44 protein-coding genes (2 of these 44 only partly in view) are annotated in these 57,671 nt (G+C 46.0%); 33 read left to right on the forward strand and 11 right to left on the reverse strand.

The features are described 5' to 3' along the window. From KOE27_RS02050 to KOE27_RS02125, 16 genes are all read left to right on the forward strand, one after another. A protein-coding gene (locus tag KOE27_RS02050; RefSeq protein WP_406566847.1) for a formylglycine-generating enzyme family protein crosses the window boundary here: on the forward strand, positions 1 to 820 show its 3' portion. 236 nt of this gene lie to the left of the window's left edge; only the last 820 of its 1,056 coding nucleotides appear in the window; its start codon lies off the left edge, out of view; its stop codon occupies positions 818 to 820. Between the two features lie 28 nt (positions 821 to 848). Continuing rightward, complete coding sequence (locus KOE27_RS02055; protein WP_215237196.1) at positions 849 to 1,400, forward strand: RBBP9/YdeN family alpha/beta hydrolase; 552 nt, start codon at positions 849 to 851, stop codon at positions 1,398 to 1,400. Between the two features lie 120 nt (positions 1,401 to 1,520). Next, positions 1,521 to 2,129, forward strand: coding sequence for a YceI family protein (locus KOE27_RS02060; RefSeq protein ID WP_215237197.1), 609 nt, complete (start codon positions 1,521 to 1,523; stop codon positions 2,127 to 2,129). Between the two features lie 464 nt (positions 2,130 to 2,593). Next, positions 2,594 to 3,343 carry a 3-keto-disaccharide hydrolase gene (locus tag KOE27_RS02065; RefSeq protein WP_229252695.1) on the forward strand — a complete coding sequence of 250 codons (750 nt, stop codon included), beginning with the start codon at positions 2,594 to 2,596 and terminating at the stop codon, positions 3,341 to 3,343. Between the two features lie 59 nt (positions 3,344 to 3,402). Further along, on the forward strand, positions 3,403 to 4,263 hold the full coding sequence (locus KOE27_RS02070) for a sugar phosphate isomerase/epimerase family protein (RefSeq protein ID WP_215237199.1): 861 nt from the start codon (positions 3,403 to 3,405) through the stop codon (positions 4,261 to 4,263). Between the two features lie 78 nt (positions 4,264 to 4,341). Further along, complete coding sequence (locus KOE27_RS02075; RefSeq protein WP_215237200.1) at positions 4,342 to 5,169, forward strand: sugar phosphate isomerase/epimerase family protein; 828 nt, start codon at positions 4,342 to 4,344, stop codon at positions 5,167 to 5,169. 78 nt (positions 5,170 to 5,247) lie between these two features. Next, a complete protein-coding gene (locus KOE27_RS02080; protein WP_215237201.1) occupies positions 5,248 to 6,066 on the forward strand; it encodes an alpha/beta fold hydrolase in 819 nt (272 codons plus the stop codon). Between the two features lie 113 nt (positions 6,067 to 6,179). After that, positions 6,180 to 7,196: an aldose 1-epimerase family protein gene (locus KOE27_RS02085; protein ID WP_215237202.1), complete on the forward strand. Its 1,017-nt coding sequence runs from the start codon at positions 6,180 to 6,182 to the stop codon at positions 7,194 to 7,196. 47 nt (positions 7,197 to 7,243) lie between these two features. Beyond that, positions 7,244 to 8,458, forward strand: coding sequence for a class I mannose-6-phosphate isomerase (locus tag KOE27_RS02090; RefSeq protein ID WP_215237203.1), 1,215 nt, complete (start codon positions 7,244 to 7,246; stop codon positions 8,456 to 8,458). Positions 8,459 to 8,611: 153 nt separating this feature from the next. Beyond that, positions 8,612 to 9,649 (forward strand): sugar phosphate isomerase/epimerase family protein, encoded by a 1,038-nt coding sequence (locus KOE27_RS02095; protein ID WP_215237204.1) that lies wholly within the window; start codon positions 8,612 to 8,614, stop codon positions 9,647 to 9,649. A gap of 90 nt (positions 9,650 to 9,739) precedes the next feature. Continuing rightward, a complete protein-coding gene (locus tag KOE27_RS02100) occupies positions 9,740 to 10,903 on the forward strand; it encodes a Gfo/Idh/MocA family protein (RefSeq protein ID WP_215237205.1) in 1,164 nt (387 codons plus the stop codon). A gap of 145 nt (positions 10,904 to 11,048) precedes the next feature. Continuing rightward, positions 11,049 to 11,501: an IS200/IS605 family transposase gene (gene tnpA / locus KOE27_RS02105; protein ID WP_215237206.1), complete on the forward strand. Its 453-nt coding sequence runs from the start codon at positions 11,049 to 11,051 to the stop codon at positions 11,499 to 11,501. 63 nt (positions 11,502 to 11,564) lie between these two features. Further along, complete coding sequence (locus tag KOE27_RS02110) at positions 11,565 to 13,058, forward strand: sugar ABC transporter ATP-binding protein (protein ID WP_215237207.1); 1,494 nt, start codon at positions 11,565 to 11,567, stop codon at positions 13,056 to 13,058. 74 nt (positions 13,059 to 13,132) lie between these two features. Next, positions 13,133 to 14,068: an ABC transporter permease gene (locus KOE27_RS02115; protein ID WP_215238335.1), complete on the forward strand. Its 936-nt coding sequence runs from the start codon at positions 13,133 to 13,135 to the stop codon at positions 14,066 to 14,068. A 208-nt stretch (positions 14,069 to 14,276) separates the two neighbouring features. After that, entirely contained in the window at positions 14,277 to 14,504 is a 228-nt protein-coding gene (locus tag KOE27_RS02120) for a hypothetical protein (RefSeq protein ID WP_215237208.1), read from the forward strand. A gap of 71 nt (positions 14,505 to 14,575) precedes the next feature. After that, a complete protein-coding gene (locus KOE27_RS02125) occupies positions 14,576 to 15,238 on the forward strand; it encodes a thiamine diphosphokinase (RefSeq protein ID WP_215237209.1) in 663 nt (220 codons plus the stop codon). Here KOE27_RS02125 and KOE27_RS02130 read toward each other — a convergent pair. From KOE27_RS02130 to KOE27_RS02140, 3 genes are all read right to left on the reverse strand, one after another. After that, positions 15,235 to 16,860, reverse strand: coding sequence for a M1 family metallopeptidase (locus tag KOE27_RS02130; RefSeq protein WP_215237210.1), 1,626 nt, complete (start codon positions 16,858 to 16,860; stop codon positions 15,235 to 15,237). The genes KOE27_RS02125 and KOE27_RS02130 overlap by 4 nt on opposite strands. Before the next feature lie 74 nt (positions 16,861 to 16,934). Beyond that, positions 16,935 to 17,915 (reverse strand): Kelch repeat-containing protein, encoded by a 981-nt coding sequence (locus KOE27_RS02135; protein ID WP_215237211.1) that lies wholly within the window; start codon positions 17,913 to 17,915, stop codon positions 16,935 to 16,937. Between the two features lie 136 nt (positions 17,916 to 18,051). Continuing rightward, a complete protein-coding gene (locus tag KOE27_RS02140; RefSeq protein ID WP_215237212.1) occupies positions 18,052 to 19,053 on the reverse strand; it encodes a LacI family DNA-binding transcriptional regulator in 1,002 nt (333 codons plus the stop codon). Positions 19,054 to 19,410: 357 nt separating this feature from the next. Here KOE27_RS02140 and KOE27_RS02145 point away from each other — a divergent pair, with 357 nt between their 5' ends. After that, positions 19,411 to 21,060, forward strand: a complete 1,650-nt coding sequence (locus tag KOE27_RS02145) for a DUF5597 domain-containing protein (protein WP_215237213.1) — start codon at positions 19,411 to 19,413, stop codon at positions 21,058 to 21,060. Here KOE27_RS02145 and KOE27_RS02150 read toward each other — a convergent pair. Next, positions 21,027 to 21,302 carry a hypothetical protein gene (locus KOE27_RS02150; RefSeq protein WP_215237214.1) on the reverse strand — a complete coding sequence of 92 codons (276 nt, stop codon included), beginning with the start codon at positions 21,300 to 21,302 and terminating at the stop codon, positions 21,027 to 21,029. The genes KOE27_RS02145 and KOE27_RS02150 overlap by 34 nt on opposite strands. A gap of 200 nt (positions 21,303 to 21,502) precedes the next feature. Here KOE27_RS02150 and KOE27_RS02155 point away from each other — a divergent pair, with 200 nt between their 5' ends. Both KOE27_RS02155 and KOE27_RS02160 read left to right on the forward strand, forming a co-directional pair. Further along, entirely contained in the window at positions 21,503 to 24,784 is a 3,282-nt protein-coding gene (locus tag KOE27_RS02155; RefSeq protein ID WP_215237215.1) for a SusC/RagA family TonB-linked outer membrane protein, read from the forward strand. A 19-nt stretch (positions 24,785 to 24,803) separates the two neighbouring features. Continuing rightward, positions 24,804 to 26,558 carry a RagB/SusD family nutrient uptake outer membrane protein gene (locus KOE27_RS02160; protein WP_215237216.1) on the forward strand — a complete coding sequence of 585 codons (1,755 nt, stop codon included), beginning with the start codon at positions 24,804 to 24,806 and terminating at the stop codon, positions 26,556 to 26,558. A gap of 76 nt (positions 26,559 to 26,634) precedes the next feature. On the opposite strand, the gene KOE27_RS02165 is transcribed toward KOE27_RS02160, so the two are convergent. From KOE27_RS02165 to KOE27_RS02190, 6 genes are all read right to left on the reverse strand, one after another. Further along, positions 26,635 to 27,996 carry a glucoamylase family protein gene (locus KOE27_RS02165; RefSeq protein ID WP_215237217.1) on the reverse strand — a complete coding sequence of 454 codons (1,362 nt, stop codon included), beginning with the start codon at positions 27,994 to 27,996 and terminating at the stop codon, positions 26,635 to 26,637. Positions 27,997 to 28,078: 82 nt separating this feature from the next. Beyond that, positions 28,079 to 29,716 carry a glucoamylase family protein gene (locus KOE27_RS02170; protein WP_215237218.1) on the reverse strand — a complete coding sequence of 546 codons (1,638 nt, stop codon included), beginning with the start codon at positions 29,714 to 29,716 and terminating at the stop codon, positions 28,079 to 28,081. A 26-nt stretch (positions 29,717 to 29,742) separates the two neighbouring features. Next, entirely contained in the window at positions 29,743 to 30,585 is an 843-nt protein-coding gene (locus KOE27_RS02175; protein WP_215237219.1) for a LamG domain-containing protein, read from the reverse strand. Positions 30,586 to 30,613: 28 nt separating this feature from the next. Next, positions 30,614 to 32,134 carry a RagB/SusD family nutrient uptake outer membrane protein gene (locus KOE27_RS02180; protein ID WP_215237220.1) on the reverse strand — a complete coding sequence of 507 codons (1,521 nt, stop codon included), beginning with the start codon at positions 32,132 to 32,134 and terminating at the stop codon, positions 30,614 to 30,616. Continuing rightward, positions 32,121 to 35,150 (reverse strand): SusC/RagA family TonB-linked outer membrane protein, encoded by a 3,030-nt coding sequence (locus KOE27_RS02185; RefSeq protein WP_215237221.1) that lies wholly within the window; start codon positions 35,148 to 35,150, stop codon positions 32,121 to 32,123. The genes KOE27_RS02180 and KOE27_RS02185 overlap by 14 nt, the downstream gene beginning before the upstream one ends. A gap of 164 nt (positions 35,151 to 35,314) precedes the next feature. Next, on the reverse strand, positions 35,315 to 38,209 hold the full coding sequence (locus KOE27_RS02190; protein ID WP_215237222.1) for a triple tyrosine motif-containing protein: 2,895 nt from the start codon (positions 38,207 to 38,209) through the stop codon (positions 35,315 to 35,317). 85 nt (positions 38,210 to 38,294) lie between these two features. On the opposite strand from KOE27_RS02190, the gene KOE27_RS02195 reads away from it, so the two are divergent. After that, the gene (locus tag KOE27_RS02195; protein WP_215237223.1) at positions 38,295 to 39,671 is read left to right on the forward strand and encodes a hypothetical protein; all 1,377 of its coding nucleotides are present in this window, start codon (positions 38,295 to 38,297) and stop codon (positions 39,669 to 39,671) included. 76 nt (positions 39,672 to 39,747) lie between these two features. Here the strand turns inward: KOE27_RS02195 and mdh are convergent, their stop codons facing one another. Further along, positions 39,748 to 40,677 carry a malate dehydrogenase gene (gene mdh / locus KOE27_RS02200; RefSeq protein ID WP_215237224.1) on the reverse strand — a complete coding sequence of 310 codons (930 nt, stop codon included), beginning with the start codon at positions 40,675 to 40,677 and terminating at the stop codon, positions 39,748 to 39,750. Between the two features lie 142 nt (positions 40,678 to 40,819). Here mdh and KOE27_RS02205 point away from each other — a divergent pair, with 142 nt between their 5' ends. The 13 genes from KOE27_RS02205 to KOE27_RS02265 all read left to right on the forward strand — a co-directional run. Continuing rightward, positions 40,820 to 41,296 (forward strand): YkvA family protein, encoded by a 477-nt coding sequence (locus KOE27_RS02205; protein WP_229252597.1) that lies wholly within the window; start codon positions 40,820 to 40,822, stop codon positions 41,294 to 41,296. Between the two features lie 67 nt (positions 41,297 to 41,363). Then, positions 41,364 to 41,564 carry a Sec-independent protein translocase subunit TatA/TatB gene (locus KOE27_RS02210; RefSeq protein WP_031528639.1) on the forward strand — a complete coding sequence of 67 codons (201 nt, stop codon included), beginning with the start codon at positions 41,364 to 41,366 and terminating at the stop codon, positions 41,562 to 41,564. 95 nt (positions 41,565 to 41,659) lie between these two features. Next, positions 41,660 to 43,105, forward strand: a complete 1,446-nt coding sequence (gene gatA, locus KOE27_RS02215) for an Asp-tRNA(Asn)/Glu-tRNA(Gln) amidotransferase subunit GatA (protein WP_215237225.1) — start codon at positions 41,660 to 41,662, stop codon at positions 43,103 to 43,105. A 274-nt stretch (positions 43,106 to 43,379) separates the two neighbouring features. Next, a complete protein-coding gene (locus KOE27_RS02220; RefSeq protein ID WP_229252598.1) occupies positions 43,380 to 44,912 on the forward strand; it encodes a lytic transglycosylase domain-containing protein in 1,533 nt (510 codons plus the stop codon). Between the two features lie 36 nt (positions 44,913 to 44,948). Next, the gene (gene ruvA / locus KOE27_RS02225) at positions 44,949 to 45,542 is read left to right on the forward strand and encodes a Holliday junction branch migration protein RuvA (protein WP_215237226.1); all 594 of its coding nucleotides are present in this window, start codon (positions 44,949 to 44,951) and stop codon (positions 45,540 to 45,542) included. Between the two features lie 138 nt (positions 45,543 to 45,680). Further along, positions 45,681 to 52,787 (forward strand): T9SS outer membrane translocon Sov/SprA, encoded by a 7,107-nt coding sequence (gene sov / locus KOE27_RS02230; RefSeq protein WP_229252599.1) that lies wholly within the window; start codon positions 45,681 to 45,683, stop codon positions 52,785 to 52,787. Positions 52,788 to 52,868: 81 nt separating this feature from the next. After that, on the forward strand, positions 52,869 to 53,249 hold the full coding sequence (gene gcvH / locus KOE27_RS02235) for a glycine cleavage system protein GcvH (RefSeq protein WP_215237228.1): 381 nt from the start codon (positions 52,869 to 52,871) through the stop codon (positions 53,247 to 53,249). 124 nt (positions 53,250 to 53,373) lie between these two features. Beyond that, entirely contained in the window at positions 53,374 to 54,654 is a 1,281-nt protein-coding gene (locus KOE27_RS02240; RefSeq protein WP_215237229.1) for a dihydroorotase, read from the forward strand. A 48-nt stretch (positions 54,655 to 54,702) separates the two neighbouring features. Continuing rightward, positions 54,703 to 55,263 carry a DUF4199 domain-containing protein gene (locus KOE27_RS02245; RefSeq protein ID WP_215237230.1) on the forward strand — a complete coding sequence of 187 codons (561 nt, stop codon included), beginning with the start codon at positions 54,703 to 54,705 and terminating at the stop codon, positions 55,261 to 55,263. Positions 55,264 to 55,330: 67 nt separating this feature from the next. Further along, a complete protein-coding gene (locus KOE27_RS02250; protein WP_215237231.1) occupies positions 55,331 to 55,846 on the forward strand; it encodes a DUF4199 domain-containing protein in 516 nt (171 codons plus the stop codon). A gap of 38 nt (positions 55,847 to 55,884) precedes the next feature. Continuing rightward, on the forward strand, positions 55,885 to 56,613 hold the full coding sequence (gene gldF / locus KOE27_RS02255) for a gliding motility-associated ABC transporter permease subunit GldF (RefSeq protein WP_215237232.1): 729 nt from the start codon (positions 55,885 to 55,887) through the stop codon (positions 56,611 to 56,613). A 124-nt stretch (positions 56,614 to 56,737) separates the two neighbouring features. Further along, entirely contained in the window at positions 56,738 to 57,448 is a 711-nt protein-coding gene (locus KOE27_RS02260; RefSeq protein WP_229252600.1) for an RNA polymerase sigma factor, read from the forward strand. Next, on the forward strand, positions 57,445 to 57,671 hold the 5' portion of the coding sequence (locus KOE27_RS02265) for an anti-sigma factor (protein WP_215237233.1). It continues 640 nt past the right edge of the window; 227 of the gene's 867 nt are visible here — the first part of the coding sequence; it begins with the start codon at positions 57,445 to 57,447; its stop codon lies off the right edge, out of view. Before KOE27_RS02260 ends, KOE27_RS02265 begins: the two co-directional genes overlap by 4 nt.

A 57,671-nucleotide genomic window follows, 5' to 3' on the forward strand; every position in this document is an offset into this window, starting at 1 on the left:
CCACCAGGTCTCTGTGGATGGTTTCTGGATGGATAAAACGGAGGTAACCAACGCAGAATTCGCCAGATTTGTGAAGGCTACCCACTACAAAACCGTAGCGGAACGCCCCTTGAATCCGGCCGATTATCCGGGAGTCCCCGCAGACAAGCTGGTTCCCGGGTCAGCGGTTTTTACGCCAACCAGCGGTCCGGTTTCCCTGGAAAATCCGCTACAGTGGTGGAGTTATGTGGCTGGTGCGAACTGGGCTCATCCTGAGGGGCCGGGCAGCTCAGCCAAAGGGCGCGAAAACCTGCCGGTAGTACATGTCTCTTATGAAGATGCAGCTGCCTATGCCAGGTGGGCTGGCAAACGGCTGCCTTCGGAAGCCGAATGGGAATTTGCTGCACAGGGAGGAAAGGGCAACCATACCTATTACTGGGGCGATCAGCTGAAGCCGGGTAATAAATGGGTTGCCAATATATATCAGGGTAACTTTCCTGACAACAATACAAAAGAAGATGGTTATCTTGCCGCTGCACCAGTAAAAACCTTTCCCGCCAATCCCTATGGCTTGTACGATATGGATGGCAACGTATGGGAATGGTGTGAAGACTTGTATCGTCCCGATTACTATAAAAACAGTGCGCGCAGTAATCCCAAGGGGCCCGAGGATAGTTATGATCCTGATGAGCCAGGTGCTGTAAAAAGGGTGCAGCGGGGAGGATCCTTCCTCTGCAGCGACCAGTACTGTATTCGTTACAAGGCAGGAAGCAGAGGAAAGGGAGAGGTAACCAGCGGAAGTAATAACCTGGGTTTCCGCTGTGTTGCATCTGCCAAATGAAGCTACTTGAAACCGGAGTTTTTGAAGTATGAGTTATCCATTTTTAACGATTCCCGGACTTGCCAGCTCCGGTCCGCAACATTGGCAGAGTATTTGGGAGCAGCAGTATCCGCAGTATTTTGGTCGTATAGAACAGGATAATTGGGACTGGCCGGTTAAAACAGAGTGGGTTGGCAGGTTACAGGAGGAAATTTCCCGCCTTAACGGCCCGGCCTATCTGGTAGCCCATAGTATGGGTTGTATGACGGTGGCACACTGGGCGCAGGAATATTCTTCCGGGTACATCAAAGGAGCTTTGCTGGTAGCACCTGCTGATGTGGAGTTGTCCAAAAGGCTCAATTTTGTAGTCGGCTTTAAACCGGTTCCGATCACCAAGCTACCATTCAGAAGCTTGGTGGTGGCGAGTACCAATGATATGTACGCATCGATTGAGCGCTCCAGGAAATTTGCAGATGACTGGGGAAGTGAGTTTGTAAATCTGGGAAGGAAAGGGCATATCAACGCAGTATCGGGCCTTGGGGATTGGCAGGAAGGAAAAACGATTCTCCAGGATTTCAGTGGAATTAATTTTGCATTTTGAGATATTCGGGCTCAGGGATTCTGGAAGTACCGGTTCTGAGCCATATTGAACAATTTTACATTTAGAAATCTGTTTAACATATTACAATCCAATACTACACTTTTAACTGGTTTTACAATTATGAAGAAATTATTTGTATTCGCGCTGGCTGGTTTATTGTTTCATTCAGCTGTTATAGCGGGCGGAGATGTTCCGAAAGCGGCTGATAAAACCGTACAGGTTGATACCAAGAGCAGTTCGGTTGTCTGGAATGCTAAAAAGGTAACCGGAACGCACGCAGGAACGGTACCCATTTCGAGTGGTTCTCTGATCGTCAATAAAACGAAACTGAAAGGGGGGACTTTTGTAATGGACTTGAAATCCCTGACGGTAACGGACCTTAAGGATGCAGATTCCAATGGAAAGTTAACCAATCATTTGAAGAGCGATGACTTCTTCTCTGTTGAAAAACATCCGCAGGCAAAGTTGGTGGTGACCTCCGTTACTCCCACCGGTGGAGATACTTATGATGTAACAGGAGACCTGACCATCAAGGGAATTACGAACCAGGTGAAATTCCCTGCAACGGTGAAGGCCGCCGGGAAGAAATTAACCGCTGATGCGAAAATTACCATCGACCGCACCAAGTACGATATCAAGTTCAGATCTACCAATTTCTTCGAAAATCTTGGCGATAAGGCTATCAGCAATGATTTTGTGCTGGATGTAAATCTGGTTGCCAACCTGTAAAGAACATCATGACGTAATGAAGTCCGGGTCGTGCATAGGGCCCGGACTTTTTTCATATCTGATGGGTATGACCGGTAAATGTAATGAGGCCCTGGTTTTTTTAAATACCGGCCCGCTATTTGGCAATTCCTCCTTTTTTGAGTCGGATGATTAATGTCTTAGTTTTACTAATTTATTGTAGGTCAAATCATTAAAGCCATTATATTGCCCCCTGATACTTTAAAAACACTTGCTACAGGGTATTTTTCTTTGCGGATAACATTAAAATTACACGCCTTTTTTCTTTTATAAATCTGAACAGGCAGGTTAGTACAGGATAGTCTGGTGAAGTATTTTAGGAATTTTTGGATATTATTTTCAGCTTTTTTAAGAGTATGGTATTCAGAAATATCCTTTGTTAGAGCTAAATAAGTTTCACCTGGATCCTAAACCAATAAATGTTTTTAAAGATGAATTTCAGATTTATGAAAGCCGGGGTTTTGCTGGCATTTGGGTTAATTGTTTCAAGCCAGATATCCTGTGTTGCCCAGAAAAAGGGGAAAGATGGTTTTGTGAAGATTTTTGATGGAAAATCGCTGAAAGGCTGGGAGGGGGATACCAAATACTGGCGTGCAGAAGAAGGTAGCCTGGTAGGTGAAATTACACCGGAAACTGTACTTAAAACCAATTCCTTCATTGTCTGGCAGGGCGGAGAACCGGGAGATTTTGAATTAAAAGGAGAGTTTAAGATTACCGAAAAGGGAAATTCTGGTATAAACTATCGCAGTGATAAACTGACCGATATACCGAATGCTTTGCGCGGTTACCAGGCGGATATTGACGGTGCTAATAACTATACCGGACAGAATTACGAGGAAAGGAAAAGGACTACACTGGCCTATCGCGGGGAAATAGTTACAGTAAATGATCCGACTGACAAATCCAAAGAAGCGTTCGGGGCCAATCTGAAAAATAACGCCTGGCTGGGCAGAACAGTGACTGGTTCGCTGGGAACCTCCGCCGAGTTGAAAGCAAAAATCAAAAGCGGAGACTGGAATGAGTTTCATCTCGTTATTAAAGGGAACCGCCTGCAGCATTACATCAACGGAGTTCTGATGAGCGATGTCACCGACAATGATTCTGTGAACAGTAAGGCAAAGGGCTTTTTAGGATTTCAGGTCCATGTGGGCCCGCCGATGAAAGTACAGTACCGAAATATTCGGATTAAACAATAATTTTCTGATTTTTAAATAAGAGCTACTGATTACAAGTCAGTAGCTAATTTCTTTTAAAAATGAATAAAATAGGATTCAATGTACTTGCCTGGACAGCTGCTGTATCTGACGATGTTTTTCCGATTATAGACAGGCTCAAGGGTATCGGATATGATGGGGTGGAGTTTTATCTTGGCTCCCCGGATGCAGCCGCCTACCGGCGTATGGGAAACTATACCCAAGAGCTTGGCCTGGAAACAACTGCAGTAATTACCGTCGGAAAGGAGGATAATCCGGTAAGCGAATCGGCAGAAATCCGGGCAAAAGCCGTTGACAAAATCAAATGGGCGGTGGATCGTGCGCATGACCTGAACGCAAAAATTATCTGTGGTCCTTTTCATTCTGCTCACACCATTTTTGTTAACCGCCCGGCTACCGACAGCGAATATGCGTTGGCGGGAGAAGTACTGCATGTAGCCGGAGAATATGCAGCTCAGGCAGGTGTGGTTTTCGCTCTGGAGGCCTTGAACCGCTTTGAATGTTATCTGTGCAATACCACTGTTCAGCTTAAAAAACTGGTGGAAGCTGCAGGTCACCCGAATGTTCGGGCTATGTTTGATACACATCATGCCAATATTGAAGAAAAGAACTACCTGTCTGCAATAGAAACCATTTCACCGTATCTGGCTCATGTGCATATCAGTGAAAATGACAGAGGCACGCCGGGTGACGGACAGGTGTTGTGGGATGACGCATTTTCGGCCCTTGCCAAAGTAAACTATCGGGGATGGCTTACCATAGAGGCATTTTCGCGGAATGACCCTGACTTTGCGAATGCGATCGGTGTTTGGCGCGAATTCTCAGATCCATGGGATATAGCTGAAAAGGGATACCGGTTTATCAGGGAAATGAGTGAGAAACATGGATTGGTTAAGAGTTAAGAGTTAAAAATTAAGAGTTAACAGTTAAAAGTGATGGTAATGGGTTGACCTTTACCAATGAAACCTAATCACAAGCAAATGTCAGAAAAGCTCCCATTTCGTTTTGGCTCTGAGGTGTATACCTGGTTTATGAGTAATAATGGTGAAACGCATAAAGGCCGCTTGGGCCATATGATCGAAATCATCGCAAAGGCCGGCTTTACAGGTATCCAGCCTATTTTTACCTGGATGGGCGATCTGGTTAATCCTGATCTCCTTGAAGCGAAATTGAAGGAACAGGGTATCGGGCTTGCGGCACTCGCACTGGCTCTTGACTGGAACGAAACGGAGGAAACGGAAAGAGAGCGTGAAGTGGCGGACCATGCAATAAGCGTTCTTCAGAGATTTCCGGGAGCGGTTCTTAACACGGTTCAGATTCCTTCCGGGCGTCATGATCTTGCGGAACGACAAAAGCGACTTGTGAGGATTGTCAATGCAGTTTCCAAAAGAGCGGCTGACAAAGGAGTGGCCTGCAGTTACCATCCCAACTCTCCTCATTCTTCCATCATCCGTACCGAGGAAGATTACCGCATTGTGCTCGAATCGTTGGATAGCACGGTTACGGGTTGGACACCTGACGTGGGGCATATCATCAACGGGGGGATGGATCCTCTTTCCAAAATGAAGGAATATCAGTCGCTGATCAATCATGTACATTATAAAGACTGGGACGGAAATCCTGAATTCACGCTGATGGGCAAAGGGAAAGTAGATCTTTTGGGGGTAACGCAATGGCTGAAGGATATCAACTATTCCGGTTGGATCATCTGTGAAGATGAAGGAGAAGAAGCACTGGAAGATCCTGATTTCGTTACGCTTCACGACGGCAGATGGATCCAACAAGATCTGATTCCGGCATTAAAATAATGACCCGGGCATCCTGTATCAGAATGGTGTCCGTTAATTCCAAAGCCAAGAGAATCTCCAAAGTTATCAGTTGTAAAGATGCCTGTTATAAAAACCAACGGAATACAATTTCATTATGAAGAGCGGGTTTCGGGGAATGCACCGGACGACATACCCTTGCTCCTGATCATGGGAATAACTGCTCCGGGTACTGTCTGGAATGTCCATGTGGCCGACTGGCAGCATCATTTCCGCTGTATTGTTGGGGACAACCGCGGTGTTGGCTTTACTGATAAACCGGCAGGCCCTTATTCCACCGAGCAAATGGCAGATGACTATGCCGGTTTGCTGGATGCCATCCATGTAGAAAAGGTGCGGGTAGTGGGATGTTCAATGGGCAGCACCATTGCCCAGCAGTTGGCCATCCGCCACCCCGAGAAGGTACAGTCGCTTGTGTTGATGTGCCCCTGGGCAAGATGTGACAATTACGCAAAAGGATTGTTTCAGCATATTATGAACGCCAAAGCACGGTTCAGGCCGGAGGAATTTAGTTTATACATACAGCTGCTGATTTTTTCGAAGTCGTCCTGGGATAATAGTGAAAAACATAACGAGCTGGAAAACGGCAGGAGACAAGATGCATTTGGTGCATTTCCACAGCCACTTCATGGGCTCGAAGGCCAGGCTGCCGCTTGTATCACCCACAATGCACTGGACGACCTTGGGAAGATTGATAAACCCACGCTGGTCATCGGAGGGCGCGAGGATATTTTTACTCCCGCCTGGATGGCCGAAGAGGTGGCAAATGGTATACCCGGAGCCGAAATATTCCTTTATCCGAAACTCGGTCATGCGTTTCATTTTGAAGATACGGATGATTTTAATCCAAGGGTAAGGAATTGGTTATTAGCTCACTAGGCTTTTTTTACAAGCCAAACGGAATAAAAACGGAATAAAAACGGATGCCGAACGCCCTTTTTTGAGTAGGACAATATTTTTATTTAATACAAAATAACGAAGAGTTCCGCCGGATGGATCAGAACTGGAAAGATAAAATATCAAATCATCATCAACTGGGTGGAATCGAAACTTCGGTTATCGACAATGGGGCCGCACGGGGAACACGGATTGCCTGGATTAACACCGGTGCAGGGCTTAGGTTTAAAGTTGTGATTGATCGGGCAATGGATATTGCTGACGCTTTCTATAATCAACACAGCCTGGCCTGGCTTAGTCACGTTGGGATCACTTCGCCGCAGCCATTTTCAGATAAGGGGATCGACTGGCTCAGGACTTTTGGAGGAGGATTGCTTACCACCTGCGGATTGAGTCATGTGGGTGGCCCCGAGGCCGACGGTTACGGAGAACGGGGGCTGCATGGGCTGATCAGCAACATACCGGCGGAAATTGAATCCATCGTTCAGCCGGACCCTAAAGCCGGAAAAATGAAAATGAGTATAACCGGTATAATCCGTGAAACCAGGCCCTTTGGACCAAGTCTGGAACTCCGGCGTACCATTTCTGCAACCTTGGGCGAGGCGGCCATACAGATTCATGATGAGGTGACCAACAGAGCCAATACCCCGGCACCTCATATGCTGTTGTATCATTTCAATTTTGGATATCCTTTGGTAGACGAGGGGACTGATATCCTTTGGGAAGGTAAATGGTATCCCCGAAACGGAGAAGAGAATGCCAGGATATTCAGGGAAGGTAATTCATTTAAAAAGTGTCCTGCGCCGTTGGAATCACATTCAGGGTCAGGTGAAGAAGTAGTATTAATTGATACCGAGGCAGACGCCGCAGGAGACAGTATATGCGGATTAAAAAATACCAGACTGGGCCTTGAAATGGAGATGAGGTATAAAAAGGAGCAGTTACCCTGGCTTGCTAACTGGCAACACTGGGGCAAAGACGAGTATGTAACAGGTATTGAGCCAAGTACGCATCCGCTTTCGGGGCAGGCAAAGGCAAGAGAGGACGGGACACTCCTGTTCATTCAGCCTGGTGAAAGCAAAGAATATCATGTAACGTTACGAATGAAGTAAACAATTAGAAACAAGTATTACGAAATCTAATATTAATCAAAAACCAGATGGGAATATCAAGTATTGCACAAAAGGCATTAGAACAGGGAAAAGGTATATTAAGATTGGCTCCTACCTGGGTGCCGCGTTCATTTTGTGTGCCAGGCAGAAGAATTAAACTTCATCCGGATGATTACTATGTGCTGGGTGGGGCGCGGGGCGGAATTGACGAGCGCTGGCTGTCATCCACTACACCTGCCAAGAACGGCCCATTGACAGGAGAAAACGAGGGACTTAGTGCGATTGTTTATAATGACGGGAGCGGGGATCAGCAGATACTTTTGAAAGATGCGGTTGAAGAACTGAAAGGTGAATTAATCGGTGACCGTCTCTGGGACGAGTACAAAAGCTGGCCGATGTATTCCAAGTTTTTTGACAACATGGGGCCACTTCCTCACCACATTCACCATAATGACGAGCACGCAGCTTTAATAGGACAGAATGGCAAGCCTGAGGCTTACTATTTTCCGCCTCAATTGAACAACCATGGCGGTGATTTTCCTTATACCTTCTTTGGAATCACTCCCGGAACAACGAAAGAGCAGATTAAGGAATGCCTGATGAATTTCAATAAAGGGGATAATAAAATTACAAATTATTCTTCGGCATTCCGTCTGGAGCCTGGCACTGGCTGGGATGTTCCGCCAGGAATGTTGCATGCTCCGGGTAGCCTGTGCACCTATGAGCCGCAAAAAGCCTCTGATGTATTTGCGATGTATCAGTCGCTTGTAAACGAGGCCATTGTTCCTGAAGAATTGCTTTGGAACGGAACTCCCGAGGATCGCAAAGGTGACTACGACCAGTTGATGGAAGTAATTGACTGGGAGTTGAATACAAATCCTAACATGCTTGAAACCCGTTTTATGCGTCCGAAACCTGTTAAGGATATAGCAGAAATGGAAGCTGAGGGATACATCGAGAACTGGGTTTGCTACCTCAACGAAGCATTCAGTGCAAAAGAACTTACTGTACTGCCCGGGCAAACTGTGACGATCAGAGACGCAGCGGCTTATGGAATCATCGTGATGCAGGGACATGGCAAGTTTGGGGTATGGGATATTGAAACACCTGCCCTGATCCGTTACGGACAGTTGACTAACGATGAGTTCTTTGTAAGTGAAAAGGCGGCGAAAGAGGGTGTGGTGATCAGCAATCCTTCTGCCAACGATCCTATCGTAATATTGAAACATTTTGGTCCGCTTAATCCGGACCTGGTACTATAGGCAATCGGCTTTCAATGGCCAGCTTTCTGCTTTTAGGATTGCTGGCCATCGGTAGACTTGTAGGACAAACAATTATATCTTAAGTATCCAGTTGTTTTTTAATAATCAAACAAAGCTGATAGCCAGCAGCTAACAGCCAAAAGCTACTAAACCATGCCAGAAAATAATTATCCAAAACTCCACAATGCCACATGGCCTGGTATTGTTGGTAAAGGGTCCGATTCGGAGCCCATTATTCCTTTCGACACGTTGCTTGAAAAAACGGCTGCCGCTGAGGTGGACGGGGTAAAGTTTGACGGTGTTGATATCGGTCTATTCGATGAGCACCTTGGTGAGTATTTAAACAGTGAAGATGGTGCAAGCCGCCTTGCTGATAAAGTGAGCGGCTACAATCTGGAAATCGGAAGTCTTGTTGCAAATGTATGGGCAGGTTCGGCGCTTGGCAGCAAAGAGTCGCGCGATGTGTTTGTAGAGCAGGTTCGTAAAGCATGTGTTTTCGGGCAGAAACTTCGCGAAGCCGGTGTCCGCCATGGTGGAGTAGTTCGTATTGATTCCGCGGTTTCACCGGAAGTATGGTCTGCCGATCCCACTGCGAATACCAAACAAATAGCAGAGACATTCCGGATCGCCTGTGACGTAGCCGCCGACTTTGGAGAAAAACTGGCTGCCGAGGGCGAAATTTGCTGGGGCGGAATGCATAGCTGGAAAGCGATGCTGGATACGCTGGAGGCAGTGGATCGCCCGAATATGGGTTTCCAGGCAGATATGTCCCATACTTTTTTATACCTACTTGGCTATAATAGACCGGAAGACCGGATTTTACCAGCCGATTTTCAATGGAGCGACAGAGCTGCTTTGGAGGAGGGACTTAAAACTATGACTGCAAAATTACGTCCATGGACCTTCGATTTCCACGTTGCCCAAAATGATGGCACTGTTCACGGAACAGGTTCGCATGATAAAACAGGTCGTCACTGTCTGGCCACCGATCCGAACGGAAAACTGGATATCACTCATGATGCGGGCTACTGGTTGCGCGATGAAAACGGAGTGCTGACCAAGGCTTTTCGCCACATCTGCTGGGACGGATGTATGTTCCCGAATTCGGTAATGGGCAATCAGCAAACCTGGAACGACATTCTTGCTGCGCTTGTAAAAGTACGTAAGGCGCATGGCTGGTATCAGGCATAACAAAACGAAGTTTTAAAAAAGGTTATTGATCAAAAGGCTAAATGCAGAAAGTGGTTTGCCACCTGCTGAAAGCCAATAGCTTTAAAAAATATGTCAACTAAAAAAGAGATAAGGATTGCGCTTATCGGTACCGGGCTTATGGGCCGTACGCATTCTAATGGATACAATCGGATTGCTAACTTTTTTCCGGAACTCGAATATACACCCGTATTGAAGGTGGCTTGCTCGCGTAATGCGGAAAAGGCAAAAGCCTTTGCAGAGCAGTGGGGGTACGAGTCATTTGAAACCGACTGGAAAAAAGTAATCGCAAGAGATGACGTTGATGCCATCGATATTTGTACAGCCAATGATACCCATGCTGAAATTGCAATTGCTGCTGCGGCAGCCGGGAAAATGATCCTGTGCGAAAAACCGCTTGCCAGAACTCTGGCAGAGGCCCAGACTATGGTGGATGCCGTTGAAAAGGCGGGAGTGAAAAATACGGTCTGGTATAACTATCGCCGGGTTCCTGCTGTAACATTGGCAAAGCAAATCGTGGATTCAGGGAAGCTCGGAAAAATTTTCCATTACCGCGCCAACTTCCTTCAGGACTGGACGATTAATCCGGATGTTCCGCAGGGAGGAACCGCAACCTGGCGTCTGGATGTAGATGCGGCCGGATCGGGCGTAACGGGCGATTTGCTTGCACACTGTATCGACACCGCCATGTGGATCAATGGAGGTATTAAAGACGTTTCTGCAGTAACAGAAACATTCATCAAAGAGCGTGTTCATGCTGAAAGCGGTAAGGTGCAGAAGGTAGGAATAGATGACGCGGCTATCTTCCACTGCCATTTTGAAAACGGTTCACTGGGTCTTTTTGAGTCAACACGTTATGCGCGTGGGCACAAGGCGCTTTATACTTTTGAAATAAACGGAGAACATGCTTCCATACGCTGGGATCTGCATGATCTGAACCGTCTGGAGTATTTTGATCATTCCGACGATTCCATCGTTCGTGGCTGGCGTTCGATCCTGGTGACTGACGGTGACCAGCCTTATATGAAAAGGTGGTGGATTCCTGGCACCAGTATAGGTTATGAGCATTCTTTCATTCACCAGGCGGCTGATTTCTTTGAAAGTCTGCAGACTGGAAAGGATTGCAGCCCTACCTTTAAAGATGCGCTGGAAACCCAGAAAGTCTGTGAAGCAGTACTTGATTCGGCCAATTCGAAAAGCTGGAAAGATACCGGCGTTGAATGGGCGGGGTCCTGATTATAATCTAAAACCCAGGGCGATGCCCTGGGCGGAGGTACTTAGCCCTTACAGGGCGACAATGTAACCGCCCTGTAAGGGCATAATACTTTTCCCCAGGGCAGCGCCCTGGGGAATTCATCTGCACACACCAACCCATTCAGATATGTCACAATCCTTGTCAAAGGTCTGCACACACATTGTATTCAGTACCAAATACCGTCAGCCCCTGATCGACGAAAAGATCGAAAATGAATTATGGAGTTACATGGCTGCCGTATGTAAAGAATGGGGATGCCTGCCCATTAAAATCGGAGGATATTTGGATCATATCCATATTCTCTGCGTGTTATCCAGAAAAATTACGATCATGAAACTTCTGGAAGAGGTTAAGCGAAGTTCATCAAAATGGATCAAAAGCAAAGGGATAAAGTACCAGGAATTTTACTGGCAGAACGGATACGGCATATTCTCTGTAAATCCTTACCAGCTGGAAGTAGTAGTGCAATATATAGCCAATCAGAAAGAACATCATCAGAAGAAGACCTTTCAGGCAGAGTACCGGGGCTTTTTAAAAAGATATAATGTAGAATACGACGAACGGTTCGTCTGGGACTAACTATTTACACCAAAGCAATACCTTCCACGTCACAGGCCCGGTCCCGTGTATCTCATAATCTGCATGCCCGACTATATACTTCAGATAACTCACCTCTCAAAATCTTTCTCAGGTACCAAGGCACTGGATGACGTCAGACTTGATCTGAAAAGAGGAGAAGTACATGCGCTGATGGGCGAAAACGGAGCAGGTAAATCCACTTTCATGAAAATACTGATCGGAATGCTCAAACCCGATTCCGGAAGTATTATTCTTGATGGAGAAGAACTTAAAAACAACAATGTAAATGATATTCTGAAAAAGGGAATATCCATGATCCACCAGGAACTGCTGGCCGTTCCCGAGCTTACCGTCGCCCAGAATATTTTTTTAGGAAGGGAAAAACAAATGCCAGGAAGCATCTTTGGATGGCTTCATGACGGAGTCATGAATGCCCGCGCCGGCGAACTGCTGCGGAATCTGGAGCTTGATATTTCGCCTTCGGCCAAAATGAAGTATCTGAGTGTAGCCGAAACGCAGATGGTGGAAATCGCAAAAGCCGTATCAAACAAGGCCAAGGTGATCATTATGGACGAGCCCACCTCGGCCATATCAGACAAAGAAGTGGCCAGTCTCTTTAGAATAATAGCGGATCTTAAGAGGAAAGGGGTATCTGTAATTTACATCTCACACAAAATGGATGAAATTTTCCGGATCGCAGATACGGTAACCATTTTAAGGGACGGGAAATATGTCACCAGCAAGCCAGCCTCGGAACTCAGTCATCACACCCTGATCGCTATGATGGTGGGACGGGAGATTACCCAGCTTTTCCCGGAGACTCCCACCGATACGGGTAAAGAAGTACTATCTGTAAGAGAACTTTCAAAAAGAAATCATTTTCAAAATATCAGTTTCCAGGTTCAGGCGGGTGAAATACTGGGAATAGCAGGTTTGATGGGCGCAGGAAGGACCGAAATTGCACGCGTAATTTATGGGCTCGACCGTCCCGACAGCGGAAGTATATACCTGCAAGGTGAGCCCGTCACAATAAAGTCCCCCGCACATGCCATTTTAAAAGGGATCGGCTACGTAAGCGAAGATAGGAAGGTGCTTGGGTTTGTACCGGCGATGTCTGTCAAAGATAATATTACGTTATCCAGTCTTAAGAAGCATAAAAAGGGCCTGTTCATCAATACAAAAAGTGAGGCTGCACTGTCGGAAAGTATGGTTTCAGATCTTAGAATAAAGACTGAAGGTATTAACAAGAAGGTAAAAGATCTGAGCGGAGGTAACCAGCAAAAGGTTGTAATAGCTAAAGTGTTACAATGTGATCCACAGTTGATTATTCTTGATGAACCAACACGCGGCGTGGATATAGGTGCTAAATTTGAGATATATAAACTGATCAATAGTCTTAAAAGGGAAGGGAAAGCCATTATTATGATATCTTCCGAACTACCGGAAATTTTAGGGATGAGTGACAGAATCCTGGTTCTTTCCAAAGGGAAGCAAACAGCCCTGCTCGCAAGGGAAGAGGCATCCGAAGAGTTAATTATGCAACACGCGGTTCAGTAGCTGCATACCAGTTATCCGTTTCCGTAGAATTGAATTCACCATTACAAAATATTCCGGATACAGTGGAAACAAACATGGTTAAAAGGTTCAGTAAATCAGGGCAATACGGGATTTTTCTTGCGTTCGTGATTCTCTGTGTGGTACTTGCTTTCAGTACGCCAAGATTTTTTACGGTACCTAATCTGATGATCATCGGTACGCAGGTTTCCATCAATGCCTTGCTTGCTTTTGGGGTAACTTTTGTGATTATCACCGGGGGTATAGACCTTTCTCTGGGCTCCATGGTGGCCGTAACCGGGGTGGTAGCTGCAATGTTTGCCCATCCGGACGATTACCCTGTGATCGTTCCCATTCTTGTTGGATTAGCGGCAGGGACAGCTACCGGGGCCTTTAACGGGATTGTTATCACCAAAAGTAAAGTGCCCCCGTTTATTGTCACACTCGGCACCATGACCATCGGCCGGGGACTAGCCCTGATCTTGAGTAAAGGGAGGCCTATCTCAAACCTGTCCGATTCATTTAATTTTATAGGCGGCGGGAATGTCGCTGGGATTCCCTTCCCGATCATCATTTTAATCCTTGCCTTTCTGATTTGTTCCGTCATACTTAACAAAACTATTTTGGGACGGTATATGTATGCCGTGGGCGGTAATGAACAGGCAGCGAGAGCTTCCGGGATTAACATCAGTGCGGTAAAAATCTGGGTTTATACCCTTAGCGGACTGTTATCCGCAATGGCGGGCATATTGCTCACTTCCCGGATTACCACCGGACAGCCCAATGCGGGTGCGGGATTCGAACTGGATGCCATTGCAGCCGCCATTATCGGAGGAACAAGTACTTCGGGAGGTACAGGAACCATGGCCGGAACCCTGATTGGCGCCCTTCTCATTGGAGTAATCAGTAACAGTCTGGATCTGCTGAATGTAACTTCCTATTATCAGCAGGTAATAATGGGAGTGATCATCATTGCTGCGGTAGTCCTGGATGGTTTTGGAAAGAAAAACTAAATACTTTTAGTGAAAAACAAGGATAGTTCTATACCTCTAATCACTGGGTTTTAAGATGTTGTTTACAGGTGTTGTAGTATTACTTCGTTATTTCGTATAAATAAAACGCTCTCATGGTTTTCCAGTATAAAAGGCTTGTTTTCGTTTAATTTCTTTCAGATATTCGATACCGGATTCGCACCTCAGAGTATCTAAAATCGACAAATGAATGGGAAATGAACCGAAGCCTGAGAACGAAGCAAGGGTGCAGATACAGGCTTCATTGGATGGTTTAAATGTTTTGGCACATGATGTAAAAAATTACTACGCACGGCTTATCAGGCAAAATAATGAAGTACCTTATATGATTGAACAGCTGAGCAGAGATATTCATAATCTGGAACAGCACGTTGGCCGTTTTGAACAAAATGTAAGTTTGTTAAGTAAGAACGGTTGATAAAATTCTTCATTTCCATGAGTTCTTTTGTCTGCGGCGGGTACTTAAAATATTAGTACGAATTCTATCTCATGTCTTCACACCATATCGTAAAGGAAAAACAGGAGCCAGCTCTCATTATTGCCAACGGAGAATCCTGCAGTGAAGAACTATTGGGCCAGTTGCTGGAATGGAGCCCGTTCATAGTGGTGCTGGACCACGCTATCTATCGTGTTCTGGAACTGGGGATCAAAATTGATGTCTGGATGGGCGATTTTGATCATAACCATGATTTTGATCAGATCCGCCAGAGCCAGTATCCGTTGGAAATCATATCTACACCTGACCAGGACAAGACGGATCTCGAAAAAGCAATCGATTTTTTAATCATGCGAGGATTCCCTGCTGCCAATATCATTTGGGCTACGGGAAGGAGGGCAGACCATTCCATCAGTAATATTACCAATCTGGTCCGATATAAGCATACGATCCGGCTGGTGATGCTGGACGACTACTCCAAAATTTTCCCTTTACGTGGTGTTTTTGAAAAATGGTATGTGGCAGGTACCCCCATTTCACTTATTCCTGTCGGGGTGGTGAATGGCATTCATACCAGTGGCCTGAAATATAATCTTAATAACGAAACCCTGTCGCTGGGTTACCGGACCGGCAACAGCAATGAAACGGAAGCGGATGGTATGGTCAGGATATCAGCCAGTGAGGGAGACCTGATTATCATGGAGTGCTGGGATTAGAGTTGCTTAGATTCAACATAAAAATTCCTGTCCACCACAAGTTTTTTAATCCCTTTAGTTTTAAGAGTTTTTAATTTCGCAGTGGGGTAAAGCCATTGTTCCTCGTTGCCTATTTTTACTTTCAGAGGCATATCAAATCCTTTTACAACGTTGGTCCAGCGATATTGAATGCCGCCATTGTCAATGGAATATTGAAAAACCGGTATCCTGGTGTCTCTCAGATACTGGTCAAAAACTTTGGACAGGGTTTTCCCGCCCTGTTCTGTAATGTAATTTTCAATCTGCGAGCCATCCACGGTCTGGTGATAAAAGGCCTGGTTAAGCCCGCGCAGGATCTGTCGCCATTTTTCGTCATCGTTAATGATCTGACGAATGGTATGCAACATATTTCCTCCCTTATAATACATATCCCTGGATCCCTCCTGGTTGACCCCGTAGGTACCCACAATGGGTATATCATTGGATATGAGCTCCCTGGTACCGATCACGTAGTCGGAGCCGGCCTCTTTGCCAAAGTAATATTCGGTATAGAGTGTTTCGGAATAATTTGTGAAGCTTTCATGAACCCACATGTCGGCAATGTCTTTGTAAGTGATATTATTGGCAAACCACTCGTGGCCGCTCTCATGGATGATGATGAAATCCCATCGCAACCCCCAGCCGGTATTCGATAAATCCCGGCCCAGGTAACCATTTTTGAATTTGTTTCCATAAGTAACGGAACTCTGGTGCTCCATACCCAGGTAAGGTACCTGTATCAGTTTGTAGCCGTCTTCATAAAAGGGGTAAGGACCAAACCAGTACTCAAAAGCTTTCAACATCAGAGGTACCTGTTTAAACTGTTCCTTTGCTTTCTCAAAATCGTCTTTGAAAGCGTAGTAACTTATAGGCAGGTTACCTTTTTCACCTTTATAAATTTCCTTCCAGCTGGTGTAATTTGCTACGTTCATATTGACGCCGTAGTTATTGATCGGGTTTCTGACTACCCAGTTAAAGGTATGGCTGCCATCGGCCTGCTCAGTCACACTTTCAAGTTGCCCATTGGAAATGCCCTGCAACGATTTTGGCACGGTGAGGCTGATCCGCATACTGTCCGGTTCGTCGTACATGTGATCTTTGCAAGGCCACCACACGCTGGCTCCCAGTTGCTGACACGACGTAGCAATTATAGAATTCCCCTCAGCGTCCCGCACCCATTGCAAACCTCCGTCCCAGGGCGGGCGTTTAGCTAATTTAGGTTTTCCAGAGTAGTTTATCTCAATGAATTCATTATTACCCTTATTCTGTTTCTTTTCCAGATGGATGAAAAAGGCATTTCCGTCCCGTCTGTAGGTGAGCTCCCGGCCATCCTGAACAACTTTTATAATTCTGAGAGGTTCCTGTAAGTCTATCTGCATTACCTGAGAGGATTCCAGCACCCGATAACCGATGGTGTTACTTCCCATCACGGTACTGTCGGAAGTGTTGGGTTTTACCTGCAAATGGTAATAGGCGAGGTCCCACCATGCTCTTTCTGCAGTAACAGACCCACGGAGCGTATCAGCATGGGTAAAACGCTGTTTTTGAGCAAGAGATAAGACGGATACAAAAACCAGGCAACCGGACAAAAGGAATCTCAGCATGTGTGTTGGGATGGTGATACAGCTTAAAAGGCAGGGAATATGGCGATGAAGTATGCGGGTTAGAAATTGCTCCTTTATTTTTCCATAATTTCCATATCGTTCAGTTCTGGCCCGCCGCCTCTATTGGCCGAGCCTGTCGCAATATATACCTTTTTGTTTAGTACTACGGCCTGTGTTCCATGTCTCCCCTGGTGCATTGAAGGTAGTTTTTCCCATTTCTGGGTTTGGGTATTGAAAGCTTCCACCTCGCTGTGTGCGGCTTCCTGAGTACCGCTCTCTCCGCCAATTACGAGGATCTTGTTTCCATAGGCCACCGTGGTATGGCCGGCCCGCAGTGTCGGGAGGTTATTGGATTCGTCCAGTGTCGTCCACTTGTCTGTCTTAAAGTCATAAACGTCTACTTCTTTGATCGTCGTATTGATTACCTGATTGATCCGTGCAGTGGACAGCCTTCCCCCGGCAACGTAAAGTTTGTTTTCATGAACGGCAACTTGTACATGATCACGCGGGCGAGGGGCATCGGTCAGTTTTCTCCAGGTATTCGTGGCAGGGGTATATTCATCGAACCACGCAACCTGGCCGTCCCAATGTCCATCCTGAATCCCACACACGAGATAGATCTTGTCGTTCATTGTAAATGCACCGGCAGCTCCGCGCCTGCGATTTTCAGGGATTTCAGGTCCTTTGCGCCATTCGTTTTTTATAGGATTAAAGATATAAATATTAGGAATGGGTATCTCGTGGGGAAATCCGCCTGTAAAGGCTCCTAAGACATAAATTTCATCTTTAAAGGAAACCGCTTGAAAATGACTCATTTCAAGTGGTGCCTTGCTAAGCGTTGTCCAGGTATCTTTTTTTGGATCATACTCATCTACGGGTCTGCTACCCCGGCCTCCGATCAGATACAATTTTCCATGGGCCTGTGCCATGCCATTTTCATGGCGTTTCTCAGGAAGATTGGAAGGTTCAACGGCCTGCCAGATTTGTGCCGAAACGGATCCGGCATAAAACGCGACCATCAAAAGTGCGGAATAAAATCTGTACAATGCGTTCATATGAATGATATCTAATGTTAATCAACAATATCTCTTTTTATTCAAATCGCAAGCACGTTAGGAAAAGAATACTAAGATACGATTTAAGAGATGAAATACTGCCAAATGGGAGGGGTAATCTGTGAGGTAACGAGACCTAGATGGAGCCCCGGATGATGAGCTTGCTTTCCAGAACTATTTTTTGAAAGGCAAAACGGGTGCTATTCAGCTCCTTGAAAATAAGTTCAAGTGCTTTCACACCCATTTCATAGGCCGGTTGAGATACCGAACTCAGCGGCGGGTCCAGCAACTCATTGACCGGTTCGTCATAAAAGCCAATGATCGAGAGGTCCTCTGGGATTTTCATTCCCTTCTGTTTGGAAAGTACCAGCGCCCATTGGGCAATCTGATCGCTATATGCTACGATGGCGTCCAGTTGGATGTTGGATTCAAAAAGATCGTGGATAGCCTTAATCATATCTTCTTTTTCCTGGCTGATGATCCGCACCAGTTCGTCGTCCACATCTATCCCGAAATCTGCGTGTGCTTTGCGATATCCGTTGAGCCGGTTATGGCTAATCTGAAGATGATTGGGACCGCCAAGATACGCAATGCGTTTTCTACCCCGGGAAAGCAGGATGGATACAGCCTCGTATGCCGCTTTCTGATTGTCAATAATAACTTTTGAACAGATTATTTCCTCACAGTCGCGGTTGAACAATACCAGCGGAACATTTTTGCGCTGGACTTTTAACAGGTGTTCAACTGAGGTACTGTTTGCCGAAGGAGACAGTACGATACCAGATGTACGCGAGCTCAGCAGGGTTTGTATCTGCCTTACTTCTTTTTCGTGATTATCGTCTGTCTGGCAGATCAGAAGCTGATACCCATTCTTTTCTGCAATTTCCGCCATTCCGGGGATGGCCTGGAGATAAAGCGCATAGCTGATTTTTGGAACCACAACGCCAATGGTATTACTTCTTTTATTCAACAGTTGAAACGCCAGCTGATTGGGTTCGTAATCCAGCTGTTCTGCCAGATCATAAACCGCTTTTTTTGTGGATTCTTTTATATCGGGATGGTTTTTCAATGCTCGTGAAACGGTCGAGATGGATATACCCAGCTGTGTAGCAATTGTCTTTAGCGTAATTTCTTCCATTTCAGATTCTGACGAATATCTTTAAATAATACCAACTGTTACCCATAGGCATAAGGACTCAATTATGTGCTTTTAAACAAGTTACCGAATCGAATTAAACGGTTAAATATTTCTGCAAAGGTTTGCGCAAAGGTTTGCGGAAGTTTTTTAACTGTTTTAATTGTAACAAGTTAAATAAAATTTCAACTTTCCTTTACTCGTGTTTGGCTGACACAATCAGCAAAACAGATTTTTCGTGGAAAAATACAACCGGACCTTATCTGGCGGGCACACCATCGCGGCCCACATCCGTGATGATTCCAGGGTAATTCTTATTCTCGTCCCTTATTTAACAAGGTAAATTTTTATATCCTTATTATGCTGAAAACTTTCTTTTCGATTATTATTTTCTCAGTTGCCGCCAATATTTTCGCACATGGGCAGGCAGTTGTCAGTCAGCGGGAAATGGCAGGAAAACCAATTCCGAGACTGGTCAGTGAAAAAGGCAGGCATACCCTCATGGTGGATGGTAAACCGTATCTTATTCTGGGGGCTCAGATGTGGAATTCCAGCGGATGGCCAGCTATGCTGGATAAAACCTGGCCACAGCTCAGGGAGCTACAGTGTAATACTTTGGAAGTGCCGGTCTACTGGGAGCATATTGAAAGAGAAAAAGGGAAATTTGATTTTGCCAATCTGGACAAACTGATTCTGGATGCCCGGCGTGAAGGTATCCGACTGGTATTGCTATGGTTTGCTTCGTACAAAAACGGGAGTTCGCAGTACATTCCTGTTTGGATGAAGGAAAATACAGCAGAACATCCGCGCATGCTGGATGGCAGTGGCCGGCCGATCCAGGTTTTATCTACCTTATCTGAAAATAATCGTAATGCAGATGCACGTGCCTTTGCCGCTTTGATGGCGCATATACGGGATGTTGACGAAAGCTACCGGACCGTGATTATGGTGCAGGCGGAAAATGAGCCAGGTTCCCTTGGTACTGACCGGGATTATTCTGTAACAGCCACTAAACTTTTTAACGGGCAGGTTCCGGGTAAACTGATATCAGCCTTAAAAAAGAAACCCGGAACCTGGCAGCAGGTGTTTGGGGTGGATGCGGCAGAAACTTTTTCGGCCTGGCACATGGCTTCCTATATTAACGACGTCGCTGCAAAAGGGAAAAAGGAATACCCGCTGCCAGTATATGTGAATTCGTGGCTGAGGGAAAACCGCTTTGAACGCGCAGGAGAACATCCCAGCGGCGGCCCTACTTCTAATATGCTGGATGTTTACAAAGTGGCCGGGCCTGCAATTGACTTGCTCGCTGTGGATATTTACAACAAAAACTACATGCAGTTCAGGGATTTATGCGAGAAATATCAACGCCCGGATAATGCGCTGTTTGTTCCTGAAACAGGGAAAGGGATGACTTTTGCTCGTTTTCACTTTTATGCCATCGGAGATTATAATGCCATTGGTGTGGCACCTTACGGCATTGACCCTTTTCATGGAGACCCGCATGACAAACGTGATAAAACCCGGCTTGACGAAAAGTTTACAGCCATTGCAGACAATTACCGGTTGCTGGCACCTGCCATCCCGCTGATTACAAGCCTGCAGGGTACCGGAAAATTAAAAGCCGCAGTGGAGGAGGGTGGCCTTGGCGACAAGCTGCTTCACTTCACAAATTATAACCTGCTGCTGACTTTTGGCTTCCCCAGCTACAAAGTGGGGCCAGATCTTACAGGCCGGGTTCTGATAGCCGAAATAGCTCCTGATGAATTTTATCTTATTGGCTTTGATGCGAAGTTCCAGTTCAGGCCCAAGCTTGGGTCGGGATTTTCATCGGCCGAATTCATTTATATGCAGGAAGGTACTTTTGTGGAGGGAGAATGGAAACAAACCAGGATCTGGAATGGTGACGAGGTATACCATTCTACTTTAACACCCGATGGCGTCATTCTGAAAGTCAAGCTTAGAGGGCTGCAATCGGATCAGATGAATATCACACCGAATTTTGAAAAGTGACGAACCGGGATCGGATAGGCAGGAGCACCGTTATGTGGTGCTTTTTTCTTAACCAAACGGCCGCCGCCGGAAATGTCAGGAGAATCTAACTCCCGGATGATACCGTTCAATAGGGCTGCTGGTCTTATTTTATTTGAATAATTATATATAAAGTAACCAGCCTCAGAGATGCCCTGATTTGGTGAAATAGAAAATTTGTTTGAGGCAAATGAGAGGGCATATTTCTGCAAACCTTTTCGCAATCCTTTGCAGAAATTTTTTAACTAATTTATTAACAGGTAGTTAAATATTATTGCATCTTTCAATTATGGTGTTTAATTGACACAATTAAAAGAAAGAACTATTCTTGATATAGTTCAATTAACCCTGGATAAATGAAAATAATCTTTCTCACCCGGATTCTCCATCTGATGGGTAATCCTAAACCTTCACCTACACGTTTATGAAAGTAAAAAACTACTTATCAGTAAAACATTGCTTTGGGTTCTTGCTGGCGGCGGTCATAAGCCTGGGAGCAAGTGCCGAAACCTGGGCTGGCCGTGCAAGGGCCGTCGGACGGGAGCTGGCTCGTGTACCAACCGAAATCCGTGGGAAGGTAACTTCCGATCAGAACGAACCGTTGGTTGGTGTAAATGTAATTGTCAAAGGAACCTCTATCGGAACTTCCACCGATACGGAGGGAAACTACAAAATCAATGTTGCGGATGGGCAGGGCGTTCTGACTTTTTCTTTTATAGGTTACCTTTCGCAGGAAGTAAGCATTGGTAATCAGACGGAGATCAATGTGCGGCTGCTGGCAGATACCAAAATTCTGAATGAAGTAGTAGTAACGGCTTACAGCAGTCAGAAAAAGAAAGACATCACCGGTTCTGTGGCTGTGGTAAATGTGGCCGCAATTACAAAACAACCTACGGGGCTTCTCTCCAACCTGTTGCAAGGGCAAGCGGCCGGTGTTACGGTGATCTCTTCCGGCCAGCCCGGTTCAGAACCGCAGATCAGGATCCGGGGTATCAATACATTTGGGAACAATACGCCCTTGTACGTGATTGACGGGGTGCCCACGCAGAACAGTACTAACCTCAACCCGAACGACATCGCCTCTATCCAGGTATTAAAAGATGCCGGTGCAGCCTCCATTTATGGTTCGAGGGCATCCAACGGGGTTATTATTGTGACCACAAAAAGAGGCACCGGAAAGGTATCGGTTCAGTATGATACCTATTACGGCGTTCAGACTCCCCTGAAAGGGAACGTTTGGGATCTGCTGAGCCCGATGGAGGAAGCTGAATTAAGGTGGATAGGATATAAAAACACGGGGATAACCAATATCAACGACCCGATGTATGGAAATGGCGCTTCGCCTGTACTTCCGGATTATTTGTATCCGGTGGGCAAGATGGAAGGCGATCCGGCGGTGGACCCTTCGAAATATTATGTAAATCCCAATTTCCATACGGAGGATGACTACAACAAATTTTACCGTATCACGAAAGCCAACAAAACAGGTACTGACTGGTTTCACGAAATTTTTAAACCGGCCGTGAATCAGAGCCATAACCTTTCGGTGAGCGGCGGCACAGACAAAGGAAGTTATCTGGTTTCGCTGAACTATCTCAATCAGCAGGGAACATTGATGAACACCTATCTGAAACGTTATACGCTCCGTACCAATACGATGTTCAACGTCAGTGATCATATCAGGATCGGGGAAAACCTCACCTACAGCGTCAGCAGCAATCCTACGGTGAACGATCTGGCGAACGCCAACCCGATATCGCGTACAGCATCACTGGCTCCTATCATTCCGGTGTACGACATCATGGGTAATTATGCAGGGATTTACGGAACCGGCTATAACGGAAACAATATTGTGGGTGAACAGCAGAGGAAGGCCAATGACAGGAACTTGGGTAACAGGCTGTTCGGTAACATGTTTGCGGAGATTGATGTATTCAAAGACTTTACTTTTCGTACAAATTTTGGAGGTGAGATGTATTCGGGTACAGCCCGCTCGTTCGTTTATCCAACCTATGAGAACAATGAGAACGTAAAGATCAATTCATTTTCCCAGAGTTCTTCGTCGGGGTATGCCTGGACATGGACCAACACCCTTACCTATCACAAGGTTTTCCTTGGTAATCACGACATCAAGGTAATGGCTGGTACAGAGGCATATAAATCGATCTACGAAAACCTGGGAGGTACCACAAGAGATTATTTCACATTTGATCCCAATTACACCACCCTTTCTACCGGCGCAGGTACTCAAACCAATTACAGCGGCAGAAGTATGGAATCCCTCAGTTCGCAGTTTGGGAGGTTTGACTATAGTTTTAAAGACAAATACCTGCTGAGTGGTACACTGCGAAGGGATGGCTCTTCAAAATTTGTTACTTATCAGTATGGCTGGTTTCCTTCGGTCAGCGCAGGATGGAGAATTTCGGAAGAAAGATTCATGAGAGGAATAAAATGGCTCAGCGACCTGAAACTCAGAGGAAGCTGGGGCGTAATGGGTAACCAGCTGAATGTGAGTGCTAACAACGGGTACTATACCTTTATTATGGATAAAAGTGCTTCCTACTACGACATAGGACGGACAAACAATTCAAATGTTCCTGGATTTCAGGTGGGACAAATCGGTAATCCTGAGGCAAAATGGGAACGAAATATCAATGCCAACGTAGGGATTGACGCCACCTTGCTCAACGGTGCCCTGGACATAGCGGTGGATTACTTCAGGAAGGATATCAAGGATCTGCTATATAACCCGGCTGTTCCCGGAACGCAGGGAGAAGGTACGGTACCCTTCGTAAATATTGCAGGAACCACCAACCGGGGTGTTGACTTATCCGTAATGGGGCATAAGACCATTGGCAACAGCCTGAAACTGAATGTGGGCCTCACGTTTACCTCGTACAAGAACAAGGTAACCAAAGTGACTGACAACACCAACTATTTTTTCTCTTCCAAAACACACAATGGCACCAACTTTATCAGGAATGAAGTGGGGCATCCCATCGGTGCATTTTATGGATACCAGATCATTGGTTTCTGGAACAGTACGGAAGAACTGGATGCGGCCAATGAAGAGGCAAGAAAAGCCACGGGCAGCCCGGCCACAATTTATCAGACAGAGCAGGCTCTGGGCCGGTTCCGTTTCCAGGACTCAAATAAGGACGGTCGCATTACCGCAGACGACCGGGTGTTCCTGGGCAACCCAAATCCGGATTTTAACTATGGTATCAACCTGGGACTGGAATACAAAAACTTTGACCTGAGCATGTTTTTCTATGGTGTACAGGGCAATGAGCTGTGGAATCAGAACCTGTACTGGACTGATTTTAACGCTTCCTATGTGCAGGCAAAAAGTAAAACGGCCTTGTACAACTCCTGGACACCGGAGAGGAAAAATGCCAAAGTCAGTATCCAGGAAAACAGACAAACTGCGAGTACCAACGGCTCTCCTACATCCTATTATATTGAAGATGGATCTTATCTGCGGCTGAAAAATATACAGCTGGGATACAACGTACCTGCAAATTTGCTGAAGGGAATAAAAGTTACGGGGCTTCGGATTTACGTGCAATCGGCCAATTTGTTTACGCTCACCAAGTTTTCAGGCCTGGATCCTGAAATAGGAGGTTCGGCCACCAGTTTTGGAGCTTCCGAAGCATCCTATCCCAACGACAAGCAGTTTTTATTTGGTGCCAAACTAAGTTTCTAAGATTTTAAAAGATATGGATATGAAAAGTTTTAGACAAATTCTCATGATCGCGCTGACGGCCGTATTACCGCTTCAGTCATGTAAAGAAAGCTTTCTGGATTACACGCCGCAAGGCGCACTGAGTGAAGAGGTGTTGGCCAATAAAGATGGTCTTAATTCATTGCTGATTGGCGCGTATGCTGCACTGGACGGGCAGGGGAATTATGGCCTCAATATTACCGGAGGCACGGCTTGGGCGGTGGGCCCGGATAATTCGATTTACGGAAGCGGATATGGCGGAGAATCCCACGCCAATGCGCTCAGCGGGAACGTAGAGCCTATTACGGCTTTCATTAATGAAAGATGGAAGGCAAGCTATGCCGGTGTGGCCAGATGTAACGCGGTATTGCGTGTGGCAGAAAAGGTGACGAACATGACAGCCGAAGAGAAGAAGAATATCATTGGCCAGACCCGTTTCCTGCGGGGCCATTATTATTTTGAGCTGAAAAGAATGTTTAATATGGTGCCCTGGATTGACGAAACCACCGTCGACTTCAAGCAGCCGAACGACAAGGATATATGGCCTAAAATTGAGGAAGATTTTAAATATGCTGTTGAAAATGTGGCAGAAACCCAGCCCGACGCAGGCAGGATTAATAAAACGGCAGCCATTGCCTATCTTGCCAAGACCTACCTTTATCAGAAAAAATATCCGGAGGCAAAGACAAATTTTGACCTGGTTATTAAAAACGGCGTTACTTCCAAGGGAATAAAGCTCAATCTGAACCCTCAGTTTGAAGATAACCAGCGTCCCGAGAAAGAACTCACCAGCCCGGAAGCTTTATTTGCCGTGGATATGTCGGCCAATGTGGGGATAGGTACCATTGCAACGGCTAATCAGGGAAGTATGCTCAACTTCCCGATCAACAGCCCCTTTGGCTGCTGCGGAAATTTCCTTCCATCAATTGACCTTGTCAATTCCTTTCGTACAAATCCTGCAACCGGATTACCTTATCTGGATGACTATAACAAGCATGAAATAAAGCATGATATTGGGATTTTATCCACGCAGCCCTTCACCAAAGACGAAGGTACGATTGACCCCCGGCTGGACTGGACCGCAGGCCGCAGAGGTATTCCGTTTAAAGACTGGGGCCTGATGCCTGGAAATACCTGGATCCGTAATTCAGTGGCTACAGGGCCTTATGTAAATTTGAAAAACATCTACTGGAACGCTACCAAAAATCTGTATTACGACGGAACGGCCTGGGCACCGGGTTCGGCCATTAATTACAATGTGATCAGTTTTGCGGATGTACTGCTCATGGCGGCCGAGGCTGAGGCGCAAACGGGAAATCTGGATGTGGCACAGACGTATGTTAACCGCGTGAGAGCCAGAGCTGCTAACCCTCAGGGGTTTGTATATAAGTATAAGGACGATGCAACACCACTGGCCGGTTTTTCCACCACCCCTGCTGCCAATTATCTGATTTCACTTTATCCGGAAGGCAGCTTCCAGGCTGGCGGCAAGGAATTTTCTCTTAAAGCGATCTATTTTGAACGTAAACTGGAGTTAGCCATGCAGGGCCACCGCTTTTTTGACCTTGTGCGCTGGGGTCTGGCCGACAGCTTCCTGAATGCTTATTATACCTATGAAATCACCAAGGTGACGGAGGTGACAGGTTTGAAATTCACTCCTAATAAAAATGAGTATTACCCTATTCCTCAAACCCAGATTGATATCAGTACAGTGGATGGCAGGCCTACACTGAAACAAAATCCCGGATATCAATAATTTACCACAATGAAACAAAGCTGCCTGAGTAATAACTACAGGCGGCTTTGCCATTTGGTAACGCGGAAATTGCAGGTTATTTTACTGCCGGGCTTACAAATCCGAGGGTCCTCAGACCTCTCTGAATATCCGGGTCCTGCATGAAAAGTTTCCACAGCAACCCCGTCCTATAATTCTCAATCATCACAATAATAGGCCCCTGGTCTATGGCCAGGTGCGATTTGGCGTACCAGTTCTGAGATTCGTTGAAGGCGTCGGTGAAGCCGTATTCGCTCCATATCTTGTCGCCCAGATCATCGTAAAAATGCCGGAGTGCCTTCATGGACTTGTCTGGCGCATAGGGGAATGAAGAGAGAGCTGCGGTTGGTGATATGGTACCCAGGTCATTCTCCGGCGAATGCGCATTATATCCGTTGTAGGTATCACTGGCTGTGAGCCCCCAGGAGTTTTCGCCATATCCCTTAAAATGATGCGGATTAAGTACACAATGCTGGTAGTTGATCAGGGTATGGTTCACATTTTGCTGCCAGTAGTCGGCATACTGGTCTTTCAGATTTCGGGGATCCAGTCCAAGAAAGGAATAATGTGCAAAGAAAAGGGGGCCGCCATAAGGAAACCCGAGTTGCAGCGGTATACCATAATACTGGTTCCCATTCCTAAAGTGATCACTTTGTGGCCAGCACTTCTGATAAACCAATGCGCTGATGGGATACCGGGGAGAGGAGGCCGCAAGGATATAGGTGATCAGGGTTTCATTATAGCCCCGTAATTCAAAGTTCATAGCCCATCCATTGTTGGGGCTCCAGTGCCAGTACAGCTGGTTAGGATTTCCACGGGTATACCAGTCCCATTCAATTTCATTGTAAAGCCAGGATATACGGTTTCGGAGATCATTTTCAATCGGGTTATCCTTATTGAAATATTGCCGTGCGCATAAAAGTCCCTGAAACAGGAAGGCAGTTTCAACCAGATCTCCGCCGTCGTCTTTTCGGCTGAAGGGAATGGTTTTGCCCGTAGCACCATTGAGCCAGTGCGGAAAGGCACCGTGGAAGTTATCTGCTTTTGATAAAAACTTCACCATTTTCAGGAGCCTTTTAGATACAGAATCCCGCGGATACCACTTCCTTTCCGATGCTACAATCATGGCCATGACCCCAAAGCCCGTTCCTCCGGTTGTTACTACTTCGCTGCCATAGTCGTAGGCCTCATTGCTTCTTTCCCTTGACAAACCGCTGATCGGATGGCCAAAATCCCAGAAGTACCGGAAGGTTTGTCGCTGGACGAGCTCCAGCAGTGCGGTGTCTGATAAATTTTTAGGACGTGCGGCCGGATTGAAAACGGCCGGATCTGGTGCACGGTTTTTTTTCTTTTGCGCCTGAACCGCATATGAAAGCAGCATAAGGCAAACCAGAGGTAATATCTCTTTAAAACTTTTCATGGGTATCATCAAGGGAAATATGTTGTCATTTATTTCCGGTTATTTTTTTACCGGACTTTTTGTTGAATTATACGAATGGTTTTTACAGATCAGCAGTACTGAAACCAAGTGTCTGCAACCCCGTTTTGACTTCCGGATTGCTCATGAACAAATTCCAGACGAGTACGCTCCGGTGGTTTTCAATCATTATAATAACGGGCCCCTGATCAATGGCCAGATAGGAGCCGGCAAACCAGAGCTGATCCAGAGAAAACGCATCCCGGAACCCATAATCGCTCCAAATTTTGTCACCCAGTTTGTAATAAAAGAACTTGAGCGCCTTCATGGACTCATCAGGTGTGTATGGAAATGAGGAAAGGGCAGCCGTGGGTGAAATCACTCCTTTGTCGTTGGTGGGCGAACTGGCACCGTAACCACCCGGAATGTCGCTGGCGGTGAGTCCCCAATTCTGGTCGCTGTAACCATAATAGGATTTTGGATTGGCCCTGCAATAGTTATAATTGACCAAAGTGTGATTTTTGTTTTGGGTAAAATAATGGGTATACCTATCGGTAAGGTTCGTTGGATTTAATCCAAGAAAAGAATAGTGGGCGAAAAACAAAGGACCGCCATAATCCTCCCCCAGGGGTAACTTTATTCCATAAAACTCCTTGCCGTTGACAAAACCTCCGTTGGCTGTCCAGCCTTGCTCATAAACTATTCTTGTAATGGGATGCGTAGGAGAAGAAGCCGCCAGGACATACGTGATCAGGCATTCGTTCCAGCCCTTTATCTGGTGGTTCATCTCCCAGTTATAGTCGGGGCTCCAGTGCCAGTATAGTACATTTTCGTTGTTTTTCCGGAACCAGTCCCATTCCACTGCGGTCCATATTGTATTAATGTCTTTTCTCAATGCAGTTTCGGCAGCGGAGGTTGCATCAAAATATTGACGTGCAGTAAGTAATCCCTGAACAAGATAGGAAGTTTCTACCAGGTCAGCTCCATTGTCTTTTGTGCTGAAGGGAACTGTTTTTCCCGTTGCCCCATTCAACCAGTGAGGGAAAGCACCATGGAACGTATCCGTTTTGTCTTTCAGAAAACCTACGATCTTCTGCATTCTTTCAAGGCCTTGTTCTCTTGTGATGAATTTCCTCTCAATCGCTACCGGTATGGTCATGATCCAAAATCCGCTACCTCCTGAGGTAACAATATCCCCTGAGGTGTTTCTTTCACGGGCGAGGCCGCTTACCGGATGTGCAAAATCCCAGAAGTATCGGAAGGTTTGTTTTTGAATCAGGTCCAATAAGGCATCATCTGAAATGCGGGGGAATTTATCAGCAGAATCAAGGGTGGTGGTCAGTTTCACCGACACTTCACTCAGTAGTGCGCCGTTGGTTTTTGACTTTAATGCTTTTGAAACCAGAATCTGATAGGAGGTAAGGTACCTTAAATTACTTGCCGGGCTCAAAATGATGGTACTGTCTCCATTTTCAAGTAAGGTGGTATATGGTACCACTTCTCCCGATTCTGACTGGAAAAGGATTGCGTTTGCAAACGAGGAAGTATTCAGCGGCCCTGAAAAATTGAACCGGAGATACGGTTTTATCTGAACGCCGCGATAGTTAAATCCACCAGAGGCTCCATCAACTTTCAGGCTGTTAAATTCAAACGAAGCTGAGACAACCCTTGCGGGTGGTTCGGGATCTCCCTCCTGTCTGCAGGAAACTCCGAACCATACCATGAAGCAGAAAAAGTATCTGAAGGACATTATTTTCCTCTTGATTCCAGTTTCACCAATGCATCTATTTCCGCGTCCTTTAACGCAACATTGTAAATCCTTACCTCATCAAGATAACCTGTTAGGTAACTGGCCCAGGACTGCGGTTCTGATTCGGTGGTCAGGCTGGGTTTTGTCTGAAACTGATTGGCGCCGAACACCAGCGGGCCGGGGTTTTTCCATTTAAGATTGCCGAATTTGGCAACAGTAGTGGTATTCACCTTAGACCCGTTAATATAAATACTGAAGGTGGACGAGGTACCATCATACGATAAAGCGATGTGGTTCCACGAGTTGTAGAGGTTCACGATCCCATCTTTGGAAACCCAGGTATCAAGGCTGTCGTTTTGGATGTGGGCTTTGAAAATTCCGTCTGTTGTTGTACCTCCGTTTTCAAAAAAGGTCTCAAGGTTACCCCAGAAGCCATCCTTCCTTGAAAGCGTAACCAGGCCTATGATCCCACCTGCAGCAGTTGTGGACTGGCTGTTCACCCAATATCCCAGGGTAAAGCTCCGGAGGCCCAGTATGGCGGTAGTAGGATTGAAAAGGACATATCCGTTTTTAGTACCTTTCATTGCCTGGCCTTTCAGGCCGTTACCGAAGGATGTTCCGGTGTTTACACCAGCGGTTTTGGAAATTGCATCGACATAATCTCCGTCAAACGGCCAATAGGCAATCAGATTAGAACCCGCTATTTCGCTTGCACTTGTAAAACCCCCAATGGAAACACTGGGTGCATAACTTTCGGGGTCAAACTTCTGGTAGCAAGCCGTCAGCGTTGTGGCAAGCAGAACAACGGAAGCTAATATCAGTTTGGAATTTATAGTTTTCATGAATAAATGCTTAGTAAGTGATGATGAATTAATAACCGGGATTTTGTACCAATACACCGGCGCTCAGATCAATTTCTGTCTGAGGTACCGGCCATACTTCATTCTTATTGGCTTTCCATCCCTTTGGCCCAAAGACCTCGGTACCTCTTCCCTGACGAATCACGTCAAAATAGCGGTCAAATTCCATAGCCAGTTCATAATGGCGCTCGTTCCAGATCGCGGTGCGCAGCGCGGCTTTATCGGTAGTTGTTACTTTTGGAAGTATGGTTTTGCTTGCCCCCCTTGCGCGGGCCCGTACCATTTCCAGGGATGACAAAGCCAGTGTGCTGTTTCCAAGTTCATTCGCCGCCTCAGCGTTCATGAGCAGTACATCTGCATACCTGATAACCCGTATATTCTGTTGCGCTCCCTCATTAAAACCTGATACGAAAAGGCTGAATGGGACGTAGGATTTCTGGTTGTACATAGGGTTATCTCCGATGGAAGCTATGGCATCACCTTCCGGGGTAGTTTCACCTCTGAATATAATCGTGGCGTCTTTCCTGGGATCACCGGTTTCAAAGACGTCGGCCAATGCTTTGGTTGGAACGTTGAAACCCCATCCGCCCCCATTTACTCCCCGCACACCCTGAACCTGAGAATATTGTGAGTTAGAAGCAGCTGCATTGGAGGGAACCAACTCGTTCTGAATCTCAAAAACAGACTCGGATGAATTTTCGTTGGCAATACGGAACAGCTGCTCGAAATTATTAAAAAGAGAATATTGCCCCAGGGCGATTACCTGATTGGTAAGATCCAGTACCTGCTGCCATTTGGCCTGGTACATCGATACCTTTGCATGCAGCGACATGGCAGCCCCTTTTGTTGCCCGTCCGATGTCACTTGAACCATAACTTTGCGGTAGTACAGCTGCCGCTTCCGTCAGATCTTTTTCGATAGCAGCATATACCTCGGCTTTAGGAGAACGAGGTAAATTATATTCCGATGCATCAGCAGGTAATTTAAGCCGGAGGGGAACATCTCCGAAAGCTCTTACCAGCCTGAAATAGGAATAGGCGCGGACGAATTTTGCCTCAGCCAGATATCTCGCCTTCAGCGTTTCGTCCATACTGATGCCCGGAATATTGTCCAGTACCTGGTTGGCATAATTGATGTTCTGATATTGCCCTTCCCAGAAACTGCCCAGCTGTCCGTCTCCGGACCCAACCGAAAAGTTATCATAATCATTGAAAAAAGTTGCGTCAGACGCTGTACTTCCTTTTTCAGCGTCGTCTGACCCTATGCTTTCAACGGCAATTGCTGCGAAAGCCGTGTTATTCCAGGCCCTTAGATTAGCATACATGGCGTTTACAGCTTTGGTTGCGTCGCCTTCATTTTGCCAGAAAACTACGCCCGCCTGTTTGCCTTGAGGGTCAGTATCCAAAAAACTTTGCTCGCAGGCGGAAGGAAAGAGCAGGAGGAAAGTGAGCCCCAGATACAGTCCTGCTTGCTTAATATTGTGCTTAAGTGCTATATTTTTCATATTTCCGATGATCTTAGAAAGTAACATTGATACCAAAGTTATAAGTAGCCGATAACGGATATACGTTAGCGTCAATTCCCGCTTGGGTAGGTTTGTTTTCATTAGCTCTTACCTCTGGCGACAACCCTTTGTATTTGAAGAAGTTCAATGGATTCTGAGCATTGGCGTACAACCGAAGTTTTTTGATTCTCAGCTTATCGTTTACCGGCTGAGGGAAAGTGAATCCGATTTGTGCATTACGGACCCTGAAGTAACTTCCATTTTGCACAAAGAAGGTATTGGGAAGGTAATTGGAGCCGCCTCCGATGTTGGCAGAAGGGTAGGTGTTTGAAGTACCCTCACCATGCCAACGGTGATCATAAAAATCCTTCGAGAAGTTTTCGTTGCCATATCTCCATCCGAGGTTTGCATTGTAGATATCTACCTTGGCAACACCCTGGAAATCCAGACTCAGATCAATGTTTTTGTAATTGAAGGCAGTGTTGATACCATACGTCAGTTTAGGATTCGGATTGCCAATCACCTGCCTGTCCAATGAACTGATTGTACCGTCGGGTGTACCGTTGGTACCGCTGATATCTCTGTATTTAAAATCACCCGGTTTGGCATTGGGTTGTGCGGATTTGCTGATCTCATCCTGATTTTGGAAAATCCCGTCAACCACATATCCGTAAAAGGAACCGATAGGCCCGCCCACCACGGTACGGGTTGCAAGCGCCCCGCTTGTGAGGCCCACACCGCCATCGTAAATTGCATTTGCCCCGGAAGTAACAGATAGTACCTTATTATTGTTCAGCCCACCGTTCACACCAATGCTGTAATTGAAATCTTTTCCGATGTTGTCACGCCAGTTCAATACGGCTTCTATACCCTTGTTTTGAAAGGTGGCTTGGTTTCCAACAATTCTTCCGGATGCCGTGCCAAGGGAGGTCAACACGGGAATGTCAAAGATAGCTTGCTCCGTTTTCTTAAGGTAATAATCAAGCTCAATGGTAAGTCTGTTTTTTAACAGGGCGCCTTCGATACCAATATCGGTTCCTACACCACGTTCCCAGTAGGTAGTGGGAGGGATAATGGTGTTGATACTGGCACCGGTATTCACCTGTCCGCCGAAAATAGCTGCCAGATTCCCCCCGGTGGCCACCGTAAGCGTGGATAGGTTGGAAGGGACAGATGCATTCCCGATTTTACCCCAGCTTCCTCTTATTTTTAAATTGTCGAAAATATGCTGACCAGCCATGAAAGATTCATTGCTGATTACCCAGCCTGCACCAACGGAAGGGAAGTACCCCCAGGCATTACCTCCCTGGTAAAACTTGGAGGAGCCGTCGGCCCGTAGCGAAGCATTGACCAGAAAGCGGTCATCGAAAGAATAATTTACACGTCCGAAATAGGATGCATACGTTCCCAGGTCGCCTTCATCCGTAACGTTGCGTCCGTCGGCACTCCCCAACGTAAGGAATAAGTCACCCTCACTTTCATAGGGAACATTAAGGGCACTGGCCGTCAGTTTGTAGGACTGGTCGCGCTGTGCAGACTGCCCCACCAACGCTGTGAAGCTGTGTTTGCCGATATCCTTTGTATAGGTCAGCGTGTTTTCGAAGATCCAGTACCTGGTTTGGGGCCGAATGAACTCTAGCTTGCTGGTTGTGTTTCGCTGTTTAAACGTGGCAATGTACTTAGGAACATAAGATCGTGTCTCGTCCTGTCCGTAACGGCCTCCAAGGCTTGTCCTGAATGTCAGTCCATTCAAAATCGTCAGTTCGGCAAAGGCATTCGCGGTCAGCAGGGTTTTCTTGGTATTCTGGTTGAAGAAGTCGATTGTGGTTTGCGGATTGAAATTGTTCCCGTCGCCAAGATTGTAGTCGGTGGGGTCCCCATAGGTTCCGTCGGCATAATAAACCGGGACCACGGGACCTGCGGCATACAACTGACGGAAAATGCCTCCGGCCTCATCTTTAGATTTGCTGAACGAACCCGTTGCGGTGTAACCTATCTTCAGACTTTTTAACACCTGAAAATCGTTTTGCAGGCGGGCGGTGTATCTTTTGAAGTTATTTTTTTTAACGATACCATCCTGATTCAAGTAACCCAGAGAAAAATTATAGGTAGATTTTTCTCCTCCGCCACTGATCGAAATCTGGTGGTTCGTTATCAGCGCATTTCTGAGAATCTGATGATACCAGTCTGTCCCTTCACCAAACTGAGCCGGGTCAAGAATATTCCCTTTGCCATTAATAGCAGACAGCTCATTTACTATCGTTGCATACTCGTTCGCATTGGCCATTTTGATCTGGTTTGTCACTTTCTGGTACCCTACATACCCATTGTAATTTACTACTGCATTACCGGCTTTTCCTTTCTTAGTCGTAATCAGTACCACACCATTGGCCGCCCGGACGCCGTAAATAGATTGACTGGACGCATCCTTTAAGATGTTCATGCTTTCGATATCACCCGAGTTCAGAAAGCTGATATCGTCAAACCAGACCCCGTCCACCACATACAGCGGATTGGCACTGCCGTAGGCGGTACCCGCTCCCCTGATCCGAATTTGCGGAGCCTCACCGGGTTTTCCCGAGTTGCTGATCTGGACGCCCGCAACTTTCCCCTGCAGACCACTCACTGCGTTCATGGAAGGCTGTTTCGAAATCTCGTCTCCCTTAATCTGAACCACAGATCCGGTAACATCCAGCTTGCGTTGTGTGCCATAACCCACAATAATAACCTCATTCAGTGACCTGGCATCGTCTTGTAAAATAACGTTTATGACGGTTTGTGTTCCAACAGTAATTTCCTGGGCCGTCATGCCAATCATTGAAAACACAAGTACCGACTGCGTGGATGGAGTTATAATGGAATAATTGCCGTCTACATCGGTGGGGACGCCCGTGGTGGTTCCCTTTAACAGGACACTCGCTCCCGGGAGGGCCGAGCCATCGGTGGTGGTGACTTTGCCCGTTACCGTAATTTGCTGTCCGTAAGATTGGAGCCCAATAACAAGGAGCAGCATTACAAACAGTGTTCGTAAAACAGTTTTCATTGATGATGATAAATTTGGTATAATTAAAAGAATTAATTGTGCTCAAATATATCGTTAATAAAAGCGGGCAGTCAAATAAGTGACTACATCACCATTACATCAATGAGAATAATGCAATATTTAAGATTGTTTACAGGTCTTTTAATTTAAAATGTACAATCTTATTAAATGTCCATCATATACTGAACCAGGTTGACATCCACAGGTAAGCCAAGTTTTTTCCTGAGGCGGTAACGTTTGATTTCCACTCCGCGGATAGAAATTCCCAGAGCGGGAGACATCTCTTTGGTCGATAGGTTCATCCGCAGGCATGCTGCAAGCCGAAGTTCAGAGGGAGAGATTGTAGGGCTGATGGCCCGGAGGCGTTTGAAAAATTCTTCATGGACTTCATTAAAATTGTCTTCGAATAAAACCCAGTCATCCTTACCGGCTACGTTACGTTCGATACTATGCAATAACTTTTGATAGTGAATATTGGGAAGCTGATGGCCCATTTCTTCCTTTACCTGTTTCAGTTCGTCGCGTATCTCTTCCAGGATCTCATTTTTTTTAACCACGTTGATGGCAATGTTGCTCAGTTGCTGGCTTTTGTTTTTAATTTCTTTCTGGAGATTGTCATTCTGTATCTCCATGATTTTTCGTTCGCTGCTCAGTTGCTGTTGCCTTAGTTTTTCTTCCTGCTCTGCCAGCAGTTTTTCTTTGTTCCTTTTCAGTCTTTTTTCCTGATATATCAACAGTGATAGCAAAAGCAATCCACCAGCCATCAGGAATGCGACCCTGGCATAGGAGGTCTCATACCAATAAGGTATAATTCCAAAGCGATAAGTGGTGACCGACGGGTTTACGGAGCTCCTCAATTCAAAAGTGTACTGGCCCGACTGGAGATTGGTGTAATCTACAAAACTCTGGTCCGTCCAGTCTGACCAGTGCGCCGACAGTTCAGTCAGCCGGTATTGGAACTGAATGTTGCGTCCATAAACAGGCAGTGCAAACGAAATACGGACAGCACGTACGCGGGGCGGGAGCTCCATGCCGTTCTGTATGATGAAATCCTCGGCCGAATTCTGAAGGTTGGTGATCTTCCGGACAACCGGGCTAATCTTCGGCGCATCGTTTTTTTTATCCATTTTCCGGTTATACAAGGCATATCCATCGTCGAGGCAGAAGAAATAATAATCTCCGGCAATGGGTATAATGGTTTCACTGTTTTTGATCAGCGAGATGTCCAGCGTGTTTTTTATATGGTTACGGTCATGGATTTCAACACGGTTGGCATAAATTTTAAACCAGTCGAAACCAAGTCCGGCGCGTACCTTGTAAGGTTCATTTTCTGTCATAAAGGTCTTGCTCGGAACCAGTTTTCCGTGCTGGTCCGGTTCGAAAAAAGTGCTTGCCGAGCGTATCAGGACGGCTTTCTTCCATGAATTGACTTGCACGCTGAAAACGCTGGGGATATCACGGGGAGGAAGATATTCTTTCCAGACAACCGCCGAGTCGAGATTGGCGTTGAGCCTCGTGTAAAACAATCCTTTGTACGCGTGGCCCAGCCAGAATCCTCCGTTGGTATCGCTTGCGATCTGCCGGATGGGGATGGGGGCAATCCCTGTAACAGGATAAGAATAACTCCAGTGGCCTTGTCTGTCTTTTTTATAGATATGAAGACCGTTGTAAGATCCCTGAATCAGCAGTGTATCTTTTTGTTTTACAAAGGGTAGGAAAAACCAGCCGCCATTGATGGCAGATATCTGATGAATGCCATTTTTTTCAATCCGATAAGTACCGTCGTTATGTCCGCAGAGGAGCTCACCGTTTACTGTACTAAGATTCCAGGTCTGCCCTTCCAGACCGGGAACAGGCCGGAAGGGCTCAGACGAGAGCCACCTTTTTGTAAAAACCCCATTATTTGAACCTACATAAAGTTGCCCTTTCCATAGGGCGGCTGCGTAGGTTGAACCCAGCGGGTTGCCGGCCGTCTGATAGGAAAGAAGCGGGGATGTGAGGCTGATCATGTCTATGCCCTGGTCGAGCGCGGCCCAGAGATTTCCCATCCGGTCCTGCGAGAGAGCCAGTACGGTATTGTTCTGCAGGCCATTTTCTTTACTGATATGATATTTGAGCCTTCCAGACGGGTCGATAACATAGATACCCTTCTGGATGGTACCGAAAGCGTAACTGTCGTTCTTATGAAGTACCGCTGCTTTGTTAATGATATTTCTTTTTAACTCGTCGCTTAGTGGTATATTCCAGGGAGTTATCTTGTTGCTGTCCAGCAAAAAGAGGCCGTTTTTCGTAGTACTTATCAGGATTTTGTTTTGAGGAAAGGGTAAAATACCCGTAACGGTGGTAGCAGAAAGTACCTCGGTGCCGGCGACAGGATAGAACTGGCGGTCCTTTAACTCGTACAATCCCTTTCCGATCAGCTGGATCAGAAGCCTGCCGTTGACATAACGCATAAACATAAAGTTGAGGTTGTCGGAGGTTCTTATTTCAACGATGTTGCGACCGTCGTACCGGTAAATCCTGGAAAAGGACTGGAAGTATATGTATGCCGGAGTTTTAAGAATATGCCAGATCTCCTCTGTTTTTAAACTCTGGAATCCGGCATTTTTGCTGAGAGAAATGTATTTCAGAGGGCCCGAACTATTTTTTTTCCAATAGCCGAATTCACCGTATCCTCCTGTATAGATTCGCTGTCCGGATGAATTTATTCCGGTTTTTCCCGAATGATGGAAAGGAGTGTCGTCGCATAAGACAGTCCGGACAATCTGTCCGTCCGGCAATGGATAAAGCTTCCAGGATGCACCATCAAATTCCAGCAAACCATCAGAATTTGCGGTATATATTAAATGATCTTTACTCTGATCGACCGCCCAGTTCTGGTTATGTGCTTTGTAGATACTGAGCGGATAATTGGTGAGTGGGGGGATTTCCTGCGCAAAAGATTGTTGAAAGAATATAAAAAAAATAAGTAAACATACCCAGGCGCATCCCTTACTACGGGAGGTAGTCTTGTTTTTAAAAGAAGTTACCCCTTGTATAAAATTATTGGCGGAAGTCATCCTGGTGCTCTTTTAGTTAGGTTTTAATGCCTGATGGAGGGGTTTAGCTGGGGTTTATGTCCCGTTAACATTATAACGTTAGTTTATGAAAAAAGTAATTTTTCCGTTTCTCCTCTCTGTAACTGTCGCCATGGCGCAGGTAAAGCCCGCGGACGATAATATAAAGTCTGATATCCGTTACAATCTTAATCAATCCGGTTCACATTACATCAAGGTAACATTTTTGAATCAGACCTGGCTCCGCTTCAATGATAATAACCCCGGAACTACCGTGCTGAGCGACGCTGCTTCCAGCACTTTTGATATCGGTTTACGACGTACCCGTTTGCAGCTCTTTGGGCAGCTCACCGACCGCATCTTTTTTTATACCCAGTTTGGAATGAATAATTTTAACAAGGTGAATGGGTTCCCGGGATATAATACGGCAGGAACGCCGAGTAACAGAAAGGTCGCAGCATTTTTCCACGATGCTCTTGGAGAGTATGAATTACAGCGTAAGGGCACAGGTTTTATCCGTTTCGGCGGCGGACTTACCATCGTTAACGGCCTGTCCCGTTTTTCACAGCCCAGCGTGGGTAGCATCATGACCATGGACGTCCCTGTTTTTGGGCAGGCAACGGTTGATCAGACCGACCAGTTTTCACGTAAGCTGGCCATTTACAGCAGGGGGCAGATCGGAAAAGTCAATTATCGCCTGGGTATTGCCGATCCTTTTCCCATCGAAACCAGCGGTTCTGTGCCTCCGGCGCTGGGAACCCATTCTGTTTTCGCACAGAAAAAGCACAAAATGCAGCTTGACGGATTGCTGATTTACAACATTTTTGATATTGAGGATAATACCGTTCCGGGTTATATGACAGGAACCTATCTGGGTAAAAAAAAGGTACTAAACCTGGAAGCGGGACTGATCACACAGAAAAATGCTACCTGGCGAAAGGAAGGAGCTGACACGACTTATTCGAGTATGAATTTATGGTCAGTGGCGGCATATGCTGATATGCCAGTTAACAAAGAAAAGGGCACGGCGGTGTCGGGTTACCTGGGTTATTTCTACACCGACTACGGTAAGGGATATTTGCGCTATAATGGCAGCATGAACCCGGCAACCGGAACTACGCTCCCTATTACAAGTGTCGGTGGAACACACGGGAATACCTATCCCATGTTTGGAACAGGAAGTGTGGTATATGCCCAGGCCGGATATAAACTGAAAGACGGACTACTGGGAAACCAGGGTACTTTCATGCCTTTTGTATCCGTTCAGCATGCTGATTATGACCGTCTGAAGGATGCTATGAATCTTTATAACCTTGGGCTGAACTGGCTGATCAAAGGTCATAATGGTAAACTGACGCTCAATTATGAAAACCGTCCGGTTTACAAAGCAGGTGTTGCTACAAATGAACTGGTGAAAAACGGGAGGAAAGGTGCCTTGATATTACAGTATCAGATTTCGATATAGATTTAAAAGGGTATAAAAGGCAACGGGCTACACTTTGTTTCAGTGCAGCCCGTTGCCTTTTATCGTGACCGACCCGTTACGAAAAGGATAATGCTCCGTTCATGGAACGCACAGCTTCCGCCGATTTTTCAAATGCGGCCTTTTCAGCATCACTCAAACGAAGCGTTACAATTTTCTCCCATCCGCTTCTGCCCAAAACAACAGGAACACCCATACAGATATCCTTTTGGCCATACTCCCCGTTAAGGTAAACGCTGCAGGGAACAATCCTTTTTTGATTTCTTACAATGCTTTCCACCAGCATCATCGTGGCAGCTCCGGGTGCATACCAGGCCGAAGTTCCGATGAGCTTTGTAAGCGTAGCGCCGCCTACCATGGTGTCGGCTGCAACTTTTTCCAGTTTCTCGGCTGACAGGAAACGGCTCACAGGGATACCATTATAGGTTGCCAGGCGTGTGAGAGGGATCATGGTGGTGTCTCCATGACCGCCGATCACCATCCCGTGAATATCAAGCGGAGAAACGTCCATCGCAAGGGCCAGGTAAGTTTTAAAACGGGCACTGTCCAGTGCGCCACCCATCCCGATCAAACGCTTTTTGGGGATACCCGATTCTTTCAGAGCGAGGTATGTCATGGTATCCATTGGGTTGGACACCACAATGATGATTGCCTTTGGCGAATATTTAAGAATGTTTTCAGTTACACCTTTTACGATACCGGCATTGATGCCGATGAGTTCTTCACGGGTCATACCAGGCTTACGGGGAAGGCCGGAGGTAATCACCACTACATCGGACCCCTTGGTTTTTTCATAATCATTGGTTGAACCTATGGGCCTGGTATTAAATCCAAGTAAGGCGGCTGTCTGGTACATATCCAGTGATTTTCCTTCGCTTACACCTTCTTTGATGTCCAGTAAGACAACCTCTTCGGCCAATTCGCGACGGATAATATTATCAGCGGTGGTTGCGCCAACCGCGCCAGCCCCTACGACAGTAATCTTCATAAAGAAACAGGTTTAATGAATTTGAAAATAGTGTTTTGTAAGAAGCCTTAAATTTAGGATACATAATTTGTTAAAACCATAATGAGTGTTATTTTTTATGTGAAAAGTAATAGGCAGGCGTCCAATGTGCAATTTTTTGCGTATGTTGATAGTTATATTGCCATTACCAACCACTTTTTTGAGATCAATGGATACCGATTCGTTAATAAAGAGAATTTTAAAATCTGTTTTTTTTAAACAGGCCGAAAACAAGGCTGGCCGGTATGCGGGTAATGCCTCAAAGCTCTACAAGCTGGTGAGTGACGTGGCTGGTAAGTTAAAGACTGCCGGACTGAAAGGGAACCTGGCGGGCGTGCAGCAGAATGTGCTTTTGCTGATCAGGATGGTGAAAGCCTATGCATCGGGGGAGTACCGGGGCGTGCAATGGAAAAGTATGCTGTCTATAGTGGCAGTGCTGATCTATTTTGTTTCTCCTATTGACCTGATACCCGACTTTCTGCCCATTATAGGTATTTCGGACGACGTTGCCCTTATTGTTTGGCTGATCAAAAACCTGGGTGAGGAAATCCAGAAATTCAGTGTCTGGGAGAAGAGCGAAAAAACAATTAATATAGGATAAAGCGGGTCATTGATTTATTTTATAAAAAAGAATAATTAAATTTGTAAACATAAAAATTAAAAGAGATATGGAATCAGCAACCGTTTTGGCATTTATGGGATTAGGAGGTCAGGAGATCTTTTTTGTGGCATTGTTTGTGTTACTATTCTTTGGTGCAAAGAAAATTCCTGAGTTGATGCGCGGTTTGGGGCAAGGTATCAATGAATTCAAAAACGCAACAAAAGACGTTAAGGAGAATATTGAAAAAAGCATGGAAGACCCCAAATAACGCTTCCATTTTTTATTAAAAGATATAGCAGAGCCGTTTAAAGCAATCTTAAATGGCTCTGATTCTTTATTAATAACCCCACAAAGATATTGATTTTGAAAGATTACCTGACACTGGCTGAAATTCAGAAAGATATACGTGAAGGAGATTTGACATGTGTCAAGTTAGTGAGTCATTACCTGCATCAGATTGAATCCAAGGCCCATTTGAACGCTTTTGTTGAGGTTTATCAGCAAGAGGCATTACAGAAAGCAGCTACCGTCGATGAGAAAATCAGGGAAGGTACGGCAGGGAAACTGGCGGGCCTCATCGTTGGATTGAAAGACGTGTTATCCCATACCGGCCACGGGGTACAGGCCGGAAGCAAGATCCTTCATGCTTACAAAGCTCCGTTTACCGCAACGGCTGTTCAGCGGTTGCTGGATGAAGACGCTATTGTGATTGGCAGACAAAACTGTGACGAGTTTGCCATGGGTTCGTCCAATGAAAATTCCTCGTTTGGTCCGGTATTAAATGCACAGGATATCACCAAAGTTCCCGGCGGCTCCTCCGGCGGCTCCGCGGTGGCTGTCCAGGCCGGGCTCTGCCATGCATCACTGGGCAGTGACACAGGCGGCTCGGTACGCCAGCCCGCCGCTTTTTGTGGGGTGGTAGGTACCAAGCCTTCCTACGGCAGGGTTTCCCGCTGGGGGTTAATCGCCTATGCTTCGTCGTTTGATTGTATCGGGCCTATCACAAAAAGCGTGGAAGATGCGGCACTGATACTGGAGGTGATGGCCGGTGCCGACGAATTCGACAGTACCGTTTCGTCCCGGAATGTACCAGCCTATAGTGGGTTGTTAGGTAGTGAAAGAAAAGTAAGAATTGGTTATATTGCGGAATCTATTGAAAATGAGTCGATAGCTCCTGAAATACGGCAACGTACAAAAGAGGTTCTTGAACGGCTAATGGAGGAAGGGCACGTTGTGGAGGCAGTGCAGATGCATACGCTGGCACACTTGCTACCTACCTATTATATACTGACAACGGCAGAAGCCAGCTCCAATTTGTCGCGTTTTGATGGTGTAAGATATGGCCACCGGAGCAACGAAGCGGTAGATCTGGAGTCTTTATATAAAAAATCCCGGACAGAGGGTTTTGGAGATGAAGTAAGAAGAAGAATTTTGCTGGGGACATTTGTTTTGAGTGCAAATTACTATGACGCATACTATACCAAAGCGCAACGCGTTAGAAGTTTGGTACGGGCGGAGACCGAAAAGTTTTTTGAAAATTATGATTTTTTCATATCGCCCGTAACGCCGACCACCGCGTTTACGATCGGGGAAAAAACCGAAGATCCGCTCCAGATGTATCTCGCAGATATTTTTACGGTACATGCAAATGTTGTGGGTTGTCCGGCGATTTCAATTCCTAATGGTACTGATCGTGACGGGATGCCCATAGGAATACAGATTATGGCCCCGTATTTTGGAGAAAGTGATATGCTCTCGTTCGCCAGGCAGTTACAGCGGCTGATCGGTGAAAGCCTTGCGATGTCATAATTTTTTTGCCGGATTTGTAAATGGATCCTGCGGACCCTTCCGCATGTGATATAGTAAAAAATCGTACCGGCACGGAGCATTCATGAGGGTAAAAACGGAAAGGAGCTCCTTTCAGAATTGACTAGTGTTAATGTCTAAGAGATTATTCTGATTCAACAGGCTGATTTTGAGTGGCTTGAAAAGTTATAAGACAGGGAATATCCCATAGTTAAAATGTAGGGGTAGGCCCAATGATAAAGACCAGGAATAGATAACCTTCAAAAAACATTTATTAATGAAGATTTCAAAGAGAGTGTTTTGGCTCGGAGCCATGTTTGCAGGAATGGGAAATGTGTGGGCTGTGGCGAGTATTCCACTAGAGCAGGGTAAATGGGAACAGGATACACTTGGAATTGCCGCAGCGGCAGACGAGATAGCGCTGGCCTATTTGCCAGACGTGGAGGAGATCGGAAACACACCTTCCATTCCGGAGCCATTGCTAAGAGAGAGATTTGCCAGGCTTGAAAAGTCTATACCCCTTAACTATAATAAATCATCTCACGAATTTGTAGAGTATTTTATCTATAAAAAAGCGAATTTCACGCGGACCATGATGGAGAAAATGCCTTTGTATTTTCCCCTTTTTGAAAAAACACTCCAGAAATATGGCCTTCCGCAGGAGCTTAAGTACCTTTCCATGATCGAGTCAGGGCTAAATCCCAGGGCCATTTCAAGAGCACGTGCCGGAGGGCTTTGGCAGTTTATGTCTGCAACGGGAAGGGAGTTCGGGCTGCAGCAGAACGGATACATTGATGAGCGTTTTGAACCGGTGAAGGCAACTGATGCGGCATGCAGGTATCTGACACAGCTACACAATATTTTTGGAGACTGGGAACTCGCACTAGCCTCTTACAACACAGGTCCGGGAAACGTCAAGCGAGCCATGCGCAGGTCAAGAGGCACCACTTTTTGGACCATATACAATGTACTTCCCAAAGAAACCCGGTCGTATGTCCCGCAATTTGTGGCAATGAACTATATGATGAATTATGGACATGACCATGGGATCTACCCTGAAAATCCGGAATATCTGGTTCCCAGTGACACGATCCATATCAATGGGTATATCGACCTGGAGGCATTCTGCACCAACAGCGGGATTGATTTTGAGGAATTGAACAAACTGAATCCGCAGATTACAAAAACGATACTTCCTGATAATACCCAGGGTTTTGTCTTAAAAGTGCCCAGTGTTAAATATACTTATCTGGTAGCCAACAGAAGTTCTATCATGGATTCCTGTACACGCAGGCTACTCCCGGGACAGGTTATGCTGGCACGGACAGACAGCGCTTCCACGGATTCAGTATTAGCGGCAACGGGCAAGTTATACGCCAATACTGAAGAGGAGGACGAAGAGCCCGAAACGGCTAGCCGGGTAAGATCAAAAAGAACAACGCATACCGTCAGACGAGGCGAAACACTTCAATCCATTGCAAGTAAAAATCGGGTAGAAGTTGCTCAGCTAAAAAAATGGAATCGGTTGCGGAGTAGCAGAATACGGAAGGGGCAGCATCTGGTGCTCTATAAGCAAGTCAGAGAAAAGGTGCCTGTAAAAAATGCTGTTGCTTCTACATACGGGTCGGCTACAGAGGCTCCGGTAAAAAGCCATAAGAAAATAAAAATGCGCTATCACACGGTTCAGCACGGTGATACACTATGGACTATTTCCCAACGCTACGGCCTGCCTCTGAGTGATTTAAAAAGAGCGAATAGAATAAGAGGAAATGAGATCAAACCAGGTATGAAGCTATTGATTTCTGGCTAGTACTGTAAGCACTTTCACACATGCTAAATAATATTTATGATTGCCTACGTTAGCGGAACGGTTGTTCACAAAGATCCAGCCTATGCAATAATCGACGTAAACGGGCTGGGGTATGAATTAAAAATTTCCCTCCAGACGTATGCCGCACTTCCTGAAAAAGGTGTTCGATGTAAGCTAGTAACATATCTCAGTATCCGAGAGGATGCCCACGTCCTCTTTGGGTTTTGGGCAGAAGAGGAAAAAAAGCTTTTTCTTGACCTGATAGGCGTATCAGGTGTAGGTCCTTCCACTGCACTCGTTATGTTATCTTCATTTTCGTCCGAAGAAATTATGAAAGGCATTGCGGAGGAAGATGTCCGTCTGATCCAATCGATTAAAGGCATAGGTTCCAAGACTGCCCAGCGCGTTATCCTTGAATTAAAGGATAAAATGAAGAAAGAAGCAATTTCCCTGAATGCTGATTTCAGAACTTCAGACGGGACGTCGGCTCGGATACGAAATGAGGCGATGGCTGCACTGGTGACGCTGGGTATACCTAAGGCCACTGCCGAAAAAAGTATTGATTCAATAATAAAGCGGGAGGGAAGCGGTATCACGGTGGAACAATTGATAAAACTTGCATTGCGGTAGTAATTACAGGACTTCTCGTGCCGGTTTCGGAAAACATGGATTTGATATTAGCCCCAACCTTCCCAAAATTCAGAATTAGCTTTGTCATCAACGGTTTACTCACTGCTTTTTAAGGCTTTAACATTTTCGGCTGGAGCCATGCTATTAGCAACGGCCCCGGTTGATATAGAGACGGATAATACCCCATACCTCGCCGACCTGGTGCTGGCGGCGGATACCCTTGTTGATTCAACTAAAAGAACCATAGGCCGATCGGGTAGCCAGATGATCACCCGGCTGAAGGACTATTATGCCAACCGGCTGGTGCAGCCCCGGCCACGGTCACCCTTTTATTTAAAAGATCCGGCCAATATCGCTACCAGCATCTTGCTGGATAGTTCGGGCAAGGTGGGTGTAACTGAGCAGATCCAGACGCCAACGGGCCGCTTGGACTACCGCGCGCCTGAGCTCATGGATATCGAAACTTATGACAAGATTCAGGAGGACAGGGCATTCAAAAGTCTTTTAAGGGAATATGCAGGCAGGCAAGATGGAAAAAGTGCCATGGGGGCCAGGGGATTGTTGCCCAAGTTGGATATTCCGCCTGCCATTTCAAAATTGCTGGGAGATGATTTTATAAATTTTAAACCCACCGGTTTTGTATCCCTTGATCTGGGTGTGATGCACCAGTTTCTTGATAATCCCGTTATCCCGATCAGACAGCGGAAGACTACCCAGTTTATTTTCAATCAACAGATTAACATTAATTTTGACGCAAAACTGGGAGACCAGCTGGGTTTTCAGACGAACTTTGATACCAAGGCCAATTTTAATTTTGAGAATGCCATTAAGCTGAACTATAAAAATCCGGAAGAAAGTTTTATCCGAAAAATTGAAGCGGGTAATATCAACTGGGCGATCAACAGCCAGCTTATTCCCGGCGTACAGAATCTGTTTGGTATTAAAACCGATTTTCAGTTTGGCAGACTGAGTGCCACTTTTGTGGCGTCCAATCAGAGATCCAGCAAAGAGAGGTTTGTTCTCAGAGGCGGGGCGCAAAGCAGGGAATTTGAGCTGAAGGCTGATACCTACGACGAAAACCGAAACTTCTTCCTGTCGCAGTATTTCCGGAGTATTTATGAAAAATCACTTCAGAATACCCCTCAGATCACTTCCGGAGTGACAGTAACCCGTATGGAGGTATACGTAACAAACCGTACCACCACCACGGAATCTCTGCGCAACGTTGTCGGCTTTACGGATTTGGGGGAACCCTCCCCGTATCGGAGCGGCAGCCAGAACCTGGCGCCCATTCGTTCCAATTTGCCGGTTGATAATGCTACAAATGGTTTGTATAACACGCTTAAAAATAACGAAGGTTTCCGGCAAGTGGATGCCACGAATTCATTTATCACTGGTTTGGGGTTTGAGAAAGCAGTGGATTATGAATTATTGAGAGGAGCCAAAAAACTGGTAGCTGAAAGAGATTATACTTTTCACCCACAGCTTGGTTACATATCGTTGACTACCGCCCTGCGCAATGATGAAATTCTGGCAGTAGCCTATGAATATACATTAAACGGGAGGTCTTACAAGGTGGGTGAACTCACGGAGGATTACCAGAACCGGAAGGATAATGAGGTAATTGCGCTGAAATTACTCAAGTCGTCGACGATACGTAACAATACCAACCTGCCTATGTGGGATCTGATGATGAAAAACGTTTATTCATTAGGAACCAGCCAGATCGATAAGCAGGGATTTCAGCTCAGGGTAATTTATAAGGATGATTTGACAGGTATTGACAACCCCAATCTTCAGGAAAGCAGTATTGCCAATGTACCGCTGATACGCCTGCTGGGTCTTGACCGGCTCAACCCTGTGAATGATCTTCAGCCCGATGGCAACTTCGACTTTGTGGATAAACTTACTGTGGATACCAAAACAGGTCGCATCATTTTTCCGGTGCTGGAACCGTTTGGGTCAACGCTGTCAAGGAAATTTGGCGCCGGGGAAGATCAATATCGAAGTAAGTATGTATTTAATGAACTGTATCGGACAACGATGATCGACGCTCAGCAGATTACCGAGCGGAATAAATATTATCTTAAAGGATCTTATCAGTCCAGTTCAGGTACTACCGTACAGTTACCGTTTAACGTGCTGGAATCGTCGGTGACGGTGACCTCGGGCGGAGTGCCGCTTTCGGCAGGTTCCGATTACATAGTCGAGGCACAGATCGGCCAGGTACGTATCATCAACACCAGCGTTCTTAATTCCGGACGAGAGATCGTGATTGAATATGAACGTCCGGATATGTTCCAGAACCAGATCCGCTCTCTGCTGGGAACAAGGCTTGACTACGTGGTTAACCGGGATATGAGTATCGGGCTCACTGCCATGAAATACCGGGAGAGGCCGGCGGGTTTTCTTACCCGGGTTTCTATTGGGAATGAGCCGGTAAATAACACAATGGTGGGTTTTGATATCAATGTCAGAAAAGATGTTCCGTTCCTGACCCGGTGGCTGGACAAGCTTCCGTTGATCCAGACCAAAGAAATGTCCACCATTCAGTTTAAAGCGGAGGTTGCCAAGCTTTTCCCAGGCGTGTCCAAAGACGTTAATAACAGGTCTCTGGTAGATGATTTTGAATCAGCACGTACGGTCTATGATCTGGCACGCCAACCTCAGAAATGGCGCCTTGCTGCGGTTCCGGCCAAATTCAGAAGCGGAGCCGATGGGAAGTCACTGGCCTATGCCTACAAGCGGGCCAAAATATCTGCCTACACCGTTGATAATATTTTTGGCGGCGCGCAGGGCTTAGGAGGAGGGTACCAGTCGCCTTCTAATATAACGGAAGCCGACAGAGAGAATTTTTACGAGAGATTGTATCTGCCTAATGAAATATTCCCGAACCGTTCCATTGCCGGGCTGGTGACTTATCCGCAAAATATACTGGATATTGCCTACTATCCGAGTGAGCGGGGTATCTACAATTACAATACAGACTTAACGCCCGATGGCCGTCTGAAGCTTCCCAAGCAAAACTTTGGAGCGCTTACGCGGGCCATTACTTCAGACAATGATTTTGATAATGCCAATATCGAAAATATTGAGTTCTGGATGTTGGATCCCTTTATCAAAGATAATGTAAAAGGTGTAGTGCGGGATGGGTTTGAGAACAAGCCTAACAACACAGGTGGCAAGCTGGTTTTCAACCTGGGAGATATATCCGAGGATGCCATTCCGGACGAACGTTACAATTTTGAGAATGGTTTGCCCATTACTCAAAAAGTGGTGAACGTCAATGTAGATTCTACGGCATGGGGGTATGTCACCAAATCCCAGTATCTGATCAACGCTTTCAGTAATGAATCAGGCGCACGGCAGCGGCAGGATATCGGTCTGGACGGTCTTACAAATGAAGAAGAAAGGATTTTCTTTAAACAATATATAGACAGATTACCCGCTAACCTGACCACCGAGGCCAGGCAGAAAATAATCTCTGATCCTTCCGGAGATGACTTTAGGTTTTTCCTTGGAGCTGAACTGGATAGTGCCAACAGTAAGGTGCTTGAACGCTACAAAAACTATCTGGGAATGGAAAACAATTCACCGGAGAGTTCTGGAAATGCGGCAACCATCACACCCTCTTCCATTAATATACCGGATGGTGAGGATATGAATGTGGACAATACCATTAATGACAACGAATCCTATTACGAGTATGAGATAGACCTCAAACCGGATCAGCTGGCTGTCGGTAGCGGATATGTTGTGGATAAAACCGTGACTGACGGACAGAACTGGTATCTGTTCAGGGTACCTCTAAAGGAATTTACCGGCAATGTAGGGGGAATGAACGGCTTTAAGTCGATCCGGTTCATCAGAATGTACCTGGCCGAATTTGAGCAGCCCGTTGTACTTCGTTTTGCCCAATTGCAGATGGTAGGGCAGCAATATCGCAAGTACACTGCCGAACTTAGCAGTACAGGTTTGGAAGAAGTTCCTGAACCTTATGATGCCAAGCTTACCATTGGGACCGTGAGTATTGAGGAGAACGGACAAAAAAGTACTACTTCTGACAGAAAATATCAGTATACCCTGCCTCCGGGGTGGATCCGGGACCAGGACAACACCCAGCGGCCTCCTCTGTTGTTGAATGAGCAATCGATGAGTATCTGTGTGACCAACCTTCGTGACGGAGATGCACGGGCCGTATACAAAAATGTGAACCTGGACCTGCTCTTTCGCAAGCGTCTGCGGATGTATGTTCACATGCAGAACGATCAGGATGAAGACTATATGGTGGGAGGGTTTATGCGGATAGGTACCGACCTCACTCAGAATTACTATGAAATCAATATCCCGAAGCTGAAAGCAACTACTCCGTCGGCCAGCGTGGATACGGAAGTATGGCCTGAGACCAACGAAATTAATATAGCACTGGCAGACCTGATCAGGGTGAAATCTCTGCGAAACAGACAGATTGATAAAAACCAGAGTGTGCCCTACACCATCCTCACCGATGATGGTAAATATGAACTGACGGTGGTGGGAAATCCGGATTTGAGTGCCGTGAAGGTAATGATGATCGGGATGCGTAATCCTAAATCCAATGATGAAGCGGCCAAGAGCTTTTGTTTATGGGTTGATGAAATGCACGTGGAAGGATTTGATGATACGGGCGGAATGGCTGCTATTGCCCAGCTTAATGCCAAGCTGGCTGATTTTGCCACGGTATCTGCCTCGGGGCGTATCGAGACATTCGGTTTTGGGAGCGTACAGCAAAGAATCGGGGAACGGACCCGAAACTTCACTTCGGAATTTGGTATCTCTTCCAATGTCTCGCTGGATAAGCTGCTGCCGCAGAGCTGGGGTTTCAGTATTCCCATGTTTGTGAGTTATGACCGCCGGAATGTGAAGCCGCATTTTGATCCGCTGGATCCGGATACACCTTTGAATACCTCCCTGGATAATCTTCGAACCGATGAAGAACGGGACGGATACCGGCGGATGGTGGAAGAAAACGGAGTTAAAAGAGGTATCAATTTTTCGAACGTAAGGAAGGTCAAAACAAAGCCCGGGGCCAAAAATCACTTTTATGATTTTGAGAATTTTGCATTTACCTATGCCTTCAGCGACGATCGCCGGAGGAATATCCTGACGCAGGAATATACCCAGAAAATGTATAAGGGTGGTATTGCCTATACTTACAGCAGCCAGCCGAAAGCGTTTGAGCCATTTAAAAAATGGCAGACCAAAAACAGATGGGGAGAGTTTATCAAGGAGTTTAACCTGACATTGCTCCCCAACATGGTATCCGTGCGTACCGATGTTGACAGACGGTTCCTGAAAACACAGTTGCGCAATGCAGATCTTACCACAGATGGTATTCAGCCTATGTATGAGAAATATTTCTGGTTTAACCGGTACTACGACCTGGGCTGGAACCTCACCAGGAATATGACACTTACTTACAATGCATCTGCCAACTCTATTATTGACGAGCCAGGGGGAGATATCAATACCCAGGAAAAGAAAGATTCGTTATGGGCTAATTTTAAAAAACTGGGACGGATCAAAAACTTTGACCAGCGGATTGACCTGACCTACCGTTTGCCACTGGATAAGATTCCATTGCTGGACTGGATGACCGCCGATTACAAGCATGCTGTGGCTTACCAATACCAGGCGAATGCGCTCGGGCTAAAGGATACCACGGGATTACCGTTCGGAGATATTATCCGTAACAGCCGCGAAAGAGGGCTTTCGGGGAAGGTGGATTTTGTAGCCCTTTATAACAAACTTAAGTATCTGAAATTTGCCAACACCCCTTCGGCCTCACGTAAAAACTTTGCCAGAAGTCCTGGGGATATAGAAGAGGTAGATATGAGATCTACCGATGTTCTCAAAAATATCACCCGTCTGCTGATGACCGTACGCGGAATTAATTTCAGCTATACCATACAGGAAACCACAGCCTTGCCGGGATATCTGCGAGCGCCGAAGTACTTCGGGCTGGATAATGCCAATGCACCAGGGCTGGGTTTTGTGCTGGGACAGCAGGATCGTAACTTTCAGATGAAAGCAGCAGAAAAGGGGTGGATTACCAAAAGCATGGAGCAGAACCAGCCGTTTCAGCAAACGATTTCCAAGCGTTTCAATGCAGGTACTTCGCTCGAACCGTTTAAAGACTTCAAGGTGACGCTTAATGCCAGCCTGGAACGTCAGGATGCGTATCAGGAATTTTACAGACCGGAGAGTGCGGGCGGACCGTTTGTTTCCCAAAACCCACTGCGTAACGGACAGTTCAGGATGTCGTTCCTGTCATTCAGAACTGCTTTTGCAAAGGCGAAAAGAGATAATTCTTCCGAAGTATTCGATAAATTCAGGGCCTATCGTGCCATTCTCAGAGATCGGTTGAACAGTGAAAATAAGAGTGGGGGAGAGTACAATGAGAACTCACAGGATGTTTTGATTTCGGCCTTTTTTGCAGCTTACCGGGGCAAAGATCCCTTGACGGTCAGGACCAACCCATTTCTGAAATTTCCGATGCCCAACTGGGACGTAAGGTACACGGGACTGTCACAGCTGGCGTTGTTCAAAAGGTTATTCAGCTCGTTTTCACTGAATCATAAATATTCTTCAGAGTATAGCGTGGGCAATTTTACGTCCTCTCTGGACTATGAAGCGCTATATGTGAACCTGGCGGTGAATGGCTATCCGCTGTCGTCCAGGCTTAATGATCTGGGACAGTATGTGCCGGTTTTTGCTATGAGTACCATTACTCTTCAGGAGCGGTTTGAGCCGTTACTGGGGGTTGAATTCCGGACGCAAAGCAGAATCACGGTAAGTTTTGACTACAACAGAAGCCGGAGCATCGCACTGAGCCTTTCCAACTCCCAGGTGGCTGAGTTATTCGATCAGAATATGAGGGTCAGGATTGGATTTACCAAAAACAATGTGGCAATTCCTTTCAAAATCAACGGGGTGAAAAAAAGGCTGAAAAATGACCTGACCACGCAGATCATGCTGACCTTTGCAGATACCAGGGCAATTCAGCGGAAATTTGATGGAGAGAATATTCCCATAGCAGGTAATATTAATTTCCAGCTGCGCCCTACCATTCAGTATGCAGTGAGCAACCGCCTGAACTTTACTTTGTATTTCGACAGAACCTTTAACGACCCGCTGGTATCCAATTCATTTTACAGATCAAGTACCTCGGGTGGTGTTCAGCTGAAATTCAATCTGGCGGAATAAAAAATTTCCATTTGGAAAATACAGTGTACATCCTGTAATTTGCGGACGAAAGTCATATCCCAACTTTACACCAGACATATCATGAATTTCCCTTCAGAACTAAAGTATACAGAAGATCACGAGTGGATCCGCATCGAGGGTGACACGGCCTACATTGGAATTACTGACCATGCGCAGCAGGAGCTTGGCGATATTGTATATGTGGATATTAACACCGTGGGAGACACACTTGAAAAAGGTGATGTTTTTGGTTCTGTTGAAGCGGTGAAAACGGTTTCCGATCTTTTTATTCCTGTGGCCGGCACGGTGTTGGAAGTGAATGACGCACTGGACGCCGAACCTGAACTAGTCAATTCGGATCCCTATGAAAAGGGCTGGATGGTAAAGATCAGTGTTTCCAATCCAGGGGATATTGATGGTTTGCTCTCTGCTGAGGACTACAAAAGTTTTATTGGTGCCTGATAAGAATTTGAAGCTCCTCTGGGAGCTTTTTTTATAGATACCAATTTTTGATTTAACAGGCACGAATTAAAATAAGGGAACAGGAGCAAATGTATCCGTTGTTCGTAAATAGAAATCGATTTAGATGAAAGTAATAGTCCGGTCGGCCAGGGTCATTGATAATAGTTCGGCTTTGAATGGTCAGGTCAAAGATTTGCTGATAGAAGACGGGATCATCAAACAGATCGGGGATGATCTTACCAGCGAAGGCGCTTCGGAATATTCCGGAAACGGCCTGTGTGTTTCCAATGGCTGGGTAGATATGCGTGTTGCTTCCCGGGATCCCGGTTTTGAGCACAAAGAGGACCTCGTGTCGGTGCGTGAAGCAGCGGCTCGTGGCGGTTTTACGGAAATTGTTTTGCTGCCCAACTCATCTCCGGTGGTGCACAGCAAGGATACTGTACGGTATCTGCACCAGGCCGGTAATATTGGGGCGGTTCGTTTGCATGTTGCCGCGGCTGTTACCCGGAACGCAGAGGGAGTTGATTTCACCGAAATGATGGATTTGCATGCCGCAGGAGCCATAGCTTTCACAGATGGGGAGTATCCTATTCAGAATGCGGATCTGTTACTGAAAACCCTGTTGTACCTGCAGCCACTCAATACCCTACTGATGAACCGGCCGGAAGATCGACAGCTTGCTCTCTACGGGCAGATGCATGAAGGCGTTACCAGCACGCTCATCGGCATGAAAGGGATACCTTCACTTGCGGAGGAGATGATGGTGATCAGAGATCTGAAATTACTGGAATATACCCTCGAAAACAGAGCCTATAGCGCTACCGCTCCTTCACTGCATTTTTCGCTGATCAGTACTTCGAAAGCGGTAGATCTGATCCGGGAAGCAAAGGCAAAAGGGCTGCCGGTATCTTGCGATATTGCCGCTCACCAGCTTGCTTTTACAGATGAGGATCTCATCGGCTTTGATACCAACTTAAAGGTAAGCCCGCCGTTCAGGTCCGGAGCCGATGGCGAGTCTATCCGACAAGGACTTGCGGATGGTACCATTGATGCCATTGTTTCGGATCATTGCCCGCATGATGAAGAAAGCAAAAACCTGGAATTCGATCACGCCGATTTTGGGATTACCGGTCTTGAAACGGCTTTCTCAACGGCTCTTGCACATTGTGGGCTGGGTACGGAGCAATTGATAGAAAAACTAACAACCAGGCCACGAAACATCCTCCGTCTGGCCAGGCAAACGATCAGCGAAGGTACCGAAGCAAATCTAACTTTCTTTGAACCGGAAACGGAGTGGGTCTTTGAAAAGAGTTATTCCAAGTCAAAAAATTCACCCTTTCTGAATAAAACATTAAAAGGAAAAGTAAGGGGGATTTTGAACAGGGGAGAAATATTGTGGTATTAACAAAGACGGTAGCCGGGCTAAATTATTCGGACTGCCGTTTTCAATTTTATGAAATCAATAATAGCATATTTTAATAAACCTATTTTAAAGCTTCCGCTGATCTTTGGCCTGATAACGGGTGTTTTGGTGTTCGCCTTTTTTATAGGTCTTTATCTGATCGGGATCGTACCGCTGGGAAATAATAAAGTGCTTGATTTTGGTATTCACCTGATCATGATGGCTGGTGCCTGCTGGTATTACAGAAAGCACATTGGTGACGGTTTTTTGCATCTCTGGGAAGCACTGACGATATGTTATGTAGTGAATACGGTGGCAGCGTTCATAGCGGGATGGCTGATATACTTTTTTGTGACATACATAGATCCTGTCGTTTTTACCAAATATCTGGCCGAAATGGCGACCCTTCTGGAGCACGGAAAAGCTGAGCTTGTCAAGAATATTGGCCTGCCCGAGTATAATAAAATGTTCTCCGAAATTCAGTCTATGCAAAGATCAGAAATTATAACCGATGAGATCAGTAAAAAAACAGTTATGGGTATCATTCCTATTCTCATCATTTCGCTGATATTCAGAAAACAGAACTACGGCGTTTTTCATAATAAATCCTAAATTTACAGGGACTGATCCGCCCAAAGTATCGTACACATAACTGCGAAACGTTTAAACCTCTGCAACCATGGAAGAAAAAGTATCAACCGCGCGTGTGGCCTTGAAATACGGTGTATTGTCGTCCATTGTCATTATGATATACACCACCATACTCAATGTTTCGGGGTTGTCACAAAACAAGGGATTGGTCTCTCTGACCTTTCTTATCTTGGTCGTAGCCATTGTGCTGGCAATGAAAGACTTCAGAGAGCAAAATAAAGGATATATGTCCTATGGAGAAGGTTTGGGCTTAGGTTCGCTTTTGTCGGCAATAATGGGTTTGCTGGGCTCGGCTTTTAGTATGTTCTACATGCAATTTATAGACAATACCTTACTCACACAGGGGCTTGACCAGGTACGTGCAGACATGGAAGCAAAGGGTATGGATGATGCGCAGATTGATCAGGCAATGGAATTGTCTCAAAAATTTATGTCGCCTGGTTTCATGTTTGCGATGGGCGTGTTTGGATATGTTTTGGTGGGCTTCCTTTTGTCCCTGATCATATCCCTGATCATGAGGAAGGAAAAACCTGTTTTTGAATAAATAATCTTTGATTTACAGCAATTCAACCAGCGCAGGACGTGTACGCAATTTTTCAGAAAGAAATTGGAAGTTTTTTTAACTCTCTGATTGCTTATATCGTAATGGCGGTTTTCCTCACCGCCGTCGGGTTAATTGTGTGGGTTTTTCCCGATTCTAATATTCTGGACTATGGATATGCGGATCTGGCCTCCTTCTTTTATCTTTCACCTTACGTACTGCTTTTTCTGATCCCCGCAATCACCATGCGCTCGTTTGCCGAAGAAAGCCGGAATGGAACGCTGGAACTTCTGCTTACAAAGCCACTTCGTAACAGCGATCTCATTCTTGGGAAATTACTCGCCAACTGGGTTTTGGTGGCGTTGATGCTACTGCCCACGTTGTTATACTATTTCAGTGTCTATCAGCTGGGAAATCCCGTCGGGAATATCGATTCGGCAGGTGTTTTTGGTTCTTACATCGGACTGCTCCTTTTTAGTGGTGTACTGGTTTCGATGGGGATCTGGGCATCAGCCCTTAACGACAACCAGATCGTATCCTTTATTCTTGCCGTGTTTATTGCCTTTCTCTGGTATGTAGGTTTTGGCGCGATATCCGCACTTTTGGGTACCGGAAGCCTGGCGCGCCTTTTTTCATGGATGGCACTTGACGAACAATATCGTTCACTTGGGAAGGGGCTGGTCGACTCGGGAAGCGTGGTTTACCTGCTAAGCGTGATGGTATTCTTCACCAGCCTCACCTTCTGGCGCCTGGAATCTCTCAGAAAATAACGGGTATTTTTTCTCTTTTTTTGAGATATAGCCCGCATGTGTGCGCAACTTTTCACATCTCCGCGTTCCTGTTTTGATCCAACATTGTGCCGTATTCGTATATGAATTAAAAACGCACACTGGAATGGATAGGTTTACCGGATTTTTAGGAGTTGCACTGATGGCACAAACCAACTCAATGATGCATCAGGCTTATAGCCAGACAATAAATTATCTGCCCTTTGGTGGGATCAACAGAAATTTTATTAGCTTGCCTGTAAGAAATAATCCATTTAATATCAAGCAACTCTTGGCGACTGTTAAGTTAAAATACTCGGAAGAGGAATTAGTTACAGCCCTGAAAAGGAATGAAAGAACTGCTTTTGAGTTCTTGTACGACCACTATTCCGGTGCGTTGTTTAATATCATTTCTAAGACGGTCAGAGATGAAGAAAGGGCAGCAGATGTGTTGCAGGAATCGTTTTTAAAAATTTGGAAAAATATTGCTTCCTACAACCCTGAAAAGGGCAGGCTGTTTACCTGGATCATGAATATTGCCAGAAACGGTGCAATTGATGCGGTTAGGGTGGAGGGAAGGAAACCGGAGATGGACGACATTGAAAACCGGGCGGTACTAAATGAACCCGATGAAAATGAGAGTCTGCAGGCCGACAGTGCCGAGTTAAAGGCAATTGTGGATATGCTAAGGCCTGAAAGGAAGCTGCTCATTGATATGGCCTATTTTCAGGGATATACTCATGAAGAGATTGCAGATAGGCTGGGTATCCCGCTGGGTACGGTCAAATCAAGAATCAGAACAGCGTTACAAGAGTTAAAACATTACTTTGCAGTATGAATATCCAAGCCTACATAGAGTCCGGTATATTAGAGGAATATGTATTGGGTACTGTTTCTCCTCAGGAAAAGCAGGAGGTGGAGTGTATGTCTCACATTTATCCGGAGATCAAGCAGGAGCTGCTAAGGACGGAAAACGCTTTGGAAGAATATGCTTTAAAGCACCAGACGGCCCCGCCGGCATCTTTAAAAGAATCATTGTTTTCCAAAATGAATTTTGAAGA

Origin of the sequence: Dyadobacter sp. CECT 9275, from assembly GCF_907164905.1 — a bacterium.
In the GTDB taxonomy this organism is placed as follows: Bacteria; Bacteroidota; Bacteroidia; order Cytophagales; family Spirosomataceae; genus Dyadobacter; species Dyadobacter helix.

What these genes read in the sequence shown, in the direction of transcription:
- KOE27_RS02055 (WP_215237196.1), top strand. Translation starts at nt 849, where the DNA reads ATGAGTTATCCATTTTTAACGATTCCCGGACTTGCCAGCTCCGGTCCG.
- KOE27_RS02060 (WP_215237197.1), top strand. Translation starts at nt 1,521, where the DNA reads ATGAAGAAATTATTTGTATTCGCGCTGGCTGGTTTATTGTTTCATTCA.
- KOE27_RS02065 (WP_229252695.1), top strand. Translation starts at nt 2,594, where the DNA reads ATGAAAGCCGGGGTTTTGCTGGCATTTGGGTTAATTGTTTCAAGCCAG.
- KOE27_RS02070 (WP_215237199.1), top strand. Translation starts at nt 3,403, where the DNA reads ATGAATAAAATAGGATTCAATGTACTTGCCTGGACAGCTGCTGTATCT.
- KOE27_RS02075 (WP_215237200.1), top strand. Translation starts at nt 4,342, where the DNA reads ATGTCAGAAAAGCTCCCATTTCGTTTTGGCTCTGAGGTGTATACCTGG.
- KOE27_RS02080 (WP_215237201.1), top strand. Translation starts at nt 5,248, where the DNA reads ATGCCTGTTATAAAAACCAACGGAATACAATTTCATTATGAAGAGCGG.
- KOE27_RS02085 (WP_215237202.1), top strand. Translation starts at nt 6,180, where the DNA reads ATGGATCAGAACTGGAAAGATAAAATATCAAATCATCATCAACTGGGT.
- KOE27_RS02090 (WP_215237203.1), top strand. Translation starts at nt 7,244, where the DNA reads ATGGGAATATCAAGTATTGCACAAAAGGCATTAGAACAGGGAAAAGGT.
- KOE27_RS02095 (WP_215237204.1), top strand. Translation starts at nt 8,612, where the DNA reads ATGCCAGAAAATAATTATCCAAAACTCCACAATGCCACATGGCCTGGT.
- KOE27_RS02100 (WP_215237205.1), top strand. Translation starts at nt 9,740, where the DNA reads ATGTCAACTAAAAAAGAGATAAGGATTGCGCTTATCGGTACCGGGCTT.
- tnpA (WP_215237206.1), top strand. Translation starts at nt 11,049, where the DNA reads ATGTCACAATCCTTGTCAAAGGTCTGCACACACATTGTATTCAGTACC.
- KOE27_RS02110 (WP_215237207.1), top strand. Translation starts at nt 11,565, where the DNA reads ATGCCCGACTATATACTTCAGATAACTCACCTCTCAAAATCTTTCTCA.
- KOE27_RS02115 (WP_215238335.1), top strand. Translation starts at nt 13,133, where the DNA reads ATGGTTAAAAGGTTCAGTAAATCAGGGCAATACGGGATTTTTCTTGCG.
- KOE27_RS02120 (WP_215237208.1), top strand. Translation starts at nt 14,277, where the DNA reads ATGGGAAATGAACCGAAGCCTGAGAACGAAGCAAGGGTGCAGATACAG.
- KOE27_RS02125 (WP_215237209.1), top strand. Translation starts at nt 14,576, where the DNA reads ATGTCTTCACACCATATCGTAAAGGAAAAACAGGAGCCAGCTCTCATT.
- KOE27_RS02130 (WP_215237210.1), bottom strand. Translation starts at nt 16,860, where the DNA reads ATGCTGAGATTCCTTTTGTCCGGTTGCCTGGTTTTTGTATCCGTCTTA.
- KOE27_RS02135 (WP_215237211.1), bottom strand. Translation starts at nt 17,915, where the DNA reads ATGAACGCATTGTACAGATTTTATTCCGCACTTTTGATGGTCGCGTTT.
- KOE27_RS02140 (WP_215237212.1), bottom strand. Translation starts at nt 19,053, where the DNA reads ATGGAAGAAATTACGCTAAAGACAATTGCTACACAGCTGGGTATATCC.
- KOE27_RS02145 (WP_215237213.1), top strand. Translation starts at nt 19,411, where the DNA reads ATGCTGAAAACTTTCTTTTCGATTATTATTTTCTCAGTTGCCGCCAAT.
- KOE27_RS02155 (WP_215237215.1), top strand. Translation starts at nt 21,503, where the DNA reads ATGAAAGTAAAAAACTACTTATCAGTAAAACATTGCTTTGGGTTCTTG.
- KOE27_RS02160 (WP_215237216.1), top strand. Translation starts at nt 24,804, where the DNA reads ATGAAAAGTTTTAGACAAATTCTCATGATCGCGCTGACGGCCGTATTA.
- KOE27_RS02165 (WP_215237217.1), bottom strand. Translation starts at nt 27,996, where the DNA reads ATGAAAAGTTTTAAAGAGATATTACCTCTGGTTTGCCTTATGCTGCTT.
- KOE27_RS02170 (WP_215237218.1), bottom strand. Translation starts at nt 29,716, where the DNA reads ATGGTATGGTTCGGAGTTTCCTGCAGACAGGAGGGAGATCCCGAACCA.
- KOE27_RS02175 (WP_215237219.1), bottom strand. Translation starts at nt 30,585, where the DNA reads ATGAAAACTATAAATTCCAAACTGATATTAGCTTCCGTTGTTCTGCTT.
- KOE27_RS02180 (WP_215237220.1), bottom strand. Translation starts at nt 32,134, where the DNA reads ATGTTACTTTCTAAGATCATCGGAAATATGAAAAATATAGCACTTAAG.
- KOE27_RS02185 (WP_215237221.1), bottom strand. Translation starts at nt 35,150, where the DNA reads ATGAAAACTGTTTTACGAACACTGTTTGTAATGCTGCTCCTTGTTATT.
- KOE27_RS02190 (WP_215237222.1), bottom strand. Translation starts at nt 38,209, where the DNA reads ATGACTTCCGCCAATAATTTTATACAAGGGGTAACTTCTTTTAAAAAC.
- KOE27_RS02195 (WP_215237223.1), top strand. Translation starts at nt 38,295, where the DNA reads ATGAAAAAAGTAATTTTTCCGTTTCTCCTCTCTGTAACTGTCGCCATG.
- mdh (WP_215237224.1), bottom strand. Translation starts at nt 40,677, where the DNA reads ATGAAGATTACTGTCGTAGGGGCTGGCGCGGTTGGCGCAACCACCGCT.
- KOE27_RS02205 (WP_229252597.1), top strand. Translation starts at nt 40,820, where the DNA reads ATGTTGATAGTTATATTGCCATTACCAACCACTTTTTTGAGATCAATG.
- KOE27_RS02210 (WP_031528639.1), top strand. Translation starts at nt 41,364, where the DNA reads ATGGAATCAGCAACCGTTTTGGCATTTATGGGATTAGGAGGTCAGGAG.
- KOE27_RS02220 (WP_229252598.1), top strand. Translation starts at nt 43,380, where the DNA reads ATGAAGATTTCAAAGAGAGTGTTTTGGCTCGGAGCCATGTTTGCAGGA.
- ruvA (WP_215237226.1), top strand. Translation starts at nt 44,949, where the DNA reads ATGATTGCCTACGTTAGCGGAACGGTTGTTCACAAAGATCCAGCCTAT.
- sov (WP_229252599.1), top strand. Translation starts at nt 45,681, where the DNA reads ATGCTATTAGCAACGGCCCCGGTTGATATAGAGACGGATAATACCCCA.
- gcvH (WP_215237228.1), top strand. Translation starts at nt 52,869, where the DNA reads ATGAATTTCCCTTCAGAACTAAAGTATACAGAAGATCACGAGTGGATC.
- KOE27_RS02240 (WP_215237229.1), top strand. Translation starts at nt 53,374, where the DNA reads ATGAAAGTAATAGTCCGGTCGGCCAGGGTCATTGATAATAGTTCGGCT.
- KOE27_RS02245 (WP_215237230.1), top strand. Translation starts at nt 54,703, where the DNA reads ATGAAATCAATAATAGCATATTTTAATAAACCTATTTTAAAGCTTCCG.
- KOE27_RS02250 (WP_215237231.1), top strand. Translation starts at nt 55,331, where the DNA reads ATGGAAGAAAAAGTATCAACCGCGCGTGTGGCCTTGAAATACGGTGTA.
- KOE27_RS02260 (WP_229252600.1), top strand. Translation starts at nt 56,738, where the DNA reads ATGGATAGGTTTACCGGATTTTTAGGAGTTGCACTGATGGCACAAACC.